This window comes from Ktedonobacter robiniae (assembly GCF_016587375.1).
GTDB lineage: Bacteria > Chloroflexota > Ktedonobacteria > Ktedonobacterales > Ktedonobacteraceae > Ktedonobacter > Ktedonobacter robiniae.
Window position 1 is genome coordinate 2,766,718 of the sequence record NZ_BNJG01000001.1, and the last position, 57,671, is coordinate 2,824,388.

The window sequence follows — 57,671 nt, forward strand, 5'->3', positions numbered from 1 at the left end:
TAGCCGACGCAGGGCGCGATGCAGCGATGAATATAGTACTGGGTGCAGGGACGGTTCAGCAATTTTTGCTTCCAGCCAGCGGGCGGCTCGCCAGTACGTGGAGGCGCCCAGACGCTGGCATCATAGCGACAGGTGCGGAAGGCGAATAATTTATTGAGCAGATCCAGGGTCGCATCGACGGCCCCCGAGTTGGTATAGGGGCCAAAGTAGCGGTTGCCGTCGCGTTGAAAGCTACGCACACGGTACACGCGGGGAAAGTCCTCGTTGAGCGATACTTTGATGTAGGGGTAGCTCTTGTCGTCGCGCAGAAGCACATTATATTTGGGGCGATACTGCTTGATATAGTTGCTCTCCAGGACAAGCGCCTCGACCTCGTTGCGAACGACCAGGAACTCAATGTCCTCGATCTTAGCGACCATGCTGCGGTTCTTGGGACTGTGGTCGGTCGATTCTTGAAAATATGAGCGTACGCGGTTATAGAGCGAGATGGCTTTGCCCACGTAGATAATCGTTCCCTCGCCATCCTTCATCAAGTAGATGCCCGGTTTGTGTGGTAGTGAATTGAGTACCGACTGAATCTTTTCGTTCATGTTTATTATCTCTTGCTCTCGACCAGCGCTACTGGCTACCCTGAAGGGCACAGGGTATGCGCATATTTTCAGAAGTGTGTGGATAGATACTTTGTTCGTGCCCTCAATTATACCCCTTTGCGCCAGTGCTGTCGACGCTCTGACAATTTGCGACAGGTTTGCGACAATTATGTGATGTCTCCGCGACATTGTTGAGATATGATTACCTACGTCCTACTAGTGAAGCTGAATACTCCTCCCGTTTGACGCGACTTTTAGCGGCGTGCAGATGGGCAATGGTAGCGAAAGGAATCTTCTATCTATGTCGCAAGTTGACATTGCGGGCCTCGCTCGCCAGGTCTCCGCTCACGCTGCTTCTGAGCGTGCTGGCGAGACTGTGTTATGCACACATAATCTAACCAAGCAGTATAAGCAGCGCGTGGTCGTGGATAACCTCAATCTGGATATTCGCCGGGGTGAGATCTATGGTTTCCTTGGCCCCAACGGTGCGGGCAAGACCACAACTATCCGTATGATTCTGGGCCTGATCAGGCCGACCTCTGGGAGCGTCGAGGTCATGGGACAGGACACACTGGCACATCGCAGCGAGGTGTTGCCCCGCGTTGGTGCCCTGATTGAGACGCCTGCGCTTTATCGCTATATGTCTGGGCGAGATAACCTGTTGGCCTTGAGTAAAGTCCTGGGTGGCGTGCCCGCAAAGCGTATTGACGAGGTTCTGGAGATCGTTGGCCTGACGGGCCGCCAGAAGGACAAGGTCCGCACCTATTCCCTGGGTATGCGTCAGCGTTTGGGGATCGCGGTCGCGCTCCTGCAAGATCCTGAACTGTTGTTGCTGGATGAACCCGCTAATGGCCTGGACCCGGCAGGTATTGTAGAGATGCGCGACTTCCTGCATCGCCTGACGTCTGAGGGCAAGACCATCCTCATGTCGAGCCACTTGCTAACCGAGGTGCAGCAGATCTGTGACCGCGTGGCGATCATTAACTTTGGTAAGCTCATTACCGAGACGACGGTGAAGGATCTGACGACGGGTAAGGGCGAGTTTACTGTGAAAGTGGAGCAGGCTGCGCAGGCTCTAGCTCTACTGAAAGAGCAGCCATGGGGCGCGAACGCGCGCCTGGATGAGCAGGGCGATATCGTAACCCTGGCGCCCAATAACCGAGGGCGTAACCTCAATGCCTTCCTGACCCAGGCTGGCTTTATGCCTGACGAGCTAAAAACAACTAAATATGATCTTGAAGAAACCTTCTTGCGCCTGACCGACGGTCATACTGGCATCTAAAACGATATTATCAACTATCCAGCTATATTCGATTGAGGAAAGAGAGTGAAGTCGTGAGCACAGTGGTTGCTAAGTCCCCTGCATCATCTCTAGCGCAGTCTGCGCGGCCTAGTTTTCTGGGTCTGATCCAGGGCGAACTGATCAAATTATCACGCCAGTGGTTGACCTGGCTTATGGTTCTCTGCCTGGTCGCGGGAACAATCTTATTGCACTTTATTATTGCCAGTAATAGCAGCACTCATACGAACATTGCCACCAGCTCGCCGCAGTTCTTCTATAGCGAAATGAATATGACCCTGTTTGTGCTGCGCGTCTTTGGTGGCATCTTCTTGATGATTCTGACGGGCCTCATGATCGGTGTGGAGTATCAGAACGGAACCATACGGATTATCCTGGCGCGTGGTGTTGGACGCGTACAGCTCCTGCTGGCCAAGCTTACGGCCATGTTGATTGTCGGCATTGAGCTGTTTGTAGTCGGGGTGCTGTTTAATGCCTTACTGGTGCTGGTGACGCTCTACTCCCAGGGTGGTAGTATCAGTATCATCGATAAGATGCCGGCCGAGGTCTGGAATAATATCGGCATCTACCTGTATACGGTCGCGATTAGCTTCGCGGTAACCATTCTCATGACTGCCACAGTAAGTGTGCTTGGACGCTCGCTGGCCTTTGGCATGAGTGTGGCTCTAGCCTGGTTCGCGGTGGATAACATTGGGTCGCTCTTCCTGTACCTGGCTCATGGCTTTACCAAGCAGCAGTTCTTCCTGGATGTCACGGCGTACCTGCTGGGACCCATATTGAATGTGATGCCCAAAGCTTTGCTCCCTAAGAGCCTGGATATCACAGTGACCTTCTCGCCCTTTGTCAATGTGGATGGTCCACACACGCTCTGGGTTGCTCTGGCCTATGCTGTTGCCTTCCTCGTCATCTCCATTGGCGTGATCTGGAAACGCGACGTTCACGAATAAGTTTCTTTTAAAGAGAAAAGGGTGTATGCATAGGAAGTGGGCAAGGCCCACTTCCTATGCATACACCCTTTTCTCTTGCGCGCTGCAGGCGCGAAGGCTCTTATGCAAATGTCTCGGAAAAGGTCTATAATATGATGAGCAAGAATAGGAGACACTTTGGATTAGGAGGAAGGCCATAACAGTGTATGCTGCCTGCATGTTGGTGACGCAATGAGTTGTATTGGCACAGCTGGCCATGTCGACCATGGCAAATCGACCCTGGTTGAGGCCTTAACGGGCATTGATCCCGATAGGCTTGTGGAGGAGAAAGAGCGAGGTATGACCATTGATCTTGGTTTTGCCTGGCTCAAACTTCCTCAAGGGCGCGAGGTGAGTATCGTCGATGTGCCTGGTCACGAGGCCTTTATTAAAAATATGCTGGCGGGCGTAGGCGGGATTGACGCGGCGCTGCTGGTCGTTGCCGCCGATGAGGGTATCATGCCTCAGACACGTGAGCACCTGGCGATCCTGGACCTCCTACGTGTGCGCCACGGCGTGGTTGCGATCACCAAGGCGGACCTGGTGGATGAGGAGTGGCTGGAACTGGTACGCGAGGAGGTCGCGCAACAGATAAGCCCTACAACCCTATCAGGAGCCGCTATTCTCCCAGTGTCGGCCTACACTGGCCAGGGACTGCCTCAACTCCTGGCTGAACTTGAGCACCTGCTTGATGAGGCCGAGGCGCGCCAGGATATCGCTCGTCCCCGCCTGCCCATCGACCGCGTATTTACCCTGACCGGCTTTGGTACGGTGGTGACGGGAACCCTGCTCGATGGGAGTCTGCGCCAGGGGCAGGAGGTCGAGGTGTTACCAGGAGGCCAGAAGAGTCGTGTTCGTAGTTTACAGATGCACAAACAGAGTCGCGATGTGGTGTATCCCGGCAGCAGGGTCGCGATCAATCTGCCAGGCATTGCACGTACGGAGCTTAAGCGTGGAGATGTGGTCGTCTTGCCGGGCCAGTTACGTTCGACGCTGCTGCTGGACGCACGTATCTCGCTCCTTGCCGATACTGAGCGTTCGCTAACTCATAACACCCAGGTGGAGTTCTACTGCGGTTCACAGGAGATTCCCGCGCGTGTGCGTCTCCTGGATACAGATGAGTTGCAGCCGGGCGAGAGCTGTTGGGCGCAATTGCGTCTGAGCCGTCCGGCGGTAACGGCTCGTCGTGACGCTTTTATTCTGCGTATTCCCTCGCCCAGCCTGACGATTGGAGGAGGTGAGGTTGTAGATGTGCATCCGCGCTATCATCGTCGCTTCCAGCAGCCTGTGCTGGCAGCTCTAGAGCAACTTCAGCAGGGAACGCCGGAGGAACTGGTGCTGGCAGCCCTGGATAGGCGGGCCATTACCGCGCGCGCTGGTCGCGCAAAGCCAGGTGAGGCAAGTCGTCTGGAGGCCAGGACGTTGATCGGGCTACAGGGATATGAGCTGACGGAGGTTGCACGTTTAGCGAATCTTGCCGAAGATGTGACATGGCAGGCGCTCAAGTCGTTGTTAATAGAAGAGCGAGTTCGCCATATAGGAACGAAGAGTGTGGCTGGGGATAAGGATGAAGGCACTCGGGGGCTCTGGTTCGCGCGTTCCATCTGGAATATCCTGATCGAGGAGAGTAGTCGCCTACTTGCCAACTATCACCGCCAATATCCCTTGCGCAATGGGTTGGCCAAAGAGGAGTGGCGTACACGCTTGAATCTTTCAGCCAGGCAGGTAAACGACATCTTTATGGCCCTATTTGAGGAGGGTGTTCTGGAATTGGCTGATCAGGAGACGAGCGCGTCGCGTCCTATGAGCTTGCTACGCCTGCCTGACTTCAAGCCAAGGTTTACAGATGCACAACAGCGCCAGGTGGAGGTTTTGGAGCGGACTTTTCGCAAGCAACCGTTTGCGCCACCAGTGCTGGGAGAGGCTGAGAAACTGGCGGACCCCGAGGTGGTGGCGGCGCTGATTGAGCAGGGACGCCTGGTCAAAGTGAGCGAGAGCGTGCTCTTCCTGCATGAGACCTATGACGAGGCCATCTCTAGATTAGTGCGCTATATGAGCACGCATGAAACGATGACTGCGGCGGAGGCGCGTGATGTGCTGGATACCAGTCGTAAATATATCGTGCCCTTGCTTGAGCACCTGGATATACTACGCATAACGCGTCGTGCTGGCGATGTGCGTATGCTGGCCCCCGGTAGTAATGCCAGGCTACCTGTGCCGAGAGCTGAATAGGCTTCTACAGGCTTATAGAGCTGATGAGATAGCTTGAAAAAGCTTGTAGTGGAACACTATTTCCTAGTTTTGTGGAGAGTGTTCCATTCTGTCGCAGAATAGGTTACAATAAGTTGCACGATGTATGCATGTACTGGCTGAGCCTGAAATCCCCGAGGCGTACGCCCGGAGAGTCTGGAATACCAGGGTTGAGCCGTTGATCTGCGCCTTTGGGGCCAAAGGTGTTTTTTCTTTATCCCAAGCAGCACCTGGGGATATCCGTGGTGCCGCCTTCTGACTTCTGTGTTGCCCCGGTATGGTTGGCGACACAACTATTGCCTGTACAGTGCGGAGAACTATGCAAATCGAAGTTTTGGGTGAGCGATACCGACTACAAGAGGCCATAGGCCGTGGCGGCATGGCCACGATCTATCGTGGACGCGATTTGCACATGGAACGCGATGTCGCTATTAAAGTGCTGCGCGAGGTCTATAGCACCGATCCAAAGTTTGTCACTCGCTTCCAGCGCGAAGCAAAGGCCGCTTCATCCCTTCAACATCCTAATATCGTACAGGTCTACGATTATGGCCAGAGTGATGGCAATTATTTCATCGTGATGGAACTGATCGAAGGGACCGATCTGCGCCGCTACCTGCGTTCGCGTGGTGTGCTGGCCGTGGATCGGGCGATCATTATCGCGCACGATGTCGCTCTGGGCCTGGGTGCCGCTCACCGTCGTCAAATTGTCCATAGAGATGTCAAACCCCAGAATGTGCTTGTGGGACGTGATGGCTCTATCAAGCTTACCGATTTTGGTATCGCCAGTGTATACAAGGATATCAACGCCGAGCGCCTGACAACGACTGGCATGACGTTGGGAACCGTACAATACTATGCGCCAGAACAGGCGCAGGGCGAGATCGTGAGTCCTGCCGCTGACGTCTACGCCCTGGGCATCGTCATGTACGAGATGTTGACGGGACGGACGCCCTTTGATGGCGATACCCCTGTCGCGGTAGCCATGCAGCATATTCAAGATACTCCCGCGCCCCCCAGTCATTTCAATCCTAATATCCCTCCAGCTTTGGAGGACGTGATCCTGCGTTGCCTGGAGAAGATTCCCGAGATGAGGTATCGAGATGGAAGCTCTCTGGCGCGTGCGCTTGAAACACTGGGCCAGGAGGAGATTGGCCTCGCGCACGGTGTGACGCCAGGTAGTGTGTCAACGCCTCCTGCCGGCTCCAGTGGGTATGGTGCCGCTGTCTCGTCTCCTCGCTTAGGTGTCTCCTCACCTTATGGACAGATAAGCTCACCCAATCAGGGGTGGTCGCGCCTGCCCAGGGCTATCCGGGCGATCAAATGCTTATTCCAGGACCCGCCACCGGTGATCCGATGATGGTTGCTGAACAAGGGACTGTACCGTATACTGCAACCACCGGGAGTGGGACAACACGCCCCTTCCAGCGTGACGATTTAGCATATCCGTATCCTGGGCGTCCCCAGAATAACTCTCGTGCTGCTGGTTTTGTGACGGCACTTATTGTGCTTGCCGCTCTGCTATTATTAGGTTTTAGTTTTTTCCTGGCAGCCGAACTAGGAGTTGTGCATATTCCTGGCCTGACGCCTGCGGCAACCTCGACGCCTGGTCCGAACCTAGTAACGGTTCCCACCTTTACCAATCTGACCTTTGATGAGGCGCAACAACTCGCGCAGCAGAATCACCTTCAGGTCAAGATTATCAAGGGTCCTCAGGATGGCGTGGTATTGCATCAGTCATCCCAACCCGGCGATAAGATTGCCCCCAATACGGTGATTGGGCTGGAGATGCAGAAGAAGTCGACTACTCATACAGTGCCATCTGGACTACTCAAGCGGCCGCTTGACGAAGTGAAGACACGTTTGAAGGATGCTGGCTTCACAGATGCGCAGATTTCATCTGTCGATGCGGGTCCGGACGCGACACTCCCCCCAAATACAGTGATTCGTGTTGATCCAGGTGAGGGGCAGACCGTGACCGATGGCGGTGTGGTGATTGTCTATGTAGCAAACCTCGGTGTTAATCCCACGCCCTCACCGGCTGCGACGGCGACACAACAGCCGACGCCAACGCCGACGAAGGCCCCACCGACGCCAACGCCGACGAAGGCCCCGCCGACGCCGACACCAACGTCGCCACCGCCGACGCCGACACCGACGCCGCCACAGACGACGATTGGTACGCCAGGGACTGGTTCACCAATGAACTCAATAGCGGCTCCGCCGCAACTGCGCTCTCAATCCTCTCGACCCTAACCAGATCTGAAGGGTTCACAGAGGGGCATATAGATCTACGCGATATGGAAGCGACATCCTGCCGCTTCCATATCGCTTTTTTGCATTATCCGCCCATGAAATCGAATTTATGGAAAGAGATTGAGGATGGTGGAAGTGGCTCTGGGAAGCCCTCGAAAACTCTACCTTTCTGCGTGTCGCATAGTACATTTCGCGTTGCCTGTACTATAGCCTGCCATGCGTGTGTGATATACTGAAATTGTAGTCGCGAATGTCTGAACAAGCGGCCTTTTTTGCTATGGAACAGTCACCTCTTCCTCGCGCTTGTTATTCTAAACCAGAGGATTTTTTGCTTATGATGAAACTTGATGGAGCGATATCGCCAGAGAATACGCTCTTTGTATTGCTGTGCTTTGAGGGACCAGATATCTACTCGACGGCTGGCGGCCTGGGGACACGCATCGCTGAGCTCAGTGATGCATTGGCAACGCAGGGGTATACGACCCACCTTATCTATATTGGCGATTCTCAGAAGCCTAGTGTTGAGCACCGTATTGAGGGGCGTTTGATTCTCAAGCGCTGGTCTCAGTGGGTAAGCCAGTATTATCCCAATGGTGTCTATGATGGTGAGGAACAGAAGCTCTATGACTACAACGAGAGCGTTCCCTATCATATCTATAGTGAAATTGTGCGCCCCGCCGCCGCCGAAGGCAAAATGGTCGTGATTATGGGTGAGGACTGGCATACTGCTGAAGCGATGATGCGCACCTCCGACCTGTTGCACTGGTTTGGCCTGCGCCAGCGAACCCTCATGCTGTGGAACCTTAACAGCTTGATGTCGCTGCATCGTATCGACTGGGGACGCCTCAATTTTGTGACGACGCTGTGTACCGTTAGTAAGTATATGAAGCATAAAATGTGGAATTACAGCGTCAATCCTTTGGTGATCCCCAATGGTATTCCAGCGCGCTATTTGCAGCCAGTGGACCAGGACGCTGTGACGCGCCTGCGCGCCGTGGCCCGGCAAAATGACCCACGTCGTTTCTTCCTCTTCAAAATTGGTCGCTTCGATCCCGACAAACGCTGGATGATGGCTATCGAGGCTGCGGCTCGCTTAAAAGAGAGTGGTCATCCGGTAACGCTTTTTGTGCGCGGTGGTATCGAACCTCATGGTGCGGATGTGCTACGTCATGCCTATCATCGTGGCCTGGTCATTCGCGACATCGAAGCCAAGCGCCCCAACTTGCAGCAGTGTATCGACCTGATTGAGCAGGCTGGCCCCGCCGATGTCTACAATCTGCGCTTCTTCCTTCCCGAAGAGTTTGTGCGTGTGGCGTACGCCGCCGCCGATGCAACGCTTGCTAATAGCGGCCACGAGCCATTCGGCCTGGTGGCCCTGGAGGTCATGGCTGCGCAGGGTATCGCGGTGACTGGCTCTACCGGTGAGGATTACGCTATCTCCTTCGAGAATGCAATTGTGACTGAGACCGAGGACCCCGATGAGATCGTCGGTTATCTCCTCTACATGCAGCGCCATCCCGAGGAGCAGGAGCGCATTCGCCAGGGAGGCTATCGCACCTCCTCGCAGTTTGTCTGGGACCGTGTCATTGCCAATCTGGTGAGCAAGCTTGAGTTCCTGGCTCGCAAACAGAATGTGCCGCTGCTGCCAATACAGGCAAATGCAGCTTTACATGCTCCAAGCGCGCCCCAGATTAGTAACACAAAGCCAGCTTCGCAGGCGGAGGAAAAGGTCGCGGAGAAGCATGGCGTCTAGTTTTGAGAGGACGGTTTTATGGTCGCGGATGTCGCGCTCTATACCGTAGTCCATCAACCTCGCCGTTTAAAGCTCCCCGCGCAACCTATACCGCGCGGGGCCTCCCTTGAGGATATCGCTCGTTGCCTCTTCGATGAGGCGTTAAATGAGCGCTATTTTCGACAGGTTGCTCAGAACTGTTATTATCCAGCTACAAGGATGTTCCTGGACCTGGTTCGTCATGGCCTGCGTTTGTCTATTGGTTTCTCTCTCTCGTTCCTCCAACAAGCTCAGGCGTGGGAGCCATCCTTGCTGGATCTCTTCCGCGAACTGGTGGCGGAAGAGCGTGTTGAATTATTGGGCGTTGAACCCTATCATAGCCTGCTTTTCCTCTTCGATCTGCCTGCCTTTGAGGCCAGTATGCGCAAGATGGCTGAGGACCTTCATACAATTTTTGGCAAGCGTCCACGCATTGTGGATAGCACTGAACTGGCTATGTCGGCCCCACTATACAATGCTCTGGATGCCGCTGGTTTTCAAGGCGCGCTAATGGATGGGCAGGCGCATATCCTGGGCTGGCGTGACTGTACCTATCTCTATCGTTATGGTGATGAGGGAGCCTATGCGCGCCCGATTGCCGCCAGGCGCCTGAGAGCGAGAGAGGAGCGTTCATCACATGCTCCGCTCTTGTTTGCCCGCCATCGCCAGTTGAGTGATGATATCGGCGTACGCTTCAGTGATATACGCTGGTCCGATTTCCCCCTCTATGCCACCACATATGCCTCATGGTTGGCTCAGACCTCTGGTGAACAACTGGTGCTGGGCTGGGACTTCGAGACATTTGGTGAGCGCCATAGTCGCGGAAGCGGTATCTTCGACTTTTTGCGCGCCCTTCCAGGCGAGCTAGAGCACGTTGGGATACAGACGCATACGCTAAGTGAGTTGGGCGAGCGTCACCTGGCGGGGGCACATTATCTGCCACTTCCGGTCACGCCAGCGCTACAAGGTGGCTCGCTCGATCCCGAAGGTGGCTCAGAGTATGTAGCAACCTCCGCGCAGCGGCGCCTGCTCCAGTTGATGAGCGCAGTCCATAATATGGCTCGCCTGACCGAGCAGCCCGCACTAGTCGATATTGCTCACTGGTTGAGCCAAGTGGATCACCTACGTTATGCCGATGTCAGCGCCCAGATCGCGCCGTTTCTTCCTCGTGAATGGCGGCACCTGGAAGTTCCTGAGCTAATCTATGAGCAACAGCAGGTATACCTGAACACGCTGCACGCGATGGAGCCCTATCTTCCAGCCCGTGCGGCCCGTCGTGTTAAACCTCGTGCGCGTCCCTTAAAGAGGCAACACGCTCCTGTTGACGCTGATGTGCTCCAGGAGGAGGCTTCATTTGCGACGCCTAAACCTCGCCCCAGGAGGCGCCAGCGCGAGCTGGCTGCTCCTACCCCACCTCTGAAGAGCTAACAAAGAAGCCCGGCAGGTAACCTCCTGCCGGGCTTCTTTTTGTTTAACCTCATATGCACGGTGCTTTTTTAGATGTCTGCCCTGGTAAGAGGTGTGGAGGATGTTGGGAGCCGCAGGCTCCCAACATCCTCCACACCTCCTCTAAAGCGAGTGCCGCAGGCGCGAGAAGTCATTTAAGAATGTGCATATGATGTTATCTATTGCCCAAAAGTAAGTATAAAGGTTTACCTGCTTTAATCATGTACTTATGCATAAGCTATGGTTAAAAATTGCTGTGCTTTACCATATTACTTTTCACCCAGTTGATGGCGGAAAATTGACGAGCGCATCCACATCGTTTAGACTCATTCCCAGTAGGTAGTTTATTGTAGTAATGAGGTAGGTTATGTCGCAATTTCGCTCTCTCCCGTCGTTTAGCCGTGTGGAAGGGACTTCTACGGATGAAGTGACGACTGAGCGCCCTATTCACACCAATGCTCTCTTCCCTCCCATTACGTCCGCTGCCGCAGGCGATGGTGTCAATACGCAATCGGTTTCTGCGCCCAACACTACTACTCTTCCACCCCAGTACACAGGATCGCTCGCCCCCACATTTCAGCCAGGCACTACGACAACGGGTCCGATCCAGCCTGCTTCGACGCGTGTGCTCTATGATGTGGCAACGACGCAGGCCCTTGTTACCTCTGCCCTTCAGTCTGCACCCGAGCGGCAGACCGCCGCCACAAAATATCTTGTAATCCCTGGCAAGAAGCCGAGAGCTTCGCGCCGGACGACCACGCTTCTGCCCGAGTCAGAGCGTCACACAGAAGACCTGAAGCCTGTGAGGAGGATTAACTCACAGCTCCGCTATGCAATTGTTCTAGGGGCGTTGTGCGGTGTGGTCCTGACCTCTTTGCTCTCCTTGACTCCTTTAGGTGGAGGGCAGACCAGTAATCCATTGACGGATCTTATGAACTTGGCTCAGTCACCAATTAATAGTTGGAACGTTTCTCCTCACCAGGAGGATAAAGCTGCCAACCCCCCACAATCGGCTGGCGTTCCGGCTGGTGTCCCATCACAGCTTTCGACCAATCAGTATGTACAGATCGCACGTGAGGCTGCGGCGAAGTATGGGATTAATCCTGACTATTTTGTGCGCCAGATCTATTCCGAGAGCAGTTTTAACCCCAATGCAGTCTCGCCGGCGGGCGCGGTCGGTATCGCGCAGTTTCTTCCTTCTACCGCAGCGGGCCTGGGCTTCAATCCCTGGGACCCGGTGCAGGCGCTCTATGGAGCCGCCAAATATATGGCGCAGCTACGTGACCAGTGGGGTGGCGACTATGCCAAGGCCCTGGCCTCCTATAATGCTGGCTCTGGTACCGTGCAGAACGCGGTCAACCAGGGCGGGGCAAACTGGATGAATTATTTACCCGCCGAGACACGCAACTACTTGACCAAAATCATGGGCATTTAAAAGGTCCCATACAAAAAGCCGGCAGAGCATTCTGCCGGCTTTTTGTATGGGACCTTTTGCTCTCCTTGACTTCTTCCTGTGCTACAACATACAATGGATATGTCCATATGGAGATATACTGGTGTGGTATGCTGAGGTAAGAGGATGGATGGTATGCTCTACCCATCTTCAAGGGCGGTTCCTGCTTGTTCAATGTAGACGAGAAGGAGTGACGAGTCATGACCACCGCGATCCCAACGCTCCAGAGCGAGGAGGCTCTGCTGCAACGTATTCGCAAGCAACAGTTAATTGAATCGGTTGAGCATATGAGTCCGCTGTATCTTGAAGGAATCAAGCGTATCTTGACGGTCTCCGCCGATACTGAACTCATCAGCTCACCTGCCTACTATAATGCCGCTATTCACGCGCCCACCCTCAATGCCTTCGGCTCGGCGATCTCGATTATCCAGGACGAACTGGGCCATGCGCATATTGCCTACCGCCTTCTGCGCGACCTGGGGGTTAACACCGAAGAGCTGATCTTTGAGCGCGAGCCCGCCAAGTTTAAGTATCCTTACGCCTTTGATGTGCCGCTGGAGAGCTGGGTCGAACTGATCGTCGCGAATGCCTTCTATGATCGCGCGGGCTATACTCTCCTCAGCGATGTCTATCAAAGCACGACCTTTGGTCCCTGGAAGCGCGCCCTGCTCAAGGTTGATAAAGAGGAAACCTTCCACCTGCGGCATGGCGAGCAGTGGATGCGTCGCCTCAATAAAGATCGCGCAGGCCACGAGTTGCTGCAAAACGCGGTCAATTGGATGTTTCTATTGACGGTTGAGTGGTTTGGTCTCCCCGATACGATGAAAAAGCATACCGAGCAGCTGGAGTATGGCTTTAAGGGGCATAGCAACGACGAACTGCGTCAGATCTGGATGTCGACTGCGGTTCCCCTCTGCGAGGAGTTGCAACTCAAGGTGCCGGCTCACTACGATACTGAGCAACAAAAGTATGTGATTGATTGTGCTTTTCCCGCCCATTTTGATGCCACGCGGAAGCGCTGGCTGCTAGAGGAGGGTCCCTGTACCTGGAACGATGTGCTGGTGCGCTGGAAGGCCAGGGGACCCAGCAACGAGCGTTTTGTGGCGATGATCCAGCGGGGGAAGAAAGCCATGCTGCGCCAACTGGAGCAAGATGTATGACTACGATCTATCCCTCGCTCCAGGATCTTCCGCACGATCATCCAAGCTGCCCCGCGCTCTGGGACGCGCTACGTGACGTGATGGACCCGGAGCTACCCATCAGCGTCGTGGATATGGGCCTGATTGTTGCCATTGAGCGGCACGGCTCGCACGTGGCCGTACAACTGACCTTTACAGCTATGGGCTGTCCCGCGACCGACTTTATCCTTGAGGATGTGCGCGAGCGTCTGCTACGCGAGCTGGGGGTTGAGCAGGTGGAGATCGAGGTGGTCTGGGACCCGGCCTGGACGAAGGCTCGCTTGAGCGAGGAGGGAATTGATATTATGCGCACCTGGGGAGTCTCGGCATGAATACGTCAATAGAGAACAGACAGGCGGAAGATGGGCATGCGCGCCGCGAGGCGCTCAATGATACGCGGGTCTGGTGTGTCTATGCCCGCCGCAAGTACGAAGAGCCGCTGCACGAGATCGGCAATGTCATGGCCGATGATGTCGAGCTGGCATGTGTGTATGCCCGCAGTATCTATGACGAGTTCGCCTGGATTGAGATGGTGCTTATCCCGCGTGACTGTATTGTGAGTGTTATCGCTTCGTGATGCTTGTAGTGCTAGGAGGCTTGTATTTATGACGACAACCATGCGTACCGATCACGCGGCCCTCTTCGCCGTGCTCTCATCGCTGGCCGATAATAAACAGGCCATTGGCCGTCGCTATGCCTTCTGGTGCAATGGCGCGCCGACGCTGGAGGCGGCTGTGGCGGCGGCGGCGATGACGCAGGACGAACTGGGACATGCGCGCACGCTCTATCCCTTGCTAGCAAACTTCACCCAGGCACAGGCCGATCCCGCCCAGGTCGAGCCAGAGACGCGCACGCTGAACTATGCGCTCTCCTTCCTGGATCATGATTTCGCGGGCTGGAGCGATTTTGTAGCGACCAACTTCCTGCTGGATACCGCGCTAACAACCTTTTTCGCGGCTGCGCAACGCTCAACCTATGAGCCGCTAGGCGCGCGCGCGCGCAAAATTTTGTTGGAAGAGCGCATCCATGCCGCGCACGCCGATGGCTGGGTGCGACGCCTGATGAAGGCTGGCGGCGCGGTACGAGCGACGATGTCCGCCTCTCTCTTAGGACTCTGGGAGGAGACGCTCTGCTGGTTTGGTCCCGAGGATGATCCCGCGATGCAGCGCCTCTACCAGGAAGGCATCATTGACGCCACGCCTGATGTATTGCGCGCCCGCTTCCTGCATACGATCATGCCAACCTTGCAGGCCGTGGACTTTGAGGTGCAGGTTACCTTTGACTCAGAGAACAAGTCCTGGCGCGTCACGCAAGTGCTGCCCTGGGAGCGCTGGGATGTGGCGGCGCGCCGTTTGCGACCTCAGGGACAAGGAGCGCAGTGATGAAGCAGTTTCAGCTGGATCAGGCAGCAACGCAATCATTCTCTGCCGCTCAAGACCAGCGTGAGAGCGCGGTCGCCTGCCCCTTCTGTGCGTCGACACAGACTGAACTTGATGCCTTGTTCGGCCAGCAACTGCTGACTGTGCAGTACTACTGTCATGCCTGTCATACGCCTTTTGAATATATTAAGGACGATGCTGTCCTCTACGACTATGTTGAGCGAAAGGACGAACTACTATGACAACCACTTCCGAGCGCACTCTGGTAAACTATGCTGTCACTGATGGCGTCGCCGTCATTGAGTTGAGCAATGCACCAGCCAACACCTATAGCTATGAGATGATGCGCCAACTGGATGAAGCTATCTTGCAGGCCCGCTTCGATGAGAACGCGCATGTCATCGTGATCCGGGGCGCGGGCGAGCGTTTCTTCTGTGCGGGAGCCGAGATCAGCATGCTCAATTCCGTCTCCCCCACCTACAAATACTATTTCTGCCTGCATGCCAATGAGACGCTCACCCGGCTGGAGCAGACGCCCAAGCTGGTGATTGCCGCGCTCAATGGGCATACCGTTGGTGGTGGCCTGGAGATTGCCCTGGCCTGTGATATTCGTATCGCGCGTCGTGGTGCGGGCCAGGTCGGATTGCCCGAGATCAACCTGGGCGTGCTGCCGGGAACGGGTGGCACGCAGCGTATGGCACGTGCCCTGCCCAAGAACAAGGCCATCGAGTATATGACCGAGGGCAAGCTAATGAGCTTCGAGGAGGCACAGGACCTGGGCCTGATTAACTATATCTATGACTCCGAAGGCTACTGGGAGAAGGTTCTGGAGTATGCCAAAACCTTCTGCCCGCCGAACAAGGCCTCGCGCACTGTTGGGCGTATCAAGCGCTCCGTGCAGTCGGGGTCTGAGGTCGCCTTCTCCGAGGCCCTGGCCATCGAGCGCGAGTTACAGCAGCTCTGCTTCCAGAGCGAGGACGCCAAAGAGGGCATCAGCGCTTACATCGAGAAGCGAAAGGAGCGCAACTTTACCGGGCGCTAATTTCTAGACATACACCCTTTTCCCGTTTTCTGCACTCTCATACGCAAGCAGGAGAACGTCAATGGCGACGTTCCCCTGCTTGCTCTTTTTGTTATGATAAGGGCTTGACCATGACGTTACGTCACGCTTTATACTCCTGTTTGAAAGGAGGTAGCACTTGGATCGCCAATTTTATCATACCGGTCAGTTCGCGCAGATGGCCTCGGTCTCGATACGTACATTGCGTTTTTACGATACGGTGGGGCTGCTCTCACCTTCAAGGTATACCGAGGCCGGGTATCGCCTCTATACTGATGCGGACTTCCGGCGCTTGCAGCAAATTCTGGCCTTGAAGTTTCTGGGGTTCTCGCTTGAAGAGATCAAGGCGTGCCTGCGCGTTGGTCCCTCGGGCTTGCGCGAGTCGCTTCAGATCCAGCATACTATGCTGGTGGAGCGCAAACAGCAGCTTGATAAGGTCTTGCAAGCCCTGGAGGAGACGCAGAGGTTGCTGGATGTGAATACCCAGGACTGGTCGGCAATTCTCCATGTGATCCAGGTGATACAGATGCAACAGGATAACGAATGGCGTAAGAAGTACCTTAATGATGAGCAGTTGCAGAAAATGAGTGAGCTTTCCCAGGCCTCATATACCGAAGAGCAGCGCCAGCAAATCGCTGAGCGAGGGAAAAACTTTACCGAGGCGGACCAGGTAGAGGCTTCACGGCGTTGGAGTGAGCTGGGAGCCGAGCTGAAGCGCTTGATGTCCATCAATGCAGATCCCGCTGGCTCTGAGGCCCAGGCCCTGGCCGCGCAATGGACTGCCATGATTCAGTCTTTCACTCAAGGCGATCCAGGGATTACTCAGGGGTTAAAGAACTTCTACACGAACCTGGGAAAGATGCCTGAGGCGGAGCGCCCGGTGCCTATGCCCTACTCCAGTGAGGAATGGGCCTTTATCAATCAGATGCTGGCTGCTTACCAGCAGAAGCACTAGGAGAAGCCCTGCATAGGGAATGAGTGGTACACTCATTCCCTATGCAGGGCTTTCACTTACCGCACCTGCGGCGCTCAGGGAGAAGGGGAGCAAGCCGAGGCAGGAACCGAAAAGCCCTGACCTTACATTTGCATGCTTCTATAAAAGGGAATACGATGGTATAATAAACAACGAGTCTAAGCATCAGTAGAAAGTATGTGCCCTCCCGCGAGGCGCAAAGCAACAGGAAGGTCGTATGTCAAGCGTCCGTACCAGGGTACGTAACGATATCCTCTGGATTATCCTCGATAATGTTCCCCATAATGCCTTAAATACGGCTATGCTGTTACGGCTGGCGGAAATTCTCCGCTCTGCTCGGCAGCAAACTCTGAACCTGGTCGTCCTCACTGGCATGGGCGAAGAGGCATTCTGCTCGGGTTTTGACCTTCCCGTAGACTCCACGGAACTACAGAAATTGCACCAGGCGGCGCGAAGTGTCGACGAGGCCTTTCAGCAGCTTGCACAACAGGGAATCCCCTCGGTGGCGTTGATTAAAGGCCATGCCTATGGTCCTGGCAGCGAGCTGGCCGCGCTCTGTGATACCCTTATTGCGCGCGAGGATGTGACTTTGCGCCTGCCTGCTGAAAACGCGCGCCTCTTTCCTTCCGCGACCTCGCAGCGCTTTCCCTCGCTCCTAAAACCGGAGATATTTGAGCGTCTCGCCAAGAGTGGTGAGACCTTGGGCGCGCACGCCGCCCTTGAAGTTGGCTTGGTTCACCAGGTGTTGCCTGCCGCACGCTTCCTCCAGGAATCCGAAGAACTCCTGGTTATGCTCTCCATCGTTGGCCTGACCGCTTAGAAGAAATAAAGAACGTAGTGAAGGAGGGCTGGCCGAGCCAGCCCTCCTTCACTACGTTCTTTACCAATTTTATGAAAGGGTATAAGGTTTAAGAGGGTGTTAAGGCATAAGTTAAGGTAATAGTAAAATTTCAGCTCGACTAAGACATGAGAGACTGCTAATGTACTCAGGCTTTTTTATGTTAACCTGGCTTTAAATCTTTCTTTGTATGCCATAAAGATGGGTCTTTTTTACCTTTACATAATACTCTCTTAATCCAACGGCAGTAAGCTACTAAGTAGCGGCATGATGCGCAAGGCTAAATAGCCTTCCAGAGTAGACAATGAATTTGCTTATATGTGCACTACTCTGCATCTCTGCTGTATATAGATAGATATTCATGTGTTTTTCTTCTGTGTGAACAAGGCGTAGCTGTAGCATCTATTTTACTGGCTAACGTGGCGTGACAGGTAGCAGGTGATGAAGAGATGGGCAGAGCATAAGAGGCGGTTACGGGATGCAGATACGGCTTTGTAGAAAGGTAAAGGTTGAGGGCCATGAGTTTGATCAGGCCTCAAACACGCAATATATCTCCTGTTTCCGATGGACTTGCCAGGAATACCAGAACACCGCTCGCAAATCTGTCTCAGACACCTTCAAATACAACTATTCATATTCGCCCGCGCATGCGCGGAGGACGTACGCTCGTCCTTGATATGCCAATTGGACAACGCCTGGCTATCGGCTTCCTCCTGGCTGCTGTAATTGCGGCCCTGGTGGCAGGCCTGGTAGGAGCGCAGCGCTCGGCATCCCTTGGTCGCCAGTCAGAGTTCTATCAAGATCTCTTACGTACCAATACCTCTCTTACGACAGGTGCTAACTTTTTGCAGTTAATGAATACTGAGACGGCTACGTTGATTAGTGATGCAGGCGCCGCCTCTCCTTCTAAAGAGACAATTAAGCAGGATGAGACAGCGCTCCGTGGACTGATTACACGCTATGACACGACGCTCAAGAACTATGTGGGCCAGGACCTGGTAAGCAAACATCCAACGCAGGTGGCTATGCTGGAAGAGGCCAGTAACGGCGGGCAGGTACACCAGCAAGAGACACTGGCGGCCAGTGCGCAGCGTACCTGGCTGGTATATAAGGCCTCGTTGGAGCAGGTCCTTTCCAGCGTCGATGCACATAATCTGACTGAGGCCGCCAATTTTGAGCGCGTGCAGGCCGAGCCTACGAATGGTGACGCGCTGAGTGCGTTACGTGCGCTTATTCAGCTTAACCAGCGCCTTTCCAACTCCATTAATATTGCTGCGGGTGTTGAAGAGCAACAGCAGCTCCTGACGACGATCATTGGCTCAATTCTGGCCTTTATCGCCATTGCCCTGGTTGGTTGGTTTATCTCCGGTACGATTGTACAGCGCTTGAAGCAATTGTTGCGTGTGACACAGTCTGTTGAAGGGGGCGACATTTCGGCGCGTGTAGATGTCGTTGGGCGTGACGAGATTAGTAGCGTCTCGGCCTCGACCAATGCTATGTTGGATGCGATTGTCGCGTTGCTGGAGGAAACCCAGCGCCAGAACGTGGCCTTGACGAATGCTGCTGAGCACCTCTTCTCAACTATGCGCGTTGTAAATGCGGGCGATCTGCGGGTAAGTACCAACGTGAATAACGATCCTATTGATCTGCTGGCCAATGCCTTTAACTTCACAGTTGGTCGCTTCCGCCGCTTCGTTACACGTATCCAGACCGTTATTGATCAGCTTGATTCCGCCTCGCGCTATGAAGTTGAGCGCGCGGAACACTTCCTCTCCATCCTGAATACGCTGGAGAGCGGCAAGCCTGTCTCGCGACTGAAATCTGCGCGTCTACAGGGAGATGAGAAGGCGGGGGCTGCCTCACCCGATGCGGAGTCGGTGGCGACACAGCTGAAGCAGACGCGTGAGCGCCTGCACAATCTCTCTGACGAGAGCGCGCAGAAGCGACTCCTGGCCATGCAGAGTTTGAATGAGCAGATTATCCAGGTGACGGATCGCTTACAGAAGGGACTGACACGTGATTCGACGGTTCGAGGAGGGAGCGCGCTGGGAAATGGCGTAGCCTCTATGTATCTGCAAGAATTGCGTACCCTCGAAACTCAGGCGCAACGTATGTGTCGTGACGCGCAGCAGACGCAATGGCAACTTACGCAAAATCTTGCAGAGGTTGAGAAGGAATTAACGAAGTTGACGAATGCGACCCAGGTGTTGGGCAAGCAAGGAAGTGTGAGTGGATCGCTTTCGACTGAAACGCGTGAAGAGTTGTACCGCTCAGGGAGCGTCTTTGTGGGTGATGTACTCTCTATGGCACGTAAGCTCAATGCCCTCTCGCAGGAGATACGCGCCAATATGATCTCCTTCCAGCTTGAAGGCAATGATGAGGCTGGCTATCGTGTCCGCCCCATCTCTGATGGTGAGCGTATGTTGTCGCAAGCTTCACCCGAGTACAGCTTCAGCGTCCGCCCAGGGGTGCATAGCGCAAGTTCGGATCGCCGCCTGCATTCATCGCAGGGCTAAAAGCGTTGCTCTCAGCACCTGCGGGGCTTCGGCAAGAGTAAGAATAGAGGGTGTGGTTGTGGATCAGCTTTGCTGATCCACAACCACACCCTCTATTCTTACTCTTACTTGTTTATATTGTGTGCCAGGCGTTTGCGCCAGCTTTTCGAGAGCAAGTTGCTCTGCTGGGTCAGGGTAATGCCCAGCAGAATGAGCACAACGCCTGCCCATTGGATAAGCTCCACATGCTCTTTGAGGACCAACGTAGACATAATGATAACCACGGGTAGCTCAATAGAACCTAGAATGGTTGTGATGCCTGCACCAACGATGGGAACTCCTCGCGCGAAGAGGAACGGCGGGATAATGACGCCAAAGCAGCCAAGAATGATAGCCCAGAACCAGAGTCCATGAGAAAGCGCGCCAGTAAAAAGAAACTGTGGCGGAAAAATTATAAGAGTGATGATGAGTGCGCCCGTCATAATGAGGGTGCTGCGCAGCGTTGGAGGAACCTCGGGCGCTACGCGCTCATTGATGACGATATTACCTGTATAGCTGGCTGCGGCCAGCAGGCCCAGGCAGATACCCTTGAGCTCCAGGTGCGAGGTAAGTAAGACCTGGTAGTTGGCCGCCAGTACAGTGCCGATCAGGACCGCGACCAGGGCTAGCCAGCGACTAAGCGTAGGCGCCTTGCGCTGTAAGATCCAATCGACCAGCAACCCCATCCAGACAAACTGGAAGAGCAAGACGACGCCAAGCGAGGCCGAGATGGTCTGTAAGGCCATATAGTAAAAAACGCCGGTGAGACCCGGAAAGAGGCCGCTGAGCAGGAGCTGCCCAAGCGTTAGCTTGCGGATGTGGCGTAAATATTTGAGTGAAGGAAGGCTTAAGAGCCAGAGTCCCAGGCAGCCAAAGAGGACCTGAGAGCTTGTGATCTCTGCCACGGAGAAGCCCGCATGATAGCCTAACTTGACCACACTGGAGAGAATGCCGAATGAGGCTCCCGCCAGCAGGACAAGAAGGGACGCTATAAATCTGTTCAAACCGATACACCTCCTGCATATGTCGCCTCCTCGCTAACCGGGTCCGGGCACGCTGGCACGGCGCACAATCATAATAACATGTGATGATAGTGCTCTCAATGGCTAAAGCATCAGGAATGCCTACTAGCTGGATTGAGCCGATACCGTCGGTAATTGCTTACCCGTATTAGTTAGGTACGTAGCAGAAGATGTATTGCCTGAATGGTCGGTCTACGTCTTGTTTTGCTCAATGGGGAGAACCTGAAGAGATGTAACTGCAATAGTTAAGCTACTAGAGTCGTGTACAACTCTCCCATTCGCTAGAATAGACGCGTGCGTGCCTCACCCGGCCAGGCTGGTGAGAGGCTCGTGTTCTTTTGTAGAAATCGTCTAACCAGAGAAATATTGTAACGTTCTCTGTTGCTATTTGTCAAATGAATTTATAGAAGTCTCGGGGCAAAATTTCGGGCGGATGCCCGAAATTTTGCCCCGAGACTTCTATGCTATGGAAAAATGCTTAGGGGGTGACGCTGGCTACACCTGGGGTTTGCATGCTGTTGATGGGAACGTAGCCCATCTCCTGGGCCTTCTGCTGGACATCTGAGCCAAGCATGAATTGCAGGAAGGCCTCCAGTATGGCATCATCGCCTCCCAGCGTGTACATGTGCTCATAGCTCCAGAAGTTGTACTTGCCTGAGGAGATCGTGCTCACGGTACCCTTCTGATTATCGATCTCTACGGTATGAATCGCGTTTGTCACGTATGAGGCGGCCACGTAGCCAATGGCTCCGGGCGTCTTCGCGACCGTGTCTCGGACGGTAGTAGAGGAGTCAGTTGTGAGTAGGGTACCCTTTTCGTCGCGGCCACCTAGAATGTATTTGCGGAAGGTCGCGCGTGTGCCGGAGTTGCTTGGGCGCACGATAGGGGTGATCTTGAGGTCTGGGCCACCTAGTTGGCTCCAGTTATTGATCTTGCCAGTTGAGAAAATATCAATAATCTGTTGCTGGGTGAGCGAGGGGACGGTAATACCTGGATTGGTGATCATCTCAAAGGGGGTGACGCAGACAATATGGTCGGTGAGATTGGGATCAGGGTAAATCGCGGGATTGGCATAAATATCTGAATTGCCTATCTCCGCTTGTTGGGCAGTAACGGCATCGAGTCCATGTCCGCTGCCACCTCCGCTGACTTCGATCTTTGTTCCTGTATATTGTTGCTCGAATAATTTGCCCGCTTCCTGTGCCAGGGGCAGCAGGGCTGTAGAGCCGGTGACGCGTAGTTTTCCCGCGATGGGCTGACTCTGGCTGCCTGGTGCGCTACAACTGGTGAGCACATAGGTGCCGAGCAATAGACAACATAGTAGGGCTGCCCGGCGTAGCAGATTCTTACTTGAGGCCAGGCGACGTTTTTGGCCACTGGGGCGTAGTAAATATATACTTTTCAATGTTTCTAATCCTCGACAAAATCAACATAGTATTGCTCAGTCTCTATTATCCTGCCTTTTTTTTAAGGTATAGTTAACAATCTGTAATCTTTTGGAGTAATGGAACTTTTTCGTAAGGTGAGACGTTTTGTCTGTGATGAAGATGGTGGAGTAGGGAAGAGGAAAGCGGTGCCTGGGAGGCATCAGAAAATGCCAGGTATGATGGCGTCTTAGTTACAGCCAAAGGAGCGTATGTTTATGCATACCCGATCTATAATAAAGCAGGAGGCACATCCTATGCCCACTGAAAATGGTGCCTATACGTTGCTGGTTCTTCGTCGTAAGCCTTTTTTGATAACCATTGTGCTCTCGCTGTTCCTGCTGCTCTTCCTGGCTGGATGTGGGGCTACGAGTAGTGGCACAGGCGGGACAGGCAGCGGCAATAGTAATCCAGGCAATGGCAGTACGAAGACCGTCAAGGGGTTTGGAGCCGAGAATGGTTGCCCCTCTGATGCCGTCCTTGAGACGCGTCCGTCTAACCCGACTGTAACAGTGAAGCCTACGCAGCAGGATAGCACGGTCACCGTTCATAAAGGCGATGTGATGGAGGTACAACTGCCCTTTGGTAGTCGCTGGGCTGGACCTACAAAATCCGAGGGGCCGCTCCAGATGGAGATGACGGCTGGCTTTGCGGACCAGGGAGCCAAAGCCTGTGTCTGGCGCTTTAGTGTTCAGGGAACGGGCCATGCGACGCTGAACTTCAGCAAACGGGCGTTGTGCAATGGCAAAGAGCGCGTCTGCGCCATGTATATCATGCCTTATACCTTTACTGTTAACGCGCAGTAGCCGCACAAGGTGACTCCCTGACTCCCCCTGTTTGTGGCTGGGCTGACCTCTCCAGGCGAGGTCAGCCCTTTTTGTGTCATGAAGAGTTTCCCCTGTTCGCTATTGTTCTGTTGCCATGCCCGTCATTGCTGCTGCTACCTCTTGACAAGAAGGCGCTCTCAGTATATCGTTACAACATTCTACTAGCTATCTTATGCATTATCTTATTTCTATTGCCTGCTGTCTGTGTCGCATTTGTGCGAACCAGTGTTTTTTCTATTATTAGCGTGCATTGGGTTTGGAAAAGGAGTGTTTTATGGTGGAACGTTCGCTTCACATCACGGTTGCTCAAGGTACCGACACAGGACGTAAACGCTCGTTGAATGAAGATAGTTTGCTCGTGGCTCAGCCTGAAGATGCGCAAACCTTGCGCGAGCGAGGCGTGTTGCTTATCGTCGCCGATGGCCTGGGAGGTCATGCGCGCGGTGAGGTCGCCAGTGATATGGTGGTTAACGCGGTCAAACGCTTATATTATGAGAACAAGGAAGCGAATATCGCCGAGGCTCTAAAAGGGGCGATTCGCCAGGCCAACCTGGATCTTTTTAAGCGCGCCATCCAGGAGGGGAACGACATGGGAACCACCTGTGTGGCCTGCGTTATCCAGGATTCGACCGCCTATGTCGCGAATGTTGGTGATAGCCGGGCCTACCTGTTGCGCGTAGAGAGCATGCGCCAGGTAACAGACGATCATTCCTGGGTGGCGGAACAGGTGCGAGCTGGCCTGATTACAGAAGAGCAGGCCCGGGTACATCCCCAGCGCAATGTCATCCTGCGTAGCCTGGGCATCGATCCAGGGGTGGAGATCGACATGTTTACCGAGACTCTACAGAATGGTGATATCTTGCTGCTCTGTTCGGATGGCCTCTCGGGTATGGTTGAGGATGATGAGATTGCACAGCTTCTTCGTCAGCAGGAGCCTGAAGAGGGCGTGAAGCAATTGATCGCCGAGGCCAATGAGCATGGCGGGCTGGATAATATCACTGCCATTGTGGCGCGTGTCACTCTGGCCGAGGAAAATGTGCAGGAGCCAGAAACCAGCGCATAGCAATGCCTGGGGGAACCAGAATAATTTTCCTTCATTTTCCCTTTTTCTGGTGCTTTCTTTATTTAGGTGAGGTGGGTATTACTCATGTTCGTGGGTAATACCCACCTTTTTCTTTTCGGGTACAGGCTGACTTCTCGCGCCTACGCCGTATAATAGCTTGTTTGTTGTGCTATGATTAAACCGTCTATTTATTCTGCCTGCCTGGATTCATAGTGGAGCTTCATGAGAGTGCAATTTGTGCCTATTGTAACTGCCGCCTTGCTACAAGGAGGAGATCTGGCTGATCTTGTGCGTGAGGTCGTCTTTTTGGCGTTGATTGCGTTACTGGTAATTCTTGTGACGCGTCGTCTGACTGTTCCATACACATTGGGTTTAGTGGTAGTTGGGTTGCTAATTGGTGTCTTTAACCTGGCTCCCGAGGTGCGGTTGACTCCTGACCTGGTGCTGTTTGTCTTTCTGCCTGCACTGCTTTTCGAGGGGGCATGGTCGCTCTCGGTTGAGCGCCTGCGTGAGAATTGGAAGGTGATCTTTCTCCTGGCGTTTCCTGGTCTGTTGCTCTCGCTGGTGTTAATCGCGGTACCGCTACACGCCTTCGCGGGCCTTACCTGGCTGGATGCCTTCTTGCTAGCTGCGATCCTCTCGCCCACTGATCCTATTGCTGTGCTGGGCCTCTTTCGCCAGCTCTCGGTCAATGAGCAACTCGCGACTGTTATCGAGGCTGAGAGCCTCTTTAATGACGGGGTCGCGGGGGCGCTCTATCAGACATTTCTGGCACTGGTCCTGCTCTCAATCAATGGCCAGGGTTTGCAGCTGGCACAGGCCTGGGGCCAGGGACTATCTACCTTCTTGCTGGAGGGAGGCGGCAGCGTTGTCGTGGGTCTGGTCTGTGGTTTCATCGTCACGCGCGGCGTGCGCTTGATTGATGATCCTATGATTGAGACGACGATCACGATTGTTACCGCCTATGGTGTCTACCTAATCGCTGATTTTATGCATATGTCGGGCATTTTGGCAGTGATCTGCGCGGGCCTGGTGCTGGGCAGCTATGGACGCAAGCATGGCCTCTCTGAGCGAACCCTGGAGGTAACGGATAATTTTTGGGCCATGAGCGCCTTCCTGGTCAATGCTCTGCTCTTCTTGCTGGTAGGGGCGCAGATCAACCCGGTCCAATTTTTTGCTTCCCCCGATGCATATGGATTGCTGCTGAAGTGCGCCCTTGTGGTATGTTCGGTTCTGGTCTCACGCCTGGTCATGGTGCTCTTAATTCCGAGCAGCTTCCCGCCTTTTTCGGGTATGCGCTTGCGCTCCTGGCGTTTTGTCATCTTCTGGAGTGGCCTAAGAGGCGCGCTCTCGCTCGCACTCGTCCTGGCGCTTCCGCTCAATGTTCCAGATCGAAGTGCTTTGATCTACGATACCTATGCAGTCGTGCTCTTTACACTTCTGGGTCAGGGGCTCAGCCTGCGCAGCATCCTGAAGAAACTTCCCTCTGTCACGCGCAAGCTGATCGACTAGGGAGTGTTTTTCTTGGATTTTGGTATGCACTCAGGACTTCTCGCCACTTCGTGGCTCGCCGGAGTCAAACGGCTAAGCATCGTAGATGCTGTGAATACCTCGTACAGGGGAGGGCCTGAGTAGTTACGATTTTGCTATAAAAGATAGATAGGCTTTATCATGTCTCAGGTAATTTACTTTGATTGTTTCTCGGGTATCAGTGGCGATATGACGCTTGGGGCCTTGCTGGACCTGGGTCTCTCTCTTGAAGATCTGCGAGCCGAACTGGCGAAGCTCCAGATCACGGATTGGCAGATTGCCAACCGCCAGGAGGTACGTGGCTATATCGCGGGAACGCGCGCCCTGGTGACAGCTCCTGAGCAGGAGCAGCATCGCCACCTCTCTGATGTGCGCTCCATTATTGAGGCTAGCACGCTTTCGGAGCGAGTCAAGCGCCAGAGCCTGCATGTCTTTACCCTGCTGGCTGAGGCGGAGGGCAAGGTGCATGGTTATCCTGCCGAAGAGGTGCATTTTCACGAGGTCGGCGCGCTGGATGCGATTGTCGATATCGTAGGTGTAGTGGCTGGCCTTGAATTGCTAGGTGTAGAGCGTGTCTTTGCCAGTCCCTTGCCCCTGGGGGCCGGCTGGACGCGAGCCGCGCATGGCTGGTTACCTCTACCCGCGCCTGCTGTGCTAAACCTGTTGTCTGCTGCTGGTGCGCCCGTCACTCCAGATATGACGCCTGCCGAGCTGGTCACGCCAACCGGGGCAGCGCTCCTGGCGGCCCTGGCAGATTTCCGCCGCCCTCCCCTGCGCCTGAGCCGCGTCGGCTACGGCCTGGGCAAGCGCGAGCTAGAGCGCCCCAATGTCCTGCGCTGCTGGCTCGGCGAACTCCTGGACGAACCCCAAAGTCATGCTCATACTCACCACCACGAGCACACGCGCACGCATGAACATAAACCTCTTTCCTAGGCATCGGGCTAATGCACGAAAAGAAGATGGCGCGCATTTTGCGCGCCATCTTCTTTTTGCACGTTTTTACTCAAAGTGGCAGTGTGAGAGGCCGCGCTTCGCCAGGTAGCGCTGGTGATACTCCTCCGCACGGTAGAAGGTGGTGGCGGGAACGATCTGGGTCACGATGGGGCGCTTGTAGCGACCGGAGGCTTGCATACGCTCCTTGGAGGCCTCCGCCTCCTTCTGTTGCTCGGGAGTGTGATAGAAGATGGCCGAGCGGTACTGAGTGCCGACGTCGGGACCCTGGCGATTGAGCGTGGTCGGATTATGGTTCTCCCAGAAGACCTGTAAGAGCTGGTCGTAGGGGACCTGTTCTGGATTGTACTCCACCTCCACGACCTCGGCGTGCCCGGTCTGATCTGTACAGACATCGCGATAGGTTGGGTTCGTGTAGGTGCCTCCCTCATAGCCAACGGCTGTATTGGTCACGCCCTTGATGCTACGGAAGGTCTCCTCAACACCCCAGAAACAGCCCGCGCCAAAGGTGGCTTTCTCTAACTGTGCCATATGATACTTTCTCCTTTCAGAGAAAACTGAAAAATGCTATATACTATAAACTTCTACCTTTTAGAACAATCTCCCAAGGCCTTTAGTTCCCAAGAGAGGGAGTATGTACAATATTTGTATCAGGTCAATTCACATTTTAACCTCTTATATGGGTTATATGCTGTGTGATAGCGAGCTGGCTGCGCCAGCTCGCTATCACACAGCATATAAAACAACACGTTGCAAGCAAGGGATATTTGCAAACAATGTTGGCTATTTCACAGACAAAAAGAGATTTTTCGTGTATAACTTATAGGGATCTCTTCTCCTGATGAACACTGTCTATCACTATTATATTGATGTATGCCTATTTTGAAGGGAGCACGCTTTTATTATGTCCAGCCAGCCTTCTCAAGATGTTCCCCCGTTGACATCGACGGGTACTCTCTCCTCCCTGGTGCGTACGTTGTTTAATCGCTATGCGCGTGTCCTGCGCAATCCTGGTTTGCGTGTTTTTTCTGAGGAGAAAACGCGCGCCAGTGAGCCGCTGGTCCTGGTACAGGTCCTGGCTCTGGCCTGTTTTATCTCACTGACGATCGCGCTCTCGCAGCCATCGTTTACTCTGGTAACACCAATCTTCTATTCGGTCGCCTGTGTCTTTGTCATTGGCGGCTTCTTCCTGACGGAGTATGTTTCTTACCTGACGGCGCGTGCCTTTCGTGGGCAGGGTAGCTTTGTACAACAGTGCTATCTCTCGCTGCTCATCTCTCTCCCTTTGACCGTCATTTACTTCTTTGTGGCTCGCATCCCCTTCGTGGGGGATCGTCTGGTGTGGCTGCTGGATGTCTATGGCTTTGTGCTCTACGTGATTATGATCCGAGCTGTACACAACCTGGACCTCTGGCGCGCGCTTGCCGCCACCATCACGCCATTTGTGGTAAGCATGGCTCTTATTGGGACACTGATCTTCCTGGGGATTGTACTGTAACAACATACACATTTGTGATGAGAGAGGGGCCGTGGATATAGGTAGCCTGTGGCTGCCTATATCCACGGCCCCTCTCTCATCACAAATTGCTACTCGCCGCGGAGTTTGCTGTAGAGGACCTGGTCGTGCCAGGCGCCGTTACGCCATTGAGCCTTGCGTACCACGCCCTCGCGTGTGAAGCCTGCCTTCTCCAGTGCGCGCTGCTCAGGGCGGTTTGTTATGTCTGTCATGGCCTCGACGCGCATAATGGGGAAGGCCGCGAACAGATAGGCGGAGAGGAGTTGTTGCGCTTCGACGCCATAGCCTTTTCCCTGGTGCTTAGGGGCGAGGGCGATGCCGATCATATAGGCTTTGCTGCCCTCGTTTGGACCATAGCGTGTCATGTGGTAGTCCACGCTCCCCGCAAGCTCTCCCTCTAACGTCGTCACGACGAGGTGTCCCGAGGGGTCGCTGAGCGTGCTCCCCTCATCAAAGGCGCGTATCTGTGAGCCATACCCGCGCAAGCCAAAGTTGTTAAACTCGCCAATAAAGTCTGGATCATTGTTCCAGCGCTCTAATGTCTCTAGGTCTTCCTGCTTGATTGGTCGCAAAATAATATTTGTGCCGCGTAGCATGGACAATTACCTCTCTATGGTATAAGTATTTGCATTTGCTGATTATTATAGAAGTTTTAGTGTGTGCCATTTCTCAGCATTTGATGTCAGTCAGTGGGTATGATGGAGATAGTTTTCTATGGCCTGCCGATGGCTGTGAAGCATTTTTCCAGGTAGCTTATCGGGCGCGAAGAAGTGTAGCGCAACCACTTCATGCTCGTCAGGTAAAGGCTGCCCGCTGTAGGCCTGAGCGATGAAGACAGCGGTGATCGCGAAGGCTTCGTCCCCATTGGAGCATTGGAAATAGTAGTCGCGCCCTGAGAAGACCTCTTGCATATGTAGTGTGTGTAGTTCCAGCCCTGTTTCTTCCATGACCTCGCGCCGGGCGGTTTCCTCAAAAGATTCCCCCGGTTCCATCAATCCGCCTGGTAATCCCCAGGTGTCCTGTGGCTCTCTACGCTCTTGCAGAAGGATTTCTTTCTCTGCGTTAAGTACAATGACAACCGCCCCTGGCAGGATAAGCGGCCTGGTTCCTACTAGCCCGCGCATGGTCTGTATGTAACTCATGTATACCTGCTCTCTCTTTATCCAGACGTATGCTAGAGTCTGTTAGATTACGTCAAGTATACCATCTTAATTGTGCGGAATGGAGAGAGACGGCCCCCTATCAGGTACGAAGGTGTTTTCTGGCTGACACGTTTTCAGCGCGGAAATATGTTACCATGCAGAGAGAAGCATTTCGTTACTGGTAGTTTATTTGAAAGGATAGATGTGCGAGCTATGTCTGACACACACTCTTCTCCTACCTCGCGTAGAGCCTATCGCTCGCGTATCGGCATCGTGGCCGACTCTCCTAATTTTCCAGGGGCCTGGAAAGAGATTGTCGAGAAGGTACGCCTGGCCGATGAGCTGGGCTTCGACTCGGTCTGGCTGGGCGAGTCCTGGGGCTATGAACTCTTTACCTCGATGGGCGACCTGCTGCAGGCCACAAAGCGCATTAAAGTGGGCGCTGGAATCGCGAATATCTATTCGCGCACGCCAGCGTTGATTGCTAGCACTATTGCTACCCTGGACGAGCGTTCGGGTGGACGTGCCCTGCTGGGTCTGGGTCCCTCGGGCGCGAACGTTATTGAGCACTGGCATGGCGTCAAGTTTGAGAAACCGCTCAAGCGTACGCGGGAGTATGTGGACATTATCCGTATGATCTTACGCGGCGAGAAACTGGCCTATACTGGCGAGTTCTTTCAACTTGAGCGAGGTTTTAAGCTGCGCTTCACGCCTTTGCGCACCGATATTCCGATCTACATCGCGGCCATGGGACCCAAGAACATTTCGCAGACAGGTGAGATCGGGGATGGCATTCTGCCCGTGTATTGGCCGGTGGAGAAGTTTGGCGAGATGCGCGCGCAACTGAATGAGAGTTCACAACAGGCGGGCCGTCCCGCGCATAGCGTGGCTATCGCGCCCTATATCACGACCGCCCTTCTGCCAGAGGGCGCCAGCGAGCAGCAGATTCTGAGCGCGCGCCGAGCGGCCGCCTCGCCTCTGGCCTACTATATCGGCAAGATGGGGGTCTACTACGCGCAAATGCTCTCGCGCCACGGTTACACGGAAGATGTCCAGGCTGTGCTGGCTGGCTGGGAGAAAGGCATGAAGACAGCCATCGAAGCGGTTAGCCCGCGTATGCTCGATGCCGTCTCCATTGTAGGTACGCCACGGGAGGTTGTTGCTCGGTTGGATCAGTGGGCTGACCTGGGCGTGGATGAGCCGTTATTGACGATGCCTGGCGGTTCGCTTGATGAGACCGCGACCCTTCTGGGCATGTTGAGGGATGCCTTAAGCGAGGAGTAGCGCTTCTCGGCGAACGTATCCGCATGTTGCAGTCTCCGCTTGACGGAGGGGTGCGAATGGAAGAGGAACTCCACAAGCGGAGAGGGCGAGATCTCGGTGAGATTCTGGTTAGCGAGCCTGCGCATGGCGCTTTTAAAGGCATCGACCTTCTGCGTCATCTGGAGCGCGTACTCGTCGGCCTGGTACTCCATGTGACGGCTGTAGATGTTGCCTACGGGCATCACGATCAGGCTAAAGAGCGCCGTTAGCAGGAAGAAGAAGGGCAGCGTTGACGGGTCCGTGAGGGATTGGTAATGCCCTTGTTGTTCCACCGCCTGGTGGAGTGCCAGGTTGGCGAGGTAAAGTCCACCCAGAGTCAGGATCGACTGGCTGACGATCATCTTCCAGATGTCGTGATGGACATGGTGTCCCAGCTCATGGGCCAGCACGACCTCGATCTCATCCTCTGAATACCTGTCGGTCATTGTATCGCCCAGGACGATGCGGCGTGTATTGCCCAGTCCCATTAGAGCCGCATTGGTGGCTGTGGTCTTATTGCTCATCTGCATGGTGAAGACGCCCTGGACGCGTGTATCAGCGCTGGCAGCCAGCTTAATCAGGCGTTCTGTCAGCTCGCCCGCTGGTAGCGGCTTGAATTTGTAGAAGAGGGGAAAGATCAAGATGGGCGCGAGATTAGCCATAACCACGGAGAAGAAGAGCATGGCCAGAGCTGTCCAGAGCCACCACCACTGGGGTTGGAGCGCGAGCAGGCCATAGATGAGCGAGATGGCCGCTGCCTCAAGTCCCAGATTGAGCACAAAGTTTTTGCCTACATCGCTGATCCAGGCGCTTAGGGTCTGGATAGAGATGCCATAGCGACGCGGCAGGATAAAGCTGCCATAGACCAGCGCGGGTGCGGCAAGCAGTTGATAGAAGAGTATGATTGCCAGGAAGTAGAGCAGAATCTGCCAGGGATACCAGCCCGCCAGGGGTTGCCACTGGAGGAATGGGAGGGTATGGGAGACCCAGCCTATGCGCGTCCCGGCCCGCACCAGGTCGCGTAATCCCGCATCCCATCGCGTAATGAGTATGATAAGCAGGCCAGCAGACACCACCCCCATATTGATGAGTGTGACATGCCGTCGCTTGCGTGCATATGCGCGAGCTTTCTTTTGTCTTTCCTTATCGATCTCCATACTACCGTACTCCTACCACGTGAAGCTGCCGCACTCATTATTTTCTACATCGCTTGCCTGTGCCAGCCATGCTGGAGGCGTTCGTCCTGACAATTCGTCCTGATATTTCTATTTTAGAGCAAGGGCCTGGCAGGGGGATCTCCTGCCAGGAGTTGCATCTCTTCCATCTTATTGATGGAACTAATGGCTAGCGTTGGGTAAGTTTGGCCAGGTTGCCAAAGGAACGCTCAGCACTCTCCAGTGAAGGAATGGTTGGAGCGTCGTTCTCAACGATATACCAGGCCGCGCCAACCTCTTTAGCGGTGGTGTAGTAGCCCAGGATGTCCAGCGTGCCATTGCCCACTTCCGTGAAGGTGCGCTCCGCCGTCATGTCTTTGAGGTGTACCAGGGGTACACGCCCGGCATGCTGTTGGAGATAGGCCTTGGGATCGACACCGGCAAACGCGACCCAGTAGGTATCCAGTTCGAGTTTGACCAGCTCAGGATCTGTATTCTCGGCCAGGATATCCAGCAAGTAGCTGCCGTTTAGCTTCTCAAATTCGTGGTTGTGGTTGTGATAGGCGAGCGTGATTCCCGCCTCGTGGCAACGTTTCCCATACTCGTTCATCTGCTTGGCGAAGGCCAGCAGACGTTCCGTGTCGTTGAGGTCCTCACGTGACATGTAAGGAACGATCAAATAAGGGCAACCAATCTGGCGGCAGTACTCAATCTCGCGTGCGCTGTCGGCCTGCAAAAGATGGTAGCCTACATGGCTGCCAGCCACTTTGAGTCCAGTCTCCTGGAGTAGGCCGCGCAGTTCTTCCGCGCTCAGATCGCCATAGCCTGCGAATTCGACACCCTGGTAGCCTAGCTGCGCAACCTTACGAATTGTCCCTTTGAAATCCTGCGCTGTCTGATCGCGTACGGTGTAAAGCTGAAGCCCTACTTGCATAGACATGTATTCTCCCTTAGAGTGTTGTTACTTGATGTATCCACTGTCTTGAATTTCTACCCTCATTGGCAATAAGTAGTGCAGCTGTAAGCAGCTGGCAAATTGTAGGGTCCAAGCTGGCTTGGACTCCTCCCGCAGGCAAGGTACCCTGACTCGTGGTGATAGGCCATGCCAGCATGGCCCCTACAATGCCCTTTGTGCCGATGATGATACTTCAGTATATCACCTGTGGCGCCTGCTAATATATCTATGGCTGCCTCGGAATAGTGGAATTGTTTGAGATCTTATGGTTTTGTCGCGCGCGCTTGTCAGATTTCGCAACAGGGGTCAGCGTGAGCTTATCTGGCAGGGCCTCCGTGATTTCATGCAAAAATTGATTAGGTTGATCAATGTGCATGTAGTGTCCCGCCGCTGTAATGATGCGGTTACGTGTTTGTGGCAAGGCACTGGCGAGCTTCTGTGCAACTTCGCGGAAGAACGGTTGGCTACGTGTACTTATCAGGCAGGTGACTGGCTGCTTGATCTGTGTGAGCTCATGTGTATGTATATACTCACCTGTTCCCGCCGCGTTCTCCTGTAGAGCCGCCTCCGCGTTGGTAAGTAGCACCTCGCGCCATTCCGGTGAGAGGTGTGTAAAGCCACTATCGCCGGATTTGTCCTCTAAGAGATCGTGATAATATGCCTCGGCTGCGGCTCGTAGGCCCTTTGTTTTCTGGAGATAGCGTAGGCGGACATTATCCAGGAAGGCGGTCACGGCCTTTTGCTTGCGCAGGTGAAAGGTGGCTTCGCAGAGGACGAGGGACGCGACCAGTTCTGGATGATGTAACGCCAGGTCGAGGGCGATAATCGCGCCCGTGTCTGTGCCAACAATAGTTGCTGGCGTCGCGTGCAACTGCTGGAGCAGAGTGGCGGCATCCTCGGTATGTCGATGGAGATCGCCTACAGGTGACTGCCTGGAGCGGCTAAAGCCCCGGCGATCATAGGCGATAACACGGTTGCGTGTCGCCAGGCGTTCAAAGGTACTTCCCCAGAGATCCGCGTTGGCCCCATTGGCATGAATCAGCAGGATGGGGAGCCCGGCACCCTTTTCTTTGTAAAAAAGGTCTGCGTTATGTATGCTGGCTGTTGGCATAGACATCTCTCTTTCCAGGTGAAACGAAGTTTTAAGATTGTGGTTGCCATCCCTGTTCGCGGTAAATGCGCAGTGTTTGCTGATCGCCGGGCACATAGCTGACCATGGAGTAGTTTGCGATACCAGTAAAAACGGTGGTTGCTGTGCGTAGGGTCAGTCTTCCCAGTGTACTATGCTGTACCTGGAACACGAATGAGGGAACGGGTTTCCCCTGCGAGTAGGAAGAATTGGCGATGCGTCTAAATTCTGGAAGTTCGCGCAGGCGTTTGCGCAGGGCCTTATATTCTGGGAGATGGGTGCTGGTGCTGGCGTTGTACTGAAAGTCGCTGACCAGGCGGCGAGCCAGGTTCTCCCATCCATGGAAGCGCCGCCGCATCTCGGGATCAAATACAAACTCCAGTAAATGCAGATTCTTTTGCTGAGAGCGCTCTTCGGAAATTTCAAATAATTGTAGGGAAGCCTCGTTCCAGGCGTGTAGGTACCAGAGGCGATTGAGGGCGTGCGCGGGATAGGAGGTATTTTGTACCAGTAGGCTTGCCAGGTCTCCTAATTCGAGGAGGGCCTCTTCAGGTTCCTGACTAATATAGTGCCCCGTCAGGCGCGTATAGGCATCGTAGAGCTCCTGCCGTTCGTCGCTTACGAGTTCAAAGGCCCTGGCGAGAAGTTGCACGACATGCGGCGAGGGATTGGCGCGCTGCCCTGTCTCCAGGTGATAGATATATGTGCGAGAGAGGCGTGTGGCCTGGGCGAGCTGCCCCTGGGACATGCCTCGTGTCTGGCGTAAATGGGTGATCAGTTGTGGAAACGTAAATGTTTTGCTATGTATCATCCCTGGCCTTTACTCTCTCTATGATGATCCCTTTTTCGTTAGCTATACTCTATTATGCCCAAAAATTTGTTAGCTGGCAACGTGGCTATTACTCTATACGCGCCATATAATTAGAGAAAGGAGAAATGGGTTGTTGGTGCTTATCGCCGCGACAGAGTAGTCGCTCAGAGCGTCGCATGGATGATGTCCCCCTATGGAGAGGAGCTTTGGCTAAATGTCTGACCCATCTTTAATCAACAACACCCCAGAGCAGCAGCGTTTCTCTACTCTTACCAGTGATGGACGCGAAGAACTTCTTCGGGAGCGACCATGGATACGTCACTACCAGGAAGGTGTTCCCGCTCTTCTTGATATTCCTGATCGCGCTGTAACGTCTCTGCTCGACACGACTGCCAGTCGCTACCCAAGCGCTTGCGCTATCAGCTACTTTGGCGCCAAGCTGACCTATGCTCAGCTCTCGCACCTGGCTAATCGCTTTGCGATTAGCTTACAAAAGCTAGGTATTCACAAGGGCGACCGTGTGGCCATCGCATTGCCAAATATTCCCCAGTACCCGATTGCCTTCTTCGGGGCATTGCGTGCGGGCGCGGTTGTCGTTCCTACCAATCCACTGTATACAGCGCATGAGATGCGTCACCAGATGGCCGATTCTGGCGCGCGCGTCCTGATTATGCTCGATGATTATTATCCTGTTGTACGCGAGATACGCAAGGAAACAGCCCTTGAGCATGTTATTTTAACCAGTCCCTCGGATTACTTGCCAGCCGTCTTGCGCACTCTCTATCCCCTGAGCCATCGTGGCACGAATAAGTCGGGTCCGCTCTTATCTGAAAAAGAGCGGCGCGGCGATGAGTCGCTACATATCATGAGCACCATGTTAGAGTCACATGCCACGCGTGGCGGCATTGAGTTGTTTAGCCTGCCCCAAGCGGCGAAGGGCGATGACCTGGCCCTCCTGCAATATACAGGTGGCACCACTGGTCTCTCCAAGGGTGCTATGCTTACGCACCGCAACCTGATAGCCAATGCTATGCAGACGCGCTATTGGACAACTATGGCTCGCGATGCCCAGGAAATTACGCTATGTGCCGCTCCTTTCTTCCATGCCTATGGTCTGACGGTCGGCATGAATCTCTCGATTCTGATCGCGGCAACGATGGTCCTTATCCCTCGTTTCAAGCCCGATGAGGTTCTGGATACAATTCGGCGGACGCGTCCAACACTCTTTCCGGGGATTCCGACGATGTATATCGCGATTTTGCGCGAGGCGGGCAAGAATCCCGAGTACCTTAGCTCTATCCAATATTGTATCAGTGGCGCAGCTCCTTTGCCAGCCAAAGTACAGACGGATTTTGAGTCCGCGACCAGGGCCAAGCTGGTCGAGGGGTATGGTCTGAGCGAGGCCGCGCCTGTGACGCACTGCAACCCACTGAATGATAATCGGCGCGGCGGCAGCATTGGTCTTCCCCTCCCAGAGATCGAGGCTGCGATCATGAACATTGCCACTGGCGAACTGCTTCCCGTCAATGAGATTGGCGAGATCGTGGTCAAGGGTCCCAATATTATGCAGGGTTACTGGAATCAGCCAGAGGAGACCACGGATATCTTCCGCAACGGCTGGATGCGCACGGGCGATATTGGCCGCATGGATGAAGATGGCTTTTTCTACGTGGTTGACCGGGCCAAGGATCTGATCCTTGCCAGTGGCTTTAACGTCTATCCGCGCGAGGTCGAGGAGGTGCTCTTCCGCCACCCTTCGGTTGTTGAGGCCGCCGTCACCGCTGTCCCCCACGAGTATCGTGGCGAGACAGTGGGAGCCTTTATCGTGCTCAAGCCCGGCGTCGCGCCCTCTGAAGAAACTCGCCAGCAAATTATCGCTTTCTGTAAAGAAGAATTAACCGCTTATAAAGTGCCTAAGGTTGTGGAGTTCCGCAAAAATCTGCCGAAAACACTTGTCGGCAAGGTCCTTCGGCGCGAACTTCGTGTTGAAAAACAAGCATAGCCGCATAGATGCGTTTGACTTCTACTCCAAAGGAGAAAGGGAACCTATGTCGACAACTATGAAGCCAACTGAAGCTGGAACAGCCTTTTTGACGACTCCCGTCAGTGAGAGCGCGGATAGAATATTTACCCCGGAACAGCGTGACGAAGATCAGCGCATGTTCGAAGAGTCCAGCGTGACCTTCGTCGAGCGCGAAGTCTTGCCCAAACTCGACGCCATCGAGAGCCAGGAGCCGGGCGTTATGCCCTCCCTGCTGAAGAAAGCTGGCGAGCAGGGCCTGCTGATGATTGAAATCCCCGAGGCGTATGGTGGCGCGGAACTGGGCCTGCTGACCAGTGTCCTGGTCGCCTCGCAGCAGAAGGAGGCCTCCTTTAGCGTGGCCTTTGGTGCGCATACCACCATTGGTTCGCTCCCCATTGTCTATTACGGTACCGAGGAGCAGAAGCAGGCCTATCTGCCCAAGCTGGCGACCGGAGAATGGATCGCCGCTTATGCGCTGACTGAGCCGGGCGTTGGCTCTGACGCCATGGGTCTGAGCACGCGCGCCGAACTCTCCGAGGATGGCAAATACTATATTCTCAATGGCACCAAGCAGTGGATCTCGAATGCTGGTTTCGCCGATGTCTTCGTGGCCTTTGCCCGCATCGGCAATGAGCGCCCCTCCGCCTTTATTGTCGAGGCCAACTGGCCGGGTGTCACTACTGGACCCGAAGAGAATAAGATGGGCATCAAGGGCTCCTCGACACGCCAGCTGATCCTTCAGGATGTCAAGGTGCCTACCGAGAATCTGTTGGGCGAGATCCACAAGGGTTATAAGATCGCCTTTAACATTCTCAACATTGGCCGCCTCAAACTGGGTGCCGGTACCGTTGGTGGTGCGCGCAACGCCTTAAAGCTGGCAGCGACCTATACCAATGAGCGCAAGGCCTTCGGCAAATTCCTGCATGAGTTCGGCATGATCAAGAAGAAGCTGGCTCGTATGGCCGCCGAGACCTATGCCGCTGAGAGCGAGGTCTTCCGCACCGCCGCCAACATCTCCAACGCGCAGCATAGCGGTGGCGACAATACAGATGCCATCTTCAAAGCCGTTGAGGATTATGCCATTGAGGCTTCCCTGGCCAAGGTACACGGTAGCGAGGTCCTGGCTATGGTGGTTGACGAGGGCGTACAGATCTTCGGTGGCTACGGCTTCATGAAGGAGTACCCCATCGAGAAGGCCTATCGCGATGCGCGTATCCAGCGTATCTTTGAGGGTACGAATGAGATTAACCGCATGGTGGCCTCGGGCACGCTCTTCCGCCGCGCAATAAAGGGTCAGGTCAGTTTGATGACCATCTATCCCCAGGTTGAGGGGCGCATTAAGGCCAATCAGCCGTCGAATGGCGCTGATGAGAATGTGCCTGCCGAACTGCGCGAGGCCGTTTACACTCTTGAGCGCTCGAAGGATGCCACCATTTATGCCGCCGTCAACGTGGCCATGAAGTATATGCAGGCCCTTGAGCAGGAGCAGGAGTTTATCGAGTACCTGGCGAATCTGCTGATCGATCTGTACGCGGTCGATAGCGCCCTGGCGCGTGCCATCCAGGCCGTGCGTCGTGGTGATGCCGAGAGCGCGACCCATGTCAAACTGGCGCAACTCGCCTCCTGGCTGGCCTTTACCCGCATCCGTGCCAACTTGGATCAACTCCTGATGTCCTACATTGACGAGGGACGCGTCGCCAAAGTTCTGGAGCGTGTGCGTACCTACGTGGGCGACTATGCGATCAATGGCGTTGCGCTCCAGCGCGAGATCGCTTCTATCGTAGTTGAGAAGCAGGGCTACCCCTTCTCCCTCTAGGATCTACCTATCGGAAACCCTGAGCGCGGAGCGCTAACCACGATAGTGACGCCGCGCCCCGAATGGGGATTAGCTTCCGTTTAAGTAGCAATCACAAGCAAATACCCTACATTCTTAGCTCCTGGTTGTGGGATGTGGGGGGGAGTCACTCCTCCCCCCACGTCCTGTTCTCTCTTTTCGTCCTCAACGAGGGATTAGTGCCCCCCTCTTGAGCTAAACCAGGAAGTTGTAGCACCTCTATCGCGTACTGCCACAATACGAAGAGGAGTTTTGCTATGCAGGTTGGAGATACGAAGTCTTGGGAGCGTACATTTACCCTGGATGAGGTGCGGCTCTTTGCTCACCTCTCAGGCGACAAGGGTGCGCATCATATCCTCCCCGATGAGCAAGGACGTGTCATGGTGCATGGATTGCTTACCGCGACACTTCCCACCAAACTTGGCGGGGACCTGAACTATATCGCGCGTTCGCTCAATTTTGATTTTCTACGCCCCGTCTATGCTGGAGATACCGTCCGCTGTATCGTCACAGTGACTCAGCTTGAGCAGCAGGCTGGGCGGACACACATGACTTCCATCTTCACCTGCTTCAATCAGCATGGCAAACGTGTTCTGGCTGGCGAGACACAGGGAGTTGTGCGTGACCTCGAGCCAGATGAGATGTGTGTGCCATGCGACTAATACAGGGTGTTGGCACAACGCTGCTAAAGCACGCGTCTACATATCAAGGCGCGAGATGCTCCGTGCTCATATGTAGACGCGTGCTTTAGCAGCGTCGTTACTCGTTTTTCTCACTGTAAAATAACGATTCACTCTCACAAAGGAGTAGAGATAATGCCAGAAGCCGTGATCGCGAGTGCTGTACGCACTCCTATTGGGCGCGCGAATAAAGGCGTGCTAAGAGATGTACGTGCCGATGACCTCGCCGCTCTAGCGGTCAAAGCCGCCGTTGAGCGTGTGCCGAACTTGGATCGCTCTCTGATCGAAGATCTGATCCTTGGCTGCGCCTTCCCTGAAGGGGAGCAGGGCATGAACCTGGCGCGTATTGTAGGCGCGCTTGCTGACCTGCCCGAGACCGCTGGTGGTGTAACTGTCAATCGTTTCTGTGCCTCCAGCCTGCAAGCAGTGAACATGGCCGCGCAGAGCATCATGCTTGGCCTGGGAGATGTGATTATCGCAGGCGGCGTTGAGAACATGTCCCGCGTGCCTATGGGCGGCTTTAACCCCAGCTTTAACCCACGTCTGGTTCCGCCGCGTGAGGGCGAAAAGGCCGAGTCGTATCTCCCGCCCTGTGAGCTTGAGTATGGTTATGCCAGCTATATGCCCATGGGTATTACCGCCGAGAACCTGGCGCGCCTGCATAACATCAGTCGCGAGGCTCAGGATGCCTTCGCACTGCGCAGCCACCAGCGCGCCATTGCGGCGACTGAGAAGGGCATCTTCAAGCGCGAGATCGTGCCCGTGCCCCTGCCCGATGGGCGCGTGATGGAGATCGACGAGGGACCACGCCGAGATACCTCGCTTGAGAGGCTCGCCAGCCTGGAGCCCGCCTTTATCAAAGGTGGCACCGTGACCGCTGGTAACTCCAGCCCGCTCAATGATGGTGCCTCCGCTGTTGTGATCATGTCCGAGGAGAAGGCGCGTGAGCAGGGGATTACGCCCCTGGCCCGCATTCGCACCATGGCTGTCTCTGGCGTACGCCCGGACATAATGGGCATTGGACCCGTCTCCGCAGTGCGCAAAGTTCTCCAGCGCTCGGGCCTGCAACTAAGCGATATCGATGTCTTCGAGCTGAACGAGGCCTTCGCTGTGCAGAACCTGGCCGTAATCCGCGAACTAGGCCTTGATGATGAGGCGAAGCTGAATCCCCACGGTGGCGCGATTGCCCTGGGACATCCCCTGGGTTGTAGCGGTGCCCGCTTGATTGCCACCCTGGTGAATGATCTACAGACTCTGAATAAGACGCTGGGTATTGCCACGCTGTGCGTCGGCGGTGGCCAGGGCGTTGCCACCTTGATCGAGAGGATTTCATAGTCATGTCTACCACGCCATATCGCATTCGCAAAGTAGGCGTGATCGGCGCTGGTGTGATGGGCGCGGCTATCGCCGCCCATCTCTCCAACGTTGGCATCCCCAGCCTGCTGCTAGATATTGTGCCTCCAGATGCCAAAGATCGGAGCATTGTGGCCCGTACTGGCCTGGAGAAGGCTCTCAAAGCCAGGCCAGCCGCCTTCTATACCAAACGCGGGGCGCAACTGGTAACGGTTGGTAATATTGAGGATGATTTGCAGGCGCTGGCCGAGGTGGATTGGGTCATTGAGGCCGTCGTCGAGCGTCTCGATATCAAGCATTCTCTGTATGAGCGCCTGGAGAAGGTGCTGGCGCCTCATACCATCATCAGCTCGAACACCTCGGGCCTTCCCGCGCACCAGCTGATCGAGGGGCGTGGCCCCGAGTTCCGCCGCAATTTCCTGATCACGCACTTCTTCAATCCCGTGCGCTATATGCCCTTGCTAGAACTGGTTCCCACGCCCGATACCGATCCTGCGCTCCTGCCCTTTATGCGCGAGTTTGGGACGGAAGTGCTGGGTAAGGGCGTGGTCCTGTGTAAGGATACCCCGAACTTTATCGCCAACCGTGTTGGTGTGTACGGCTTTCTCTCGACCATTCACCGCGCGCTGGCCGAGGGCTATAGCGTTGGTGAGGTGGATGCCATCCTTGGCCCCTCCATGGGACGCCCGAAATCAGCCGTTTTCCGCACAGCCGACCTCTCGGGCCTGGATACCCTGGCGCATGTCGCCGACAACCTCTATCAGAACGCGCCAGAAGACCCCTGGCGTGAGACGTTTAAGCTGCCGGAGATCATCCGCCAGATGGTCGCTCAAGGCAAGCTTGGGGAGAAGAGCGGGCAGGGCTTCTATAAGCGCGTGAAGCAGCCCGGTGGCGGCTCAGAGATCCTTGAATTGGATCTGAAGACGCTGGAGTATGGGCCGAAGCAGAAGGTGCGCCTGGCCTCCATTGGCACGGCACGCAATTATGACGACCCGGCGCAGCGTGTGCTTGCCATGCTCAATGGCGATGACAAAGGCGGGAAATTGGCCCGCGAGACCACGGCGGACTCCCTGATCTATGCCGCGACCCTGGCGGTTGAGATAGCCGATAGCGTCGTCGCGGTCGATGAGGCCATGCGCTGGGGCTTTAACTTCGACTTTGGTAGCTTTGAGGTCTGGGATCTCCTGCTCAAGAATCCCCAGGTGCTGGAGAAGACCTTTGAGGGACGCGAATTGCCCGAACTGGTCCAGCGCGTGCGCGAAAAGGGGCAGGGGACATTCTACGTCGAGACCAACGGTGTCCGCCAGTACTTTGACTTCAAAGATGATACCTATAAGCTGGTGCCTGTGCCAGCGGGCAGCATCACCTTCACCGCGCTTAAAGCTAGCGACAAGGTTGTGCGTGACAACGGCTCGGCCGCCCTGATCGACCTGGGTGATGGTGTGGCCTGCCTGGAGTTCCATACCAAGATGAACTCCATTGATGAGGGCATCATCGAGATGATCCGCTATGCCGTTGAGGAGGGGCCAAAGCAGTTCCGCGCCCTGGTCGTCGCAAACGATGCTCCTGACTTCTCGGCTGGCGCGAACCTCTTCCTCGTGCTCATGGGGGCGCGCCAGGGGGAATGGGATATGATCAATAACGCCGTCAACGGGTTACAGCAGGCGAACCAGATGCTCAAGTATAGTTCCATCCCTGTTGTGGCCGCACCGACTGGCCGTGCGCTTGGCGGTGGCTGTGAGATCATTATGCATTGTAACCATACGCGCGCCCTGGCCGAGTCGTATATGGGTCTCGTCGAAGTGGGTGTTGGCGTGGTGCCAGCAGGTGGCGGCTGTAAAGAGCTTCTTCTGCGTCATGGAGCCGACCTGGAGCGCCAGAAGGCAGGCAAGACGGGTGGTCCTTTCACCCCATCGCGTAAGGCCTTTGAGACCATCGCCATGGCCACCGTCTCGACCAGCGCGGTCGAGGCCCAGGAGCTACGCTTCCTGCGTAAGACGGACAGGTTGAGTGTCGGCCGTGCCGTACTCCTGCGTGACGCCAAGGCGGACGCCCTGCAACTGGCTGAGGCCCAGGCCGCCGGTAAGTGGCAGCCTGCCCAGCCTCAGCTGATGATCCTGCCAGGTTCTGGCGCGCGTCTGGTCCTGGAGCAGCAGGTAGATAATCTGCTGCTTACCGGAAAGGTCAGTGAACATGATGCTGTTGTCGCGCGCCACCTGGCCCGCGTCTTGACTGGTGGCAATTGCTCACCCCTCACACCGCTAACGGAGCAGCAGGTGCTCGACCTGGAGCGCGAAGCCTTCCTGAGCCTCTGCGGCATGGAGAAGACCCAGGAGCGTATGCAGGCTATCCTGATGACAGGCAAGCCCCTGCGCAACTAGCAAACCAGGCAAGCGCTTAAGCCGTAGATTTTTCTCTAGCGTTTGTTATTACGGTTCCCCAACCCTTTAGTGAGGTGTCCTGCTCAGTTTGAGTAGGACACCTTTTTTGTAGGAAGCAAGCATCACGTATTTCATCTGGTAAGAATATGTGACGGCGGTCCAGCTCAGCTGGACCGCCGTCACATATTCTTACTCCCGCGAAGCGCCGTAGGCGCTGAGAAGTTACCACACTATAAAAAGCGAGGCACCAGTAGCAAGTTTGCTACTGGTGCCTCGCTTTTTATAATCTTGCTTAGAAGATGGATTCGCCGGTCGCGGTATCGAAGAGGTGAATACGATCACTCTCGACATACAGGCGGATCTTGTTGCCGGGAACCGCGCGGGAGCGAGGATCGAGCGTCGCGATCAGGCTCTTGCCGCCAGCGGTCAGGTAGACCTGGAGCTCGTTACCGAGGTTCTCAACCACGTCAACTGTGCCGTCGATGCTGGAGCGGGTGCTGCTCTCGCCGACCAGGGTCGCATCCTCAAGGTGTGAGGGGCGGATACCGAAGGTCAACTCGCGGCCAGCCGCGTCACGAGCGAGCTTGGCCAGCTCAGCAGGTAACTCAATCTGGCCAATACCCTCAAGCACGAGCTTGGTCAGGTCGCCTTCACCAACGACCTTCGCACCGGGGATGAAGTTCATGGTAGGAGTACCAATGAAGCCAGCGACGAACATGTTCGCGGGATGATCATACAGGTCCTGTGGTGTACCCAGTTGCTGGATAACGCCGCCATTCAGGACTGCAATACGGTCACCCATGGTCATAGCCTCGACCTGGTCGTGGGTAACGTAAATAGTCGTTGTCTGAATGCGCTGGTGCAGTTTGATGATATTCGCACGTGTCTCAACGCGCAGCTTGGCATCCAGGTTGGAGAGTGGCTCGTCCATCAGGAAGACCTGCGCCTCGCGGACAATCGCGCGACCCAGGGCAACGCGCTGACGCTGACCACCGGAGAGTTCTTTGGGTTTACGCTTGAGCAGGTTTTCGAGACCGAGCTGCCCGGCTGCGTCTTCAACGCGCTTTTTGATCTCTGCTTTGGGGTAGTGGCGCAATTTCAGACCGAAGGCCATGTTGTCAAATACAGTCATGTGAGGATAGAGCGCATAGTTCTGGAAGACCATGGCGATATCGCGATCCTTAGGATCGACGCCATTAACCATGCGGTCACCAATGTAGATCTGGCCTTCGCTGGGCTCCTCAAGACCTGCAACCATACGCAGGCAGGTACTCTTACCACAACCGGAGGGGCCGACCAGGACCATGAATTCCTTGTCCTTGATATCAAAGCTGACATCATGGACGACTTCTACCTTGCCGAAGCGTTTGTAGATGTTCTCAAATTGGACACGAGCCATGAAGGGATACTCCTTTCGCTTCGTAACAGTTCGCAGCTTTGCTTACTGTTACCCTTCTTCATATAGAATGAAGCTCCTGCTTAGTGCTATGCCGCGTCAAGCGTGAAGTAGAGCGATCTTTTTTATAGAGATTCGTCTATATAAATCACTGCTTAAAGGGAGATCGACATAGCTTCTACCTACCGGCTCCGCTAAAAGTATACTTCATTGTTTCCAGCCGGCAGGCTAACAATAAAATTAGTATAACACAACTTTAACAAGAAGCATAGGCTAATTTTGATAAAAAAGCATGGTTGCTCAAATCTGGGCCTTTATGAAATTTTAATAAGATGTCGGCTATGTAGTCTCTATATGTATTGCCATTGGAGGAGAGAGTAATCGACATTGTATGAGTGAGAATGTATGAGGGAGAATTAGTACTCAAGTACCTGCCTATTTCTGAGTATCTTTTTGTTAAGGCTAGAGGAACAGTCTGGGGAAATTTTAGCGGTTTTAGCTTATTGAAGTGGCTTTATAAAACGTTTCTCCTTTGTTATGACAATGTAGGCATATTACATAAAAATGTGTAAAAATTGTATGAAGATTTCTTGTGTATAAGCTGTTTCAAGAGAAAAACACTAGACAATTAGATGCAACTTCATGCATACTATTAACGTGCAATGCACAGTATGTGACTACAAAAGAGAAACATTGTATGTACATATGTGCAAGTATAGGTAAGAGAGTAAAACGCGGAAAAGCAGTCCACCCATAGGGACAGTGGAGGAATGAATGATGCTAGAGGCACAGGAACAGCGCAGCGAGGTTGCGCGCTTATTGTCGCAGATAAGCGCAGAATATGAGGCAGCACAACGCGGATTATCTGAGATTTCTTACGGTATGTCACAACATGAGTTTATTACTGCGCGAATGGAGAATATGGGACAGCTCCATAACCAGTTACAATCACTGGTGGGGGATGTTGCCATTGCGATGATTGCCGATAAACTAGGGAGCTGCCATTAGGCTCGCGGGTGATGGTGTGCCACATTTTCTAAAGTGATATCAATTTCATCTCTCTACAAAGGAACCCTGAAAATGGGTTCCTTTTTGTATCTGTGCTGGCTGGTATGATAAAGCGCCAAAAAAGAGGATTGTATTTATACGTTGTCAAACAATACATCTTACAATGTACGTCACAATGTATAAATACAATCCCTGGGCGCAACTCACGAAACATGTAGCCTGCATAGTTCTTTGATCAGAAAGAGCTATGCGCCGCTATAAGGCGGTTTCAGCTATGAACTGACAGAATAAAGTGTCGAAGGTTGTCTGCGTGACACTTACTTCGCTCCTCCATTCACGGAGAGGGCAGTTTTTAGCGTGAGAGTGATGGTGTTAAGGAGCCCGGTTCAAAGACAAATGTATGCAAATGTGTATCTATTTGTGTCCTGGCTTGCTCGTCGAATAGCGTTTCTTTCTGTATATTGCGGACGCCACTCACGACATACTCTACTTCTTCACAGAAGAAGTCGGGATGGTCAAAAATGCAGTTTTCTTCCGAGAAGAAGCTGCGTCTCCATTGTGCTTTATCGGCTGCGGAGAGAAAAGGTGCGCCCTCGCAGAGAAACCACTCAGCGATCCCCTGAAGATAAGAACGATATTCAGGCGTCAGGGGAGAATGTCGGCGAATGGGATAGGCGTGTTCAACCACCGCATCATATCCTGCCTCGCGCAAGTAGTGCTGGAGCTTGGAACCGATCCAGCTATCTTCATGTGCGTACCCCAGAGCTGCCCGCTTCTCCTCCCACTTTTGTCGTGCGCGCAAGACACGTTTTTGTAGTGCCTGACTCAGAACACCAAAGCGCATAGTGCCGAAGTCGATATCCTTCACAATCAGGCGTCCACCATATTTGAGGTAGGGTCGCATGGCGGCAAAGGTATTCACTGGTGAAGGAAAGTACTGGCTGACATTTGCACTGAAAATGATATCCGCTGTATTGAGTTCAATGGGAAGTTGTTCCAGGTCAGCCCGTCGATATTCAACCTGGTCCTCATACCAGGCACCTATGCTTCGCTGGTGCGCAACGTGGAGCGATTCATCTGAGATGTCAACGCCAAGGATACGCCCCTCTGGGCCAACGGCCTTGGCCAGCATTGGTGTCCAGAGCCCTGGTCCACAACCCGCATCAACAATAAATCCTCCCTGTGGGAGGGCGATTTCCTGGATCATATTGATGCGTTCGCTGGCCTTGCTTTGATGGTGTGTCTCCAACCATTCAATTGCATTGAGAGGTAAACCGTAATCATTTACGTGAATGAGATTGTTTCCCGCCATTAACACTTAACCTTAACCTTCCAACCAGATACAAAATTCTCAGCACGAGCATTAACAGCAGTAATATTAACATATCGATGGATGAAAAATCAATAGATGTGCAACATTGTATGAAGTTAGTGTATACATTGTAATGTGTCTTTGTTTAATCAAATGTATTTTATAAGTGATAATATAAATGATGCGTTTGCAATAGGAACGTATATAGCATCTCTCTCTTATGAGCTAACCCTCTATGTTTTGGGCGAGATGCCTCATGCCTGCAGTGCTCGCCTGCGATAACTTGTACAACCGGGTTAATTGAAGAGGATAAGTGGTGGGGCCTCGGTGAAGAAAAAAAGGATGTCTGCTAGGAATGCGCCCTGCTCTTTTCTGCTGAATATTCACATTTGTGAAATAACTGCCTGCATTTTTTTATCTATTCTTCATGTGAATATCTACAATAAAGTCCCGTTTCTATGCTATAATGGGTGAGATAAATAGAGATGGAGCATGTGGCTCCCTAAGGAAGAGGGCTATTGGTATGCAGAAAGGACGCAATCCCGAACAGCCAGGCAACGAACTGGAAGAGAATGTATTGCGTGGCAGTTTGAGGAGTGGGCAAGGAAAACGCAAGAATACAGCCATCCTGAAGCAAGCGCGCCCTCCACGTAAGAGTACCCTCTCGCGTACTGAGAATGCTAAAAGTACGGTGCAAGCGCACAAGGGGAGCCAGGTCGCCGCCGATAATATTCCTGTGCTCAATAGCGCTAATGAGAAGGGACTCTCACCATTTAGTAGTACGTTGCATGCTATTTTGCATCGTAACCGGGCTGAGATTGGGCGCATCTCACGCGAGTTGGATGTCGCGGAGAATACTATCTACCGTTGGATGAATGGTACCTCTGATCCTCGACACTCACATTTACGCAATCTTCCTGATGTGATGTCAGAGCATCGACAGGCAATGATACAGGCGATTAACAAAACCTTTCCAGGCGTTCTTGATATGAACATTCTGGCGAGTATCCCTGAGATTCGGGTCGAGATCTATCGCCGTGTCCTTGAGTTGATTGCGAGCACCGCTGATCCAGCCAACTGTCTCTGGCAAGTTGCGCAGACGATTTTTGATTATGCCCTGCTCCAGTTGGATACAGAGCACAAGGGAATCACCATCATCTATGCTTCTTTTATGCCTCCTTGCGAGGACGATGGGACTATTCATTCGTTATATGAAGCGCTGGCCCGTGGCACCGAACCCTGGTCGCCAGCGACTGATAGCCGCGTCTTTCTGGGAAGTACGACGCTTGCCGGGTCGGCGGTGATGCAGCAACGCATGATGCGCTGGGATAGCCGGGACGAAGCGGCTCGCCTCCTCGTTGAAGTCGATACCCATGAGGCAAGTTCATGTGCGGCCCCCGTCATGCGTGGTGGCAGAGTCGCCGGGGCGCTTGTGGTCTCCAGCACTCAGCCACGTTTCTTCGATGACCCCACCGCCTGTAAAGCAGTTGACGACCTGGCTCATCTTCTGGCGACAGCGCTTCAGGATAAAGACTTTTACCCCTATACAAAATTGAAATTACGTCCTATGCTTAGTCTAGTAGAGCAACGCGAGATTCTGGCCTCTTGCTATGTGCAGCGCCTATTGAGCTATGCACGTGAGCATCGCGTGTCACGCGCCGAGGCCGAGATATATGTGCGTCGCGATCTGGAGAGACAATTTGAGCAGCAGTAAGAACTTTCGCCTTCCCTCTGGCGTATAGTTAATGTATTATAGTCATAATTGTTTCTGGCTAAGTTCTTATTCCGAAACCCAACGTCGCTCTCGCGACTAGCGCTCCCCCATTCGAGGACAAGCGCGCTCAGGTTTTCGGATAAGCAGTAAAGGGACTAATTTTCATTTTTTGGATTTGGATAAGAGTAAGTTATTATGCAGCAGACTCCAGAAGAAGAAGCCAAGACAGGGCCTGGTCAATCGGCTCAGCCATTGTACGAGTATCCTGCGCCTACCGCCTCACAAGCAACTCCTCCCCAACAGGGAGAGAGCCAGTCGCCATCTGTAAACATGGTGCCTGAGGAGGAAGAGCATAAGCAGCCCGGTACCATATCTGAGCAGTATGGCTCTGTCGCAGCGGCTCCTAATGAAGACAGGCCCGCACAGGAGGTCTCCGCGGAGGATATCCGGAGTGGACTGGTTTATCCACCCCCGCCCTCATTCTACGCACAGATGCCGGAGCCAACCTCTGTCGAACGAGAGCCAGCACCGCCTTCACGGCCTGAAGAGACGCCCTGGTCAACTTTTCCGCCCGTCCCTGCAAGAGGAAACCCTGGCCCACAGGGCCCCCAGCAATTTCAGGGAGGGCCGCAGTTCGCGCCCGCGCCTCCATTTGCGCCTTTTCCCGCGCCTGGTCTTCCTGTACGACGCAGGGCCAATAAGTGGGTATGGCTCTCGCTTGCTATTTTTGGTGTGATCGCTCTGGTGAGTTGTGGTTTGTGTACCTGGACAGCTTCATCGGTCATGGCTCCTGTCGTGTTGCAAACCACGGGTTCACTAACGACGATCAATAACTACTACACCGCTATTCAGAGCCGTAACTACGATGAGGCTTTTAGTTATATCGAGCCAAAAGGACGTTTGCAAGGTCTCATGCGCGAGCAATTTATTGCCGAGGCCAAGGCGCGTGATGCTCGCTATGGCCAGGTACTCTCCTTTACGCCACGCACCAACCAGGTTTCAGCACAGCCGAGTGCGCAGGGGCTCTCCAATCTCAAGGTCACCTTCGATATCACGCGTTCAAAGTTAAAGTACGCGGTGACCTTGACCGTCGAGAAGGTCAACAACCAATACAAGATTGTAGATTATCAACAGATTTAGGTGTAACCAGACAAAAAAGGTGTAAGCCAGGATCCTGGTTTACACCTTTTTGCAATGAATCAGCAATAGGTTTTTGAAAAATGAAAACGATATAGATAAATCTGGAAAACTGCAAATGTAGTAAACTTAGACGGGTAAGGGAAATCAATTACTGCGCATTTGCCAATGGAGCGGAGGAAATTTCGCGTCCCACGCATGCACGCAGATCCTCGCGGTAGAAACGCCAGGTGCTACCGACCTTGTGTCCAGTAAGCTGCCCGGACCACATCAAGCGGTAGAGGGTGGAGCGGCTCACGCGCAGGTAATCCATTGCTTCCTTGAAGGTTAAGAGGGTATCATCCTGAATCATCTGAACTACCATGTTAGGTTCTCCTTAAGAATTGTTAAATAAGTACAATTGCCACTAACGATGTAATCCGGGAGACGATAAATTACGTTACATAAATTGTCTCATTGCATACTATAGTAGCCAATGTTGATGTGAAACTGTGTTAAGGAAAAGTTGCGATCTGGTTAATTTTAACGCTAGCATGGTTAGATATTCGTTACCCTGGACTGGCCTGCTATCGGATATTAAATCTTCCTGCTAGACGTTCTTCGTCTCCCTTTTTCTGATTATATCCTTTTTCGGTTTCTTTGTAACTCCTACTACCACTTTGTGGCTAGTAGTATGTCAAGTTCCTCGTGCTTGCAAGCCACGGGAAAGATTGTCATATGCGTAAGCTGAGCCAGGTAATCGAGACTCTCTTGATCCGAGGGATCGGCCAGGGCTATGGTTAGCGCCTGTTGTTCACGGCCTACAGGTACGCAGCGCAAGGTGCAGGCAACGCTATGGGGGATGAGGCGTGTCAAACGCCTGGGCAGGCAGGTTGGCAGGTGCATAAACGGGACTGAGGATGGCATTGCTGCTTCGTATGCTGGCGGCTGATGATACAGGTTACTATGCCTGCTGTATGTGGCGCTGATTGGTAAGAGCATACGTGGCTTCAAGGTGACGCGTCGCTCGCAACGCCCTAACTGCTGGAGAAAGCCCTCATAGGTCTCTTGCTGTTCGGGGAAGGAGGCATACCCGATGATAATATGTGTTTCATGCCGTAGGGGAGGAATTATCGTCTCGGCCTCCAGTAGATCTACCTGTGCATAAATACGCTCCAGAATGTTGTAGGCGCCTCCAGATCCAACACCTGGGAGGAAGAGCAGAGCGCTCCCTTCGCCGTGTGTGCATAGTTGATCACTACCGCGTAGGACGGCTTTGATCTTGTCTTCAAGTTGGCTCATAAAGCCAGGTGCTGGATGACTGCAATGTGGAGGCCTGAACACATGCTTATGTGTGGTGGCATCATAGGTGCTTCGGCGTTCAACTTGCACAACATGCAGGACAAAAAGGCTGAAGGGCTGTCTCTGTGCCAACAACTCCTGAATGTGTTGTTGTACCTCCTGCAACAGCTCTGTTGGGAGTAAAATGTTCTCCAGGAGAGGCTCTTCTGCTTTTCTTATCTCTTGAAGCGCTTCTGTATGCGTGAGCGGCAAAAGTTGGCAGGTGCAGGGGTCGCCCTGATGCCGTACAGCTCGCCTACCTCGGGCTGACTTTATGCTTGTACGCTTGAGATGCTGCTTCTCGGAGGCTGCCTCACCTGTTGTTAGCCTTGTAATCATCAGACCTCTGCCTCTGGATACCCATGCCTTGAGGCATGGGGTTCTCTGACTGTTTCTGTGTATTTGCCCAAATGGATATAGGGAAGTGTATCATTGAAGAAGACGAAGGTGTGATGGTTAATGCGTTACAGAGTGGTTAAGATTCACCAAGGCAGGTTAAGAAGCAGGGCTGAGAGGATGGTGTTCTGTGAGTGGTATCCAACCATGTATTGTTGTCTCGCGTATGGCTGGATACCTGATCGTTGTCGTCGCTTGTGCCCAAATTGAAAGCTTAAGGGGCCGGGTTAAGGTTCGATAGCCACAGGGGCAGTGAAGGTATAGCCTACTCCTGGGACCGTCATAATAAAACGAGGGCTATTAGGAGAGGGCTCTACTTTCTGGCGCAGGTGGCGGATGTGGGTCTTCACCAGGCCTGAGTCGCCGGTTTCATCGTAGCCCCAGACACGTTCGATGATCATATCTGTGGTCAGGACCTGGCCTGTATTAGTAATAAGCAAATGGAGTAAACGGCTTTCAGTAGGAGTAAGGCGAACTTTGACGCCATCGCGTGTGACCTCATGCCGCATCGCATCAAGCGTAATTGGTCCAACAGTAACTGTAGAGGTGCCCGCGACCCCACGTACATTGCCTGCGCGGCGCATAACGGCTTTAATGCGTGCCAGGAGCTGTCTCGGGCTGAAGGGTTTGCGCAAATAGTCATCAGCACCCAGTTCCAGGCCACGGACTTCGTCGTCTTCGCGGTCGTGAGCGGTCAAGATAAGTACCATAGAGTTGGTTTCGTTACGCATCTGGCGACAGACCTCGAAACCATCAAGTTTAGGCATCTGAATATCTAAAATCACCAGGTCTGGTAATGATTCACGCCAACGCTTGATTGCCTGCTCGCCATCAAAGGCGCGTATGACCTCGTAGCCATGCCCTTTGAGCCAGTAGCTCAGCATATCTACCATGTCGCGGTCATCGTCCGCTACCATGATCTTCACGTACGTTTTCCTCCTACACTACAGGCCTACGTTACAATGCAAGGATGTACAGACGTGTCTTCTTATAGACACTTTGCCCATCATTTCTGCGTCTCACGTTCCCAACGGGACGCAACTATGGGAGTAACATAATGATACAATGTGTGACAGGAATAGTCATGATCAATAGTTCTTTTGGGCAATTGGCTCTGTTTATTACGGCAATTTGACCCGTCTCCAGGTTTATTTCGCTGGCCATCTGCCCAGTAGTGTCCCGCAAAAGCCTGCTCTCCCTTATCTATCCTGGTTCACAAGCTCGCCTCAGTGGAGATGGTCCCTAAAAATGCGCAAAGGAAGAGGTAGAAAGGCGTATGTGCATCTTAAGCATTTTCTACTTCACCCACAAGTCCTACTATTTTGTCTGTGGTGAAACAAGATGATATCATTTTTCTGAAGCTATCCTCTAAGAATGTGTGTACGCTGGGAGTCATGTACCTCCGCTTTCAAAGCGGGGGCTTGGAGCGAGGACATGTGCCTCGTTGTGATAAAAGCGGCAGTGGATGGCTCCTTGAGGGAGGCAGACAACGAATACAGCAAGTTTCCCAACCTGGTTTTATCTGGGTAGCTACGGTGGAGTCGCCTGCTGCCTATGTATGCTCGTGGGCAATATTCTCTATGCCTACATACGCAAACGTGGGGCACGGCGTCAGCTTCAGGCTGTCACTTTCGCCTGCATAATAGCGGCCCTGCTGGTAATTCCTGCCTTTATATGGTATGCGCTTTATTTTCATGCCGCACATACCTCGCTCTCATTTCTAGAGGCGATGATCGTCCTGGCTTATCTCGCTATTTGTGGTTGGTTGCTACCCGTAGGGGCCAGCGCCCTCTTTCTGGCGCTAGCGCGACCGCGTGTTGCGGAATCTCTCCTTAGATCCACATCCGTGCAGACCGCTGCCACACGCTCGAATTCCACTGGCGCCTCGTATGTTCCTCCCCGCTATATACCAGGTAACCCCGTGTCGCTGGTCTTTGGCGAGGAGACGCCCTGGGCCTGGCTAGAGTATCGGAATGGAAACTTTCAAGGCCAGCGCCTGGCTTTCAAGCGTGCGATTATGACGATTGGACGTGATGAGAACTGCGATATCTGGCTGGATGACGATATGGTCTCGCGCCACCATGCCGAGATCGCGTGGGACCGTGGCATGGTCTTTGTGACAGATTGTGGGAGTATGAATGGCCTCTCGCTCAACGGCCAGCGTGTCAAAGGCTTTGCACGCCTGGAGCATAATGACCTGCTTGAAGTTGGCTCACACCGCTTTATCTTCGCGCTGGCTGAGTCTCAGGAGGCTTCGCTAGAGGAGAGTGACCCTCTTGCGCACCACAAATGGCGCCTGACCAGTGAACTGGGTCAGGATACCCCTACCGGAAATAGTCGTGATCTGCCTGCAACCAGGCCACTCACCGACCGGGCTTCGGTCCTCTTTTCGGGGCGAGTAACGGAAGATTGGAAGGACACTGCTGAGGTAACAAGGCCGCCAACTCCTTTTCAGACCTCGACAAATCTGGGAGGTGCGCTGACCATTCGTGATGGTGAACTGGTGGGCCGTAGCTTTATGCTCGAACGGGCCGTTCTCTCAGTTGGGCGCGGTATCGAGAGCGATATCGTGATCAATGACTCTTCGATCTCACGTCGGCATGCTCAATTCTTGCGTCAGGCCGATGGCGACTATGTGCAGGATCTCAATAGCCGGAATGGGACACGCGTCAACGATGAGTACCTGACCAAGCCTCGCTTGCTCCAAGGCGGCGATATCGTCTCTGTAGGTAACATTCGCCTGGAGTACATCTCGATGCTGGTGGCTCATACTTCTTCCCTGCCACATCTGATCACACCCCGGCCCTATACCGCGCCTATTAGTGGCATTGGTCCCGCCCCTATCAAGCTTCCTAGCCGCCAGAAGTAGTGCTCCACGCGAACGTGTTTACCACGCAATTTCATAGCGTTGAAGTGGGTGGAGCGAGAGGATGGGTCGCCCATGGCCAGGATAGAGGTAATGAATATCCAGGCTACGGAGGACGTGCAGCGTCTCGCGTAAGAGGTGGCGGCTAGCTCCAGCGCGTAGACGTGGTCTCTCACTTTCATTAGTGAGCACTGTATCTCCACAGATTAATTCCAGAGAGAAGGGATTGTAGAGGCAGAGGCTTTCGGGAGTATGCCCGGGACTGGCAATGACGCGCCACTCAGGATGCTCAGGCAGTCCCGTAATATCCTCTAGCCAGATATCAACCAATTGCATTTGCTGGAGATAGGCCGGTGGGAAGAGATCGAGGTGTTGCAGAGAGTCCGGTAGCATCCGCCCGGCGAAATGACTGATGTGTGGCAGGACATTTCCCTTGTTCTCATTATCGAGCGCGAGCTGCTTAACCAGGGCCGAGGCCGCAACGGGGGCCGAGCAGGTGGCTTTGAGCGCCGCGAGACCTGCCGTATGATCGGGATGGAGGTGGGTAAAGACAACCAGGTCTATGTCTTGAGGACTGCGACCAAGAATGCGCTGAATGTAGTGGTGGAGCAGGCGCACATTCAACTCAGAACCAGGGTCGACGACCACCAGGTGCTCATCGTTGATGAGGTAGGTGTTGGCCATAGAGAAGCGATCTGTGATGGTGTGCACCATCCTGGCTTTGGTTGGATGCATAGGCTCTAGGATGCATTCCTTTCCTTCAATCGGGTTCCCTGGATACTTGCTGGCTTGCCCTGTAGCTGCTAAGAAGAGCTATATGGGGTGATGAGGGCGCAGGGTATGATTTAACAACCTGGATAGAATGCATTATAAAACCTGGCCTGCTACAAAGCAATGAGATGCTTATTTAGGAGCAAACTCCCATGTACTGTACGCTTTTTTTCTCTGCCCTTACCGAAAACGAGGCCGCCTCCCATCGTAGATCAGCTTATACGCAGGGAGTGATCTCATATGTTATACTTACGGTAAATTAGGTGGTACATCCTCGATACGGAGGTTCTTTTTCGAATGACACTAGCCCCTGAGGGTCAATGGCCGCACTATACCTATGCTGTGCCACAGACCTATACCAAATCCCAGGTTCGCCTTGTGGGTTTGGGGAATTATTCTCCTAAAGGTATTATCACAAACGAATTTTTCGCGTATATTTCGACCTGTCTTGGTGATCCGCGTAAGGCGGAGGACCTGGAGCGCGTTACTGGTTTGAGCACCCGTTATGTTCGCGCCAGTACAATGGCTCTGTGCCGGAGGATGGCTGGTAGCGATGCTCCCGGCCTGATCGATGATCCCGAAGCGGCCGAAGATGAGTCGCTTGTTGATATGGCGGTTGGGGCTGCGAAGCGCGCCCTGGCGAGTGCGGGCCTGGAAGCCACAGATATAGATACAATCATTGGTGCCTCCTCATCCGATAATGATGCCTTTCCGACGATTGCAGGCTGGGTGGGAATGCGCCTGGGTATCCCAACTATTCGCGCAACCATGCTGCGGGGCGCCTGTGCTTGCCAGACGGAGGCCTTCCAGGTCTGTGCCGAGATACTGGCCGCCAGCTCTGCCAGGCGCGTGTTGCTGGTGATGTCTGAGGGCCTACTCCCCAACATCATGAATGTGTTGGATTGGAAGACCAGCTCGCTCTTTGGCGAGGGGGCCGTGGCCTACATTCTGGAGCGTGGCGACGAGCCAACCTATGTCATTAATGGTTCTGATGCTCGCCAGGCAGCTTCCCTCTTCTACCAGACGCCGCTGCGTAAAGACTCGGTGGAGATGGCCGAGGTCGATCTGCGGATTCGCCAGCTCTTCAAAGAGGGCAAGGGGAAAGAGTTAAGCCAGCTTCTCTCGCAGTACCATGTGGGCTATACCAAGATGAACGGCAAAGAGGTCTTTCGTGAGGCTCCCCGGGCTATGGCAGAGTCTGTAGATGCGCTCCTGCGTCACTCGGGCTTGCAGTATGATGATGTGAAGCATATCGTGCCTCACCAAGCTAACTCACGCATTACGCGTCGCATGGGTGAGCTGCTGATGAATGATTATGGCTGGCCTGAGTCTACCATGGGGAAACTGGCCGATAACTTCCGCTACTATGGCAACCTCTCCAACGCGAGTATTGGCACCGCACTGGTTGAACTGTTGCGCAATGACCGCCTGCATCCTGGCGAGTGGCTGGCCCTCCCCGCGGTAGGTGGGGGGCTTAACTATGGCTGCTGGCTTGTACGTTACCAAGGATTGAAAAACGTAGATGCTGTGGTCGACCCCGCTTAGAAATTTTTGATGAAGAATATAATGATGCTGGCAGCCACAGGCTGCCAGCATCATTATATTCTTCATCAGTTAAAAAAGTCCACGTTCGTAGGTATAATAGACTTCGCTGTCTTCGGCGATGGCCTCTTCACAACCCAGGCCCGCGAAGGCATCGCGCATAATAACCAGGTCGGGCGCGTAGATGCGTACGTTTTCGATCTCTATCTCGATTGCATGCTGGAGTAGCTCGTTGCCGATGAGGCTGATGGCTTCGATGGCGGTTCCGTCGATGTACCCGACCGAGAGACTTACTGTTGGGTTCTCGCGCACCTCAATGATGGCCAGCCCATCCAGGCGTTCCCAGCGATGAAGAACATAAATTTGCTGCGCCTTGATCTTTTTCTCTAGAAACTCTGCCGTGATGGGATAAGCGCGGAAGCGCAGGTAGTAGAGACCTCCGACGATGGGAAAGATATTCGAGGCATTTAAGAAGTCAATGATGGCGTCCAGGTCCTCAAGCGTGGCCAGGCGCGGTTTATCGCTGCCATGTACACGCGTGATTTTCTCGGGCGTGGCTTTGGTATTAAAGGGGAGAATGGCCCCCACGCGGCGAAAATATCCCCCTTCACTCACCTGCTGCGAGCGCTCATTGATATGTGAAATGGCCATACGTGCATATTGCGCGCCGCGCCGCATAGCCTCGGCCAACGCGGCCTCATTCACCTTGCGTGCCAACCCCTGACGGCGAAATTCTGGAGCGACGCGCAGGCCCTCAAGCCAGGCGTCCTCAGACGTAAGCATCTCCATATGCACCAGGGCTGCAGGTTGTTTGTCAACTGTGGCTACAATAAGCTGCCCTGCTGGATTCTGTAGCCATTCATTCCAGACGTGCTCGATATAATCTCCATGTTCCCATGTGTGTGCGCAGAAGGCCAGAACCGCCTCGCGGTCCTTGGCCTGCGCTGGTCGTACTTCAATGTGTGACATGACCAGTGATACCTCCCTTTCCTGTGTTGACTATAGCGAGAAAACGTCATTTTCGTCAATATATTCCGCAACCATTGCTCAGTCCTGGGCGTGCTATATGTATCGTTTACCTATCCGTAAAGATAAATTCCGCTGTAGACAACTACAACTTTT

General features: G+C 53.9%; 50 protein-coding genes (1 of these 50 running past the window's edge). 33 read left to right on the forward strand and 17 right to left on the reverse strand.

Features of this window, described 5'->3' with window-relative positions; translation table 11 throughout:
• A protein-coding gene (uvrC, locus tag JMJ04_RS11640) for an excinuclease ABC subunit UvrC (RefSeq protein WP_201370654.1) crosses the window boundary here: on the reverse strand, positions 1-590 show its 5' end (the start). The gene continues 1,483 nt to the left of window position 1, outside the view; 590 of the gene's 2,073 nt are visible here — the first part of the coding sequence; it begins with the start codon at positions 588-590; its stop codon lies off the left edge, out of view.
• A 301-nt stretch (positions 591-891) separates the two neighbouring features.
• Here uvrC and JMJ04_RS11645 point away from each other — a divergent pair, with 301 nt between their 5' ends.
• The 17 genes from JMJ04_RS11645 (at position 892) to JMJ04_RS11725 (ending at position 19,972) form a co-directional block, all read left to right on the forward strand.
• Positions 892-1,872, forward strand: coding sequence for an ABC transporter ATP-binding protein (locus JMJ04_RS11645; protein ID WP_201370655.1), 981 nt, complete (start codon positions 892-894; stop codon positions 1,870-1,872).
• Positions 1,873-1,925: 53 nt separating this feature from the next.
• Positions 1,926-2,837: an ABC transporter permease gene (locus tag JMJ04_RS11650; RefSeq protein ID WP_201370656.1), complete on the forward strand. Its 912-nt coding sequence runs from the start codon at positions 1,926-1,928 to the stop codon at positions 2,835-2,837.
• 210 nt (positions 2,838-3,047) lie between these two features.
• The gene (gene selB / locus JMJ04_RS11655; protein WP_201370657.1) at positions 3,048-5,087 is read left to right on the forward strand and encodes a selenocysteine-specific translation elongation factor; all 2,040 of its coding nucleotides are present in this window, start codon (positions 3,048-3,050) and stop codon (positions 5,085-5,087) included.
• Positions 5,088-5,424: 337 nt separating this feature from the next.
• Positions 5,425-6,462 carry a protein kinase domain-containing protein gene (locus JMJ04_RS11660; protein WP_201370658.1) on the forward strand — a complete coding sequence of 346 codons (1,038 nt, stop codon included), beginning with the start codon at positions 5,425-5,427 and terminating at the stop codon, positions 6,460-6,462.
• Entirely contained in the window at positions 6,426-7,358 is a 933-nt protein-coding gene (locus JMJ04_RS11665; RefSeq protein WP_201370659.1) for a PASTA domain-containing protein, read from the forward strand. Before JMJ04_RS11660 ends, JMJ04_RS11665 begins: the two co-directional genes overlap by 37 nt.
• A gap of 334 nt (positions 7,359-7,692) precedes the next feature.
• On the forward strand, positions 7,693-9,111 hold the full coding sequence (locus JMJ04_RS11670) for a glycosyltransferase family 4 protein (protein WP_201370660.1): 1,419 nt from the start codon (positions 7,693-7,695) through the stop codon (positions 9,109-9,111).
• An 18-nt stretch (positions 9,112-9,129) separates the two neighbouring features.
• Complete coding sequence (locus tag JMJ04_RS11675) at positions 9,130-10,557, forward strand: glycoside hydrolase family 57 protein (protein WP_201370661.1); 1,428 nt, start codon at positions 9,130-9,132, stop codon at positions 10,555-10,557.
• 385 nt (positions 10,558-10,942) lie between these two features.
• Positions 10,943-12,010: a lytic transglycosylase domain-containing protein gene (locus tag JMJ04_RS11680; protein WP_201370662.1), complete on the forward strand. Its 1,068-nt coding sequence runs from the start codon at positions 10,943-10,945 to the stop codon at positions 12,008-12,010.
• A 218-nt stretch (positions 12,011-12,228) separates the two neighbouring features.
• Complete coding sequence (locus tag JMJ04_RS11685) at positions 12,229-13,188, forward strand: Phenylacetic acid catabolic protein (protein WP_201370663.1); 960 nt, start codon at positions 12,229-12,231, stop codon at positions 13,186-13,188.
• Positions 13,185-13,538: a metal-sulfur cluster assembly factor gene (locus JMJ04_RS11690; RefSeq protein ID WP_201370664.1), complete on the forward strand. Its 354-nt coding sequence runs from the start codon at positions 13,185-13,187 to the stop codon at positions 13,536-13,538. The genes JMJ04_RS11685 and JMJ04_RS11690 overlap by 4 nt, the downstream gene beginning before the upstream one ends.
• Positions 13,535-13,783, forward strand: a complete 249-nt coding sequence (locus tag JMJ04_RS11695) for a hypothetical protein (RefSeq protein ID WP_201370665.1) — start codon at positions 13,535-13,537, stop codon at positions 13,781-13,783. Before JMJ04_RS11690 ends, JMJ04_RS11695 begins: the two co-directional genes overlap by 4 nt.
• Positions 13,784-13,811: 28 nt before the next feature.
• Entirely contained in the window at positions 13,812-14,588 is a 777-nt protein-coding gene (locus JMJ04_RS11700) for a Phenylacetic acid catabolic protein (protein ID WP_201370666.1), read from the forward strand.
• On the forward strand, positions 14,588-14,827 hold the full coding sequence (locus JMJ04_RS11705) for a PaaD-like zinc ribbon domain-containing protein (RefSeq protein ID WP_201370667.1): 240 nt from the start codon (positions 14,588-14,590) through the stop codon (positions 14,825-14,827). Before JMJ04_RS11700 ends, JMJ04_RS11705 begins: the two co-directional genes overlap by 1 nt.
• On the forward strand, positions 14,824-15,627 hold the full coding sequence (locus tag JMJ04_RS11710; protein ID WP_201370668.1) for an enoyl-CoA hydratase/isomerase family protein: 804 nt from the start codon (positions 14,824-14,826) through the stop codon (positions 15,625-15,627). Before JMJ04_RS11705 ends, JMJ04_RS11710 begins: the two co-directional genes overlap by 4 nt.
• 157 nt (positions 15,628-15,784) lie before the next feature.
• Positions 15,785-16,600: a MerR family transcriptional regulator gene (locus JMJ04_RS11715; RefSeq protein WP_201370669.1), complete on the forward strand. Its 816-nt coding sequence runs from the start codon at positions 15,785-15,787 to the stop codon at positions 16,598-16,600.
• Between the two features lie 235 nt (positions 16,601-16,835).
• Entirely contained in the window at positions 16,836-17,438 is a 603-nt protein-coding gene (locus JMJ04_RS11720; RefSeq protein ID WP_201370670.1) for an enoyl-CoA hydratase/isomerase family protein, read from the forward strand.
• A 536-nt stretch (positions 17,439-17,974) separates the two neighbouring features.
• Positions 17,975-19,972 carry a HAMP domain-containing protein gene (locus tag JMJ04_RS11725; protein ID WP_201370671.1) on the forward strand — a complete coding sequence of 666 codons (1,998 nt, stop codon included), beginning with the start codon at positions 17,975-17,977 and terminating at the stop codon, positions 19,970-19,972.
• Positions 19,973-20,076: 104 nt separating this feature from the next.
• Here the strand turns inward: JMJ04_RS11725 and JMJ04_RS11730 are convergent, their stop codons facing one another.
• Together JMJ04_RS11730 and JMJ04_RS11735 are read right to left on the reverse strand one after the other, a co-directional pair.
• Positions 20,077-20,994, reverse strand: a complete 918-nt coding sequence (locus JMJ04_RS11730; protein ID WP_201370672.1) for an EamA family transporter — start codon at positions 20,992-20,994, stop codon at positions 20,077-20,079.
• Between the two features lie 496 nt (positions 20,995-21,490).
• Complete coding sequence (locus tag JMJ04_RS11735) at positions 21,491-22,417, reverse strand: phosphate ABC transporter substrate-binding protein (protein WP_201370673.1); 927 nt, start codon at positions 22,415-22,417, stop codon at positions 21,491-21,493.
• 237 nt (positions 22,418-22,654) lie between these two features.
• Between JMJ04_RS11735 and JMJ04_RS11740 the strand changes: the two genes are divergently transcribed.
• From JMJ04_RS11740 to larC, 4 genes are all read left to right on the forward strand, one after another.
• Positions 22,655-23,242 carry a hypothetical protein gene (locus JMJ04_RS11740; RefSeq protein ID WP_201370674.1) on the forward strand — a complete coding sequence of 196 codons (588 nt, stop codon included), beginning with the start codon at positions 22,655-22,657 and terminating at the stop codon, positions 23,240-23,242.
• A 295-nt stretch (positions 23,243-23,537) separates the two neighbouring features.
• Positions 23,538-24,326 carry a Stp1/IreP family PP2C-type Ser/Thr phosphatase gene (locus JMJ04_RS11745; RefSeq protein WP_201370675.1) on the forward strand — a complete coding sequence of 263 codons (789 nt, stop codon included), beginning with the start codon at positions 23,538-23,540 and terminating at the stop codon, positions 24,324-24,326.
• Positions 24,327-24,548: 222 nt separating this feature from the next.
• The gene (locus JMJ04_RS11750) at positions 24,549-25,838 is read left to right on the forward strand and encodes a cation:proton antiporter (RefSeq protein ID WP_201370676.1); all 1,290 of its coding nucleotides are present in this window, start codon (positions 24,549-24,551) and stop codon (positions 25,836-25,838) included.
• A gap of 159 nt (positions 25,839-25,997) precedes the next feature.
• Positions 25,998-26,789 carry a nickel pincer cofactor biosynthesis protein LarC gene (gene larC / locus JMJ04_RS11755; protein ID WP_201370677.1) on the forward strand — a complete coding sequence of 264 codons (792 nt, stop codon included), beginning with the start codon at positions 25,998-26,000 and terminating at the stop codon, positions 26,787-26,789.
• 66 nt (positions 26,790-26,855) lie between these two features.
• Here larC and msrA read toward each other — a convergent pair whose 3' ends face one another.
• Positions 26,856-27,338, reverse strand: coding sequence for a peptide-methionine (S)-S-oxide reductase MsrA (gene msrA, locus JMJ04_RS11760; protein WP_201370678.1), 483 nt, complete (start codon positions 27,336-27,338; stop codon positions 26,856-26,858).
• 373 nt (positions 27,339-27,711) lie between these two features.
• On the opposite strand from msrA, the gene JMJ04_RS11765 reads away from it, so the two are divergent.
• A complete protein-coding gene (locus JMJ04_RS11765; RefSeq protein ID WP_201370679.1) occupies positions 27,712-28,305 on the forward strand; it encodes a YIP1 family protein in 594 nt (197 codons plus the stop codon).
• 89 nt (positions 28,306-28,394) lie between these two features.
• Here the strand turns inward: JMJ04_RS11765 and JMJ04_RS11770 are convergent, their stop codons facing one another.
• Together JMJ04_RS11770 and JMJ04_RS11775 are read right to left on the reverse strand one after the other, a co-directional pair.
• Positions 28,395-28,919 (reverse strand): GNAT family N-acetyltransferase, encoded by a 525-nt coding sequence (locus JMJ04_RS11770; protein WP_201370680.1) that lies wholly within the window; start codon positions 28,917-28,919, stop codon positions 28,395-28,397.
• Positions 28,920-29,009: 90 nt separating this feature from the next.
• Positions 29,010-29,465 (reverse strand): NUDIX hydrolase, encoded by a 456-nt coding sequence (locus JMJ04_RS11775; protein WP_201370681.1) that lies wholly within the window; start codon positions 29,463-29,465, stop codon positions 29,010-29,012.
• Positions 29,466-29,678: 213 nt separating this feature from the next.
• On the opposite strand from JMJ04_RS11775, the gene JMJ04_RS11780 reads away from it, so the two are divergent.
• Positions 29,679-30,749, forward strand: a complete 1,071-nt coding sequence (locus JMJ04_RS11780) for an LLM class flavin-dependent oxidoreductase (RefSeq protein WP_201370682.1) — start codon at positions 29,679-29,681, stop codon at positions 30,747-30,749.
• On the opposite strand, the gene JMJ04_RS11785 is transcribed toward JMJ04_RS11780, so the two are convergent.
• From JMJ04_RS11785 to JMJ04_RS11800, 4 genes are all read right to left on the reverse strand, one after another.
• Positions 30,638-31,924 (reverse strand): M48 family metallopeptidase, encoded by a 1,287-nt coding sequence (locus tag JMJ04_RS11785; protein WP_201370683.1) that lies wholly within the window; start codon positions 31,922-31,924, stop codon positions 30,638-30,640. The two genes, JMJ04_RS11780 and JMJ04_RS11785, sit on opposite strands and share 112 nt — an antisense overlap.
• A gap of 187 nt (positions 31,925-32,111) precedes the next feature.
• Positions 32,112-32,861: a sugar phosphate isomerase/epimerase family protein gene (locus tag JMJ04_RS11790; RefSeq protein WP_201370684.1), complete on the reverse strand. Its 750-nt coding sequence runs from the start codon at positions 32,859-32,861 to the stop codon at positions 32,112-32,114.
• Positions 32,862-33,102: 241 nt separating this feature from the next.
• Positions 33,103-33,987, reverse strand: a complete 885-nt coding sequence (locus JMJ04_RS11795; protein WP_201370685.1) for an alpha/beta fold hydrolase — start codon at positions 33,985-33,987, stop codon at positions 33,103-33,105.
• Between the two features lie 31 nt (positions 33,988-34,018).
• The gene (locus JMJ04_RS11800; protein ID WP_201370686.1) at positions 34,019-34,816 is read right to left on the reverse strand and encodes a helix-turn-helix transcriptional regulator; all 798 of its coding nucleotides are present in this window, start codon (positions 34,814-34,816) and stop codon (positions 34,019-34,021) included.
• Positions 34,817-35,030: 214 nt separating this feature from the next.
• Between JMJ04_RS11800 and JMJ04_RS11805 the strand changes: the two genes are divergently transcribed.
• From JMJ04_RS11805 to JMJ04_RS11825, 5 genes are all read left to right on the forward strand, one after another.
• Positions 35,031-36,818: a long-chain-fatty-acid--CoA ligase gene (locus JMJ04_RS11805; protein WP_201370687.1), complete on the forward strand. Its 1,788-nt coding sequence runs from the start codon at positions 35,031-35,033 to the stop codon at positions 36,816-36,818.
• Between the two features lie 46 nt (positions 36,819-36,864).
• Positions 36,865-38,655, forward strand: a complete 1,791-nt coding sequence (locus JMJ04_RS11810; protein ID WP_201370688.1) for an acyl-CoA dehydrogenase family protein — start codon at positions 36,865-36,867, stop codon at positions 38,653-38,655.
• 275 nt (positions 38,656-38,930) lie between these two features.
• Positions 38,931-39,335: a MaoC family dehydratase gene (locus JMJ04_RS11815; protein WP_201370689.1), complete on the forward strand. Its 405-nt coding sequence runs from the start codon at positions 38,931-38,933 to the stop codon at positions 39,333-39,335.
• Positions 39,336-39,488: 153 nt separating this feature from the next.
• Positions 39,489-40,688, forward strand: a complete 1,200-nt coding sequence (locus tag JMJ04_RS11820) for a thiolase family protein (protein ID WP_201370690.1) — start codon at positions 39,489-39,491, stop codon at positions 40,686-40,688.
• 2 nt (positions 40,689-40,690) lie between these two features.
• Positions 40,691-43,087, forward strand: a complete 2,397-nt coding sequence (locus tag JMJ04_RS11825; RefSeq protein WP_201370691.1) for a 3-hydroxyacyl-CoA dehydrogenase/enoyl-CoA hydratase family protein — start codon at positions 40,691-40,693, stop codon at positions 43,085-43,087.
• A gap of 292 nt (positions 43,088-43,379) precedes the next feature.
• On the opposite strand, the gene JMJ04_RS11830 is transcribed toward JMJ04_RS11825, so the two are convergent.
• Complete coding sequence (locus JMJ04_RS11830; protein WP_201370692.1) at positions 43,380-44,486, reverse strand: ABC transporter ATP-binding protein; 1,107 nt, start codon at positions 44,484-44,486, stop codon at positions 43,380-43,382.
• Positions 44,487-45,257: 771 nt separating this feature from the next.
• On the opposite strand from JMJ04_RS11830, the gene JMJ04_RS11835 reads away from it, so the two are divergent.
• Positions 45,258-45,491 (forward strand): hypothetical protein, encoded by a 234-nt coding sequence (locus JMJ04_RS11835; protein WP_201370693.1) that lies wholly within the window; start codon positions 45,258-45,260, stop codon positions 45,489-45,491.
• 352 nt (positions 45,492-45,843) lie between these two features.
• On the opposite strand, the gene JMJ04_RS11840 is transcribed toward JMJ04_RS11835, so the two are convergent.
• Entirely contained in the window at positions 45,844-46,803 is a 960-nt protein-coding gene (locus JMJ04_RS11840) for a methyltransferase domain-containing protein (RefSeq protein ID WP_201370694.1), read from the reverse strand.
• Between the two features lie 523 nt (positions 46,804-47,326).
• Here JMJ04_RS11840 and JMJ04_RS11845 point away from each other — a divergent pair.
• On the forward strand, positions 47,327-48,517 hold the full coding sequence (locus JMJ04_RS11845; protein ID WP_201370695.1) for a GAF domain-containing protein: 1,191 nt from the start codon (positions 47,327-47,329) through the stop codon (positions 48,515-48,517).
• 195 nt (positions 48,518-48,712) lie between these two features.
• Positions 48,713-49,657: a hypothetical protein gene (locus JMJ04_RS11850; RefSeq protein ID WP_201370696.1), complete on the forward strand. Its 945-nt coding sequence runs from the start codon at positions 48,713-48,715 to the stop codon at positions 49,655-49,657.
• A 148-nt stretch (positions 49,658-49,805) separates the two neighbouring features.
• Here the strand turns inward: JMJ04_RS11850 and JMJ04_RS11855 are convergent, their stop codons facing one another.
• The 3 genes from JMJ04_RS11855 to JMJ04_RS11865 form a co-directional block, all read right to left on the reverse strand.
• Positions 49,806-50,018 (reverse strand): helix-turn-helix domain-containing protein, encoded by a 213-nt coding sequence (locus JMJ04_RS11855; protein WP_201370697.1) that lies wholly within the window; start codon positions 50,016-50,018, stop codon positions 49,806-49,808.
• A 287-nt stretch (positions 50,019-50,305) separates the two neighbouring features.
• Positions 50,306-51,313, reverse strand: coding sequence for a GspE/PulE/PilB domain-containing protein (locus JMJ04_RS11860; RefSeq protein ID WP_201370698.1), 1,008 nt, complete (start codon positions 51,311-51,313; stop codon positions 50,306-50,308).
• Between the two features lie 284 nt (positions 51,314-51,597).
• Positions 51,598-52,287, reverse strand: coding sequence for a response regulator transcription factor (locus JMJ04_RS11865; protein WP_040443605.1), 690 nt, complete (start codon positions 52,285-52,287; stop codon positions 51,598-51,600).
• A 641-nt stretch (positions 52,288-52,928) separates the two neighbouring features.
• Between JMJ04_RS11865 and JMJ04_RS11870 the strand changes: the two genes are divergently transcribed.
• Positions 52,929-54,239, forward strand: a complete 1,311-nt coding sequence (locus tag JMJ04_RS11870) for an FHA domain-containing protein (protein WP_201370699.1) — start codon at positions 52,929-52,931, stop codon at positions 54,237-54,239.
• A gap of 18 nt (positions 54,240-54,257) precedes the next feature.
• Here the strand turns inward: JMJ04_RS11870 and JMJ04_RS11875 are convergent, their stop codons facing one another.
• The gene (locus tag JMJ04_RS11875) at positions 54,258-54,971 is read right to left on the reverse strand and encodes an MBL fold metallo-hydrolase (RefSeq protein WP_201370700.1); all 714 of its coding nucleotides are present in this window, start codon (positions 54,969-54,971) and stop codon (positions 54,258-54,260) included.
• A gap of 333 nt (positions 54,972-55,304) precedes the next feature.
• Here JMJ04_RS11875 and JMJ04_RS11880 point away from each other — a divergent pair, with 333 nt between their 5' ends.
• Positions 55,305-56,552 (forward strand): 3-oxoacyl-ACP synthase III family protein, encoded by a 1,248-nt coding sequence (locus tag JMJ04_RS11880; protein ID WP_201370701.1) that lies wholly within the window; start codon positions 55,305-55,307, stop codon positions 56,550-56,552.
• 69 nt (positions 56,553-56,621) lie between these two features.
• Here the strand turns inward: JMJ04_RS11880 and JMJ04_RS11885 are convergent, their stop codons facing one another.
• On the reverse strand, positions 56,622-57,518 hold the full coding sequence (locus JMJ04_RS11885; protein ID WP_201370702.1) for a GNAT family N-acetyltransferase: 897 nt from the start codon (positions 57,516-57,518) through the stop codon (positions 56,622-56,624).
• Between the last annotated feature and the right edge of the window lie 153 nt (positions 57,519-57,671).

Excerpts from the sequence above, each read along its gene's own strand:
- JMJ04_RS11645 (WP_201370655.1), top strand. The coding sequence starts at position 892 with ATGTCGCAAGTTGACATTGCGGGCCTCGCTCGCCAGGTCTCCGCTCAC.
- selB (WP_201370657.1), top strand. The coding sequence starts at position 3,048 with ATGAGTTGTATTGGCACAGCTGGCCATGTCGACCATGGCAAATCGACC.
- JMJ04_RS11660 (WP_201370658.1), top strand. The coding sequence starts at position 5,425 with ATGCAAATCGAAGTTTTGGGTGAGCGATACCGACTACAAGAGGCCATA.
- JMJ04_RS11665 (WP_201370659.1), top strand. The coding sequence starts at position 6,426 with ATGCTTATTCCAGGACCCGCCACCGGTGATCCGATGATGGTTGCTGAA.
- JMJ04_RS11670 (WP_201370660.1), top strand. The coding sequence starts at position 7,693 with ATGATGAAACTTGATGGAGCGATATCGCCAGAGAATACGCTCTTTGTA.
- JMJ04_RS11675 (WP_201370661.1), top strand. The coding sequence starts at position 9,130 with ATGGTCGCGGATGTCGCGCTCTATACCGTAGTCCATCAACCTCGCCGT.
- JMJ04_RS11680 (WP_201370662.1), top strand. The coding sequence starts at position 10,943 with ATGTCGCAATTTCGCTCTCTCCCGTCGTTTAGCCGTGTGGAAGGGACT.
- JMJ04_RS11685 (WP_201370663.1), top strand. The coding sequence starts at position 12,229 with ATGACCACCGCGATCCCAACGCTCCAGAGCGAGGAGGCTCTGCTGCAA.
- JMJ04_RS11690 (WP_201370664.1), top strand. The coding sequence starts at position 13,185 with ATGACTACGATCTATCCCTCGCTCCAGGATCTTCCGCACGATCATCCA.
- JMJ04_RS11695 (WP_201370665.1), top strand. The coding sequence starts at position 13,535 with ATGAATACGTCAATAGAGAACAGACAGGCGGAAGATGGGCATGCGCGC.
- JMJ04_RS11700 (WP_201370666.1), top strand. The coding sequence starts at position 13,812 with ATGACGACAACCATGCGTACCGATCACGCGGCCCTCTTCGCCGTGCTC.
- JMJ04_RS11705 (WP_201370667.1), top strand. The coding sequence starts at position 14,588 with ATGAAGCAGTTTCAGCTGGATCAGGCAGCAACGCAATCATTCTCTGCC.
- JMJ04_RS11710 (WP_201370668.1), top strand. The coding sequence starts at position 14,824 with ATGACAACCACTTCCGAGCGCACTCTGGTAAACTATGCTGTCACTGAT.
- JMJ04_RS11720 (WP_201370670.1), top strand. The coding sequence starts at position 16,836 with ATGTCAAGCGTCCGTACCAGGGTACGTAACGATATCCTCTGGATTATC.
- JMJ04_RS11725 (WP_201370671.1), top strand. The coding sequence starts at position 17,975 with ATGAGTTTGATCAGGCCTCAAACACGCAATATATCTCCTGTTTCCGAT.
- JMJ04_RS11740 (WP_201370674.1), top strand. The coding sequence starts at position 22,655 with ATGCATACCCGATCTATAATAAAGCAGGAGGCACATCCTATGCCCACT.
- JMJ04_RS11745 (WP_201370675.1), top strand. The coding sequence starts at position 23,538 with ATGGTGGAACGTTCGCTTCACATCACGGTTGCTCAAGGTACCGACACA.
- JMJ04_RS11750 (WP_201370676.1), top strand. The coding sequence starts at position 24,549 with ATGAGAGTGCAATTTGTGCCTATTGTAACTGCCGCCTTGCTACAAGGA.
- larC (WP_201370677.1), top strand. The coding sequence starts at position 25,998 with ATGTCTCAGGTAATTTACTTTGATTGTTTCTCGGGTATCAGTGGCGAT.
- msrA (WP_201370678.1), bottom strand. The coding sequence starts at position 27,338 with ATGGCACAGTTAGAGAAAGCCACCTTTGGCGCGGGCTGTTTCTGGGGT.
- JMJ04_RS11765 (WP_201370679.1), top strand. The coding sequence starts at position 27,712 with ATGTCCAGCCAGCCTTCTCAAGATGTTCCCCCGTTGACATCGACGGGT.
- JMJ04_RS11770 (WP_201370680.1), bottom strand. The coding sequence starts at position 28,919 with ATGCTACGCGGCACAAATATTATTTTGCGACCAATCAAGCAGGAAGAC.
- JMJ04_RS11775 (WP_201370681.1), bottom strand. The coding sequence starts at position 29,465 with ATGAGTTACATACAGACCATGCGCGGGCTAGTAGGAACCAGGCCGCTT.
- JMJ04_RS11780 (WP_201370682.1), top strand. The coding sequence starts at position 29,679 with ATGTCTGACACACACTCTTCTCCTACCTCGCGTAGAGCCTATCGCTCG.
- JMJ04_RS11785 (WP_201370683.1), bottom strand. The coding sequence starts at position 31,924 with ATGGAGATCGATAAGGAAAGACAAAAGAAAGCTCGCGCATATGCACGC.
- JMJ04_RS11790 (WP_201370684.1), bottom strand. The coding sequence starts at position 32,861 with ATGTCTATGCAAGTAGGGCTTCAGCTTTACACCGTACGCGATCAGACA.
- JMJ04_RS11795 (WP_201370685.1), bottom strand. The coding sequence starts at position 33,987 with ATGCCAACAGCCAGCATACATAACGCAGACCTTTTTTACAAAGAAAAG.
- JMJ04_RS11800 (WP_201370686.1), bottom strand. The coding sequence starts at position 34,816 with ATGATACATAGCAAAACATTTACGTTTCCACAACTGATCACCCATTTA.
- JMJ04_RS11805 (WP_201370687.1), top strand. The coding sequence starts at position 35,031 with ATGTCTGACCCATCTTTAATCAACAACACCCCAGAGCAGCAGCGTTTC.
- JMJ04_RS11810 (WP_201370688.1), top strand. The coding sequence starts at position 36,865 with ATGTCGACAACTATGAAGCCAACTGAAGCTGGAACAGCCTTTTTGACG.
- JMJ04_RS11815 (WP_201370689.1), top strand. The coding sequence starts at position 38,931 with ATGCAGGTTGGAGATACGAAGTCTTGGGAGCGTACATTTACCCTGGAT.
- JMJ04_RS11820 (WP_201370690.1), top strand. The coding sequence starts at position 39,489 with ATGCCAGAAGCCGTGATCGCGAGTGCTGTACGCACTCCTATTGGGCGC.
- JMJ04_RS11825 (WP_201370691.1), top strand. The coding sequence starts at position 40,691 with ATGTCTACCACGCCATATCGCATTCGCAAAGTAGGCGTGATCGGCGCT.
- JMJ04_RS11830 (WP_201370692.1), bottom strand. The coding sequence starts at position 44,486 with ATGGCTCGTGTCCAATTTGAGAACATCTACAAACGCTTCGGCAAGGTA.
- JMJ04_RS11835 (WP_201370693.1), top strand. The coding sequence starts at position 45,258 with ATGATGCTAGAGGCACAGGAACAGCGCAGCGAGGTTGCGCGCTTATTG.
- JMJ04_RS11840 (WP_201370694.1), bottom strand. The coding sequence starts at position 46,803 with ATGGCGGGAAACAATCTCATTCACGTAAATGATTACGGTTTACCTCTC.
- JMJ04_RS11845 (WP_201370695.1), top strand. The coding sequence starts at position 47,327 with ATGCAGAAAGGACGCAATCCCGAACAGCCAGGCAACGAACTGGAAGAG.
- JMJ04_RS11850 (WP_201370696.1), top strand. The coding sequence starts at position 48,713 with ATGCAGCAGACTCCAGAAGAAGAAGCCAAGACAGGGCCTGGTCAATCG.
- JMJ04_RS11855 (WP_201370697.1), bottom strand. The coding sequence starts at position 50,018 with ATGGTAGTTCAGATGATTCAGGATGATACCCTCTTAACCTTCAAGGAA.
- JMJ04_RS11860 (WP_201370698.1), bottom strand. The coding sequence starts at position 51,313 with ATGATTACAAGGCTAACAACAGGTGAGGCAGCCTCCGAGAAGCAGCAT.
- JMJ04_RS11865 (WP_040443605.1), bottom strand. The coding sequence starts at position 52,287 with ATGGTAGCGGACGATGACCGCGACATGGTAGATATGCTGAGCTACTGG.
- JMJ04_RS11870 (WP_201370699.1), top strand. The coding sequence starts at position 52,929 with ATGCTCGTGGGCAATATTCTCTATGCCTACATACGCAAACGTGGGGCA.
- JMJ04_RS11875 (WP_201370700.1), bottom strand. The coding sequence starts at position 54,971 with ATGCATCCAACCAAAGCCAGGATGGTGCACACCATCACAGATCGCTTC.
- JMJ04_RS11880 (WP_201370701.1), top strand. The coding sequence starts at position 55,305 with ATGACACTAGCCCCTGAGGGTCAATGGCCGCACTATACCTATGCTGTG.
- JMJ04_RS11885 (WP_201370702.1), bottom strand. The coding sequence starts at position 57,518 with ATGTCACACATTGAAGTACGACCAGCGCAGGCCAAGGACCGCGAGGCG.